This window comes from Mesorhizobium sp. M0815 (assembly GCF_040319995.1).
Taxonomy (GTDB): Bacteria; Pseudomonadota; Alphaproteobacteria; order Rhizobiales; family Rhizobiaceae; genus Mesorhizobium.
Genome location: NZ_JAMYOU010000024.1, coordinates 1 through 57,439 on the forward strand (window position 1 = coordinate 1; position 57,439 = coordinate 57,439).

Genomic DNA, 57,439 nt, shown 5'->3' on the forward strand with positions numbered 1-57,439 from the left:
GGTGCGGGCGATCCGGATCAACTGGCCGAACATTCGAATCCTGCTCCGCGGCGATAGCCATTATTGCAACCCGCAGGTCATCGACCGGTGCCGCGCCAACGACGTCGACTTCATCTTTGGCCTCGCGCCCCCCACGACCCTGCGCAAGCATGTCGCGGATCTGGAGGCCAGCACGACGGCGCGCTTCGAAGCGTCGGCCAAGACAGGCAAGGTCCGCAGGTTCAAGGAGTTCGTTGACGGCGCCGCTAGTTGGAGCCGCGTCGAGCGCATCATCGCGCGGGTCGAGGTCGGCGCCCAAGGTGGCGATATCCGCTTCGTCGTCACCAACCTTGCCGGTGGGAAGGCCAAGGCGCTCTACGAGGATGTCTACTGCCGGCGCGGCGCGGCCGAGAACCACATCAAGTCGTGGAAGACGCATCTCGCCGCCGACCGAACGTCCTGCACAAGAGCGACGGCCAACCAGTTCCGGCTATTCCTGCATGCCGGTGCTTACTGGTTGATGTGGGGCTTGCGGGCCGCGATGCCGAGGCGCTCGAGCTTTGCCGTCGCCCAATTCGACACGCTGCGATTGCGCCTCATCAAAATCGCTGCGCGGGTGGTCGAGATGAAATCGCAAATCCGCCTGCACCTGCCGACATCGTGCCCCGACCAGCGCATCCTGCGCATCGTCCTCGATCGCATCCCCCAACTCGCGACATAACGATGGGGGCAGACGCCCCGAAACGAACCCGTCGACCGCAACCTGCAAACCCCCGCCTGCCATCACGACGGAGCAATCCCGGCGCCTGACGAGGCGCGTGGAAAAGCACCGCAACGGCGACCACAACGTCGCTTCAGGCCGTCAAAAGCTTATCGCCGTGCATCAAGGCGGCTAGAAGCGCGCCGGCAGCCGGGGGGGGGGGGTGGGGTTCGGGGGCCGCCCCACGCCACTCATGAAGAGCGGCCCCTTTTTGCGGTTCCGACACCAATAGTCAACCCGGCAGCGTCTGGATGCCCGCTGTGCTCTTTTCAGAGCGGCTCGCGATGCCGGCCATGTCGGCCGATCCTGCCTAGGATGGGGGGCCACTCTCGTCGGCCGAGTTGATGCTCCAGCCAATATCGCCTTGCCGACCAGCATGGGTTCGCCGTTAGCAATCCATCCTCGCGAGCCAATGCTATCGTGCACGTGTCGCAGCACTCCGGGCGGCTATATCGCCTAAGACAGCATGACGAAGCGTTCCAACTTCCTGTTCGGCGAGCCCGTGTGCAGTTCCTGACTCGGACAGTGGACGAGAATTCTCTTGGCGGTACTGCGCCAGAAGGCATTCGCGTCCAACGGAATCAAGCGACGACTATCAGCCGCAAACGTCACATCACAAGAACGGTCTTCCACCCATTGCAGATTATCCGACTGATCAGGCGGCGTCCGATATGTCCGACTCTGCCTCAAGAATTCCCACAGGTATGGACAGCGATCTCGCTATCCGATTCCGATAGCCCTTATTGTACTTTAGACCCCGCTCGATGTTTTGGATTTCCTGAGCGGCAAGCCCGCACGCGACCGCGAGGTCCTCGATTGAATACCCAAGGTGCTCACGATAAGCGCGGATGATGTGGGTCCCCTGCGACATAGCCGTCAAGACTGGCTCGGGAATGCGCGAATCCTTCATAAACATCTCCAAGAAGATGGGAGCGCCTGACAAATCGGGAGATTTCCTCCCCGACCCTGGCGCACACCCAGCAAATCAAAAAAATGGACGTCCATTCGGCCGGACCGGCCTCATCCATGGAATGGGCCACTTGAAATTGGCAGCCGGGTCGGAATATGGCGGCTCACCTGCTACTGATCAAGTTCTAAGAACCTGCCCGCCATGAGATGGCCTGATCGGCTGTAGCGCATTCGACCTGCGATCCTACACGACTCATTCTCCCCGATGGCTTTCTTGAACAGCAACTCGAACTCTCACTGACGCCTCCAGTGGCTATTCGCGGCACCGTCCACCCAGCCTCGCGGACGCTGATACCTTCGACCAATTTCCACCGCCGATGCAGCGAAGATGGACAAGCATCGCCACCTATAAAGGTTCACAATCATTCGACCGTGACCGATTTTGCGAGATTGCGCGGCTGGTCTACATCTGTGCCCATGAAGAGCGCCGTGTGGTAGGCAAGAAGCTGTATCGGCAGCGAGAAGATCATCGGCGCGATAATCTCGTCGACAGCCGGCAGCACGAGCGTGTGCATGGTGTCGATTTTCGATGCGGCTGCCCCTTTTTCATCGGTGATGAGGATAATCCGCCCTCCACGGGCAGCCACTTCCTGCATGTTGGAGACGGTCTTGTCGAAAAAGCGATCATGGGGCGCGATGACGATCACTGGCATGTTGTCGTCTATCAATGCGATCGGACCGTGCTTCAATTCACCCGCCGCATAGCCCTCGGCATGGATGTAGGAAATCTCCTTGAGCTTCAGCGCACCTTCCATCGCTAGCGGGAAACTGGTGCCACGGCCGAGATACAGGACGTCACGACACTTTGACAGTTCGCGCGACAGGAACTCGATCTCCGGCTGGATGCTGTTGAGTACCTGGCCCATGACGCGCGGCACTTCGGCGAGGCTCCTGACGAGCGCCTGCAGCTCGTCTTCGGTTACGGTCCCGCGGGCTCTGGCGGCGCCGATGGCGAGTGCGGCTAGAACGGCAAGCTGGCATGTAAACGCCTTGGTGGAGGCGACGCCGATCTCCGGTCCGGCAAGGATCGGGAAGACCGCATCGGCCTCCCGAGCGATGGTCGATTCGCAGGCATTGACGATAGCGCCAATTTTCAGCCCACGCTCCTTGCAGTACCTCAACGATGCGAGCGTATCGGCGGTTTCGCCGGACTGCGAAACGAAAAGAGCCGCCGACTGCGGCGACAACGGGATCTCGCGGTAACGGAATTCGGACGCAACGTCGATTTCAACCGTCAGGCGCGCATAGCGCTCGAACCAGTATTTTCCGATCAGTCCGGCGAGATAGGCGGTCCCGCAGGCCGAGATCGCCAAGCTCGGGATCCTGGCGAAATCGATGCCAGAAACCATGTCGGCGCGATTCTCTATGATGTTGCTATAGTGACGGAGAGCATGGGCGATGACTTCGGGCTGCTCGTAGATTTCCTTCTCCATGAAGTGGCGATGATTGCCCTTGCTGGCCAGATCGGCCGCGGCCGTGGAGGTATGGCGCGGACGCTCGACGGGATGGCCGTCGAAATCGAAGATATGGGCGCCCGAATTGCCGACAATGGCCCAGTCGCCCTCGATGAGATAGGTAATTTCATTGGTGAAGGGAGCAAGCGCGATCGCGTCGGAGCCCAGGAACATCTCGCCGTCGCCGTGACCGATCGCCAGCGGTGGTCCGTTGCGCGCCGCCATGATGGTCGACGGATCATCTTCGAAGAGGACGGCAAGCGCATAGGCGCCCCTGACGCGTTTCAGCATGGCACGCATCGCCTCTTGCCGTCTCATGCCCTCCCGGCGGTGTCTTGCCAAGAGATGCGCGATGACCTCGGTGTCGGTGTCGGTCTGGAACTCGGCGCCAGCCGCCGCCAATTCGTCCTTCAGCTCGGTGAAATTCTCGATGATGCCGTTATGGACGACGGCGACACCGTCGGCAAAGTGCGGGTGCGCATTGCGTTCCGTCGAGGCCCCATGGGTTGCCCAACGCGTGTGGCCGATGCCGATGTTCCCGCTCAGCGGCTCTTCCTTCAGTCTCCTCTCGAGATTGACGAGCTTGCCCTCGGCGCGCCGGCGGTGCAAGGCACCTTCGGTGATCGTCGCAACGCCGGCGGAATCATAGCCGCGATATTCCAAACGCTTCAATGCGTCGACCAACCGATCCGACACCGGCTGTTGCCCAACGATGCCAACAATCCCGCACATGTTCGTCTTCCCATTCTTGCCGGCAGCTTCAGCCTACGCGAGACGGATACCCATCCGGCCGCTTTCATTGGGGGATCTTCTAGTAGTATTGGGTAATATTGGTATAATTGATTGTAGGGATAGCTATCATCCACCCCATGGATAAGCCGCGTTTGGGGCCCTGATCTAACTTCTTCGTTGCGCCTGACGTCCTCATGACCGAACGCAAGCCCACACCCGCGGCACGAAGGAACAATCGGCCATGCGCGATCATCCCGGCCACGCACCTGACCACGAACCGCCGCCGCTCGTGGTCACGCGGTGATCGGCATGATCACACAGCACTGTAGTTAGGCAGCATCAGCGACGCATGGTCGGCATCATCATCATCGGCAACGTCGGCGCCGTCGGCATGGTTCACGTGTTCGTCACGTTGATCATAATCATCGTCGCCGCCGATCTAGTTTCTGATTGCCTGCCGCTTTGACGCGGCTTTCGCCGGTAGAGCTTAGCCCGCGATGGCCTATCAATACGCTGTTAGTCGGCATGGCCGAAACCGAGAGTCAGGCGGCGCAGGCCACAGAGCACGTTCAGCGACCGTTTCAGTCAGCGCCGGCTTTGTCGGGGTTCGTAACGGTCATCAGGATTCTCGGGGCATGAATGCACTATCACGAAAACGTTGGTTCTCAGTGCTTGGTCCGTATTACTCAAACCCGATTCCCGCAGCGGAAGAGGCGCGTGTCACGTCTTGTACAAGGCACAATAGCAGTGAGAAATGGAGATTGATGCCTGCGCGTTTTCGAATAAGACAATCACCAAGCTGTCACCCGAATTACATCAGGAACTGTCTATAGCCGCCGCCCATCAGGTAGCGGCCACGTTGGATGGCGCGACGCACCTGATCGCGAAGATGGCTACCTGGATGAGACCAATCTTCTTCGACACGGCGTCTCCCGAACAGGGCAATGGCGATCTCCTGATGAGATGCTCCCGCAAGCGAGCCATCCAAAGCCTGGAGCACGATACGCAGACGCGCTCCGCGGGGTTCCGGCGGAAAGCAAGCAGCTGCCAGGCGGCCGCAACCATTGATGTCGTTGAGGAACTGAAGGGCAGCGACATGGAACTTCAGGTGCTGCGGCTGCACGATCGCGTCGACATATAGCCGCAACGGGCGGAGAACGGATGCACCGGAAAGGGCGATCTGCAGACTCCGGCAGTCCTCCCTCAGCAGCACGTGCTGCACGCCGGCAGGTGTCAGCAGGATGTCCTTGCAGCATGAGAGCGAAGGGAGATCAAGCGGTTCAAAATCGTGGTCGAGCCCAACCGGCTCCGCGGCCGCTCGTAGAATACGGGCGCAGTCGCGTGGATCCCAAAAGACCCTTGCCGACGTAGCGTCCGACTGTGGCGCGTCCGCGAAAAAGGAGGCTCCATTGTCTTAGGAAAGATGATCCTGTCGTCAACTCGATTATCTTCATGTCGGCCTGGGCTCCGACAATGTAGGCGGACGGTGCCATTTTGGCGTGGTCGCGCTGAAATTGTGGATTGCGCCGAAGAAACTCCCAGGCCCAGGCAGTGCGTGGCAATCGTCTGGCGTAGTGGTAAGCTTCGTGACGACGCCAGTCCGGCCAGCATACAAGACCGACCGTCGCTTCCTTGGGCAGACCAGCATCCTTCACGGCTCAGGTGTCCACAATGGCGCTATGCCGACGGGCCTAGAACCGGTTGCCACAGTACCGGTCCGCTCAGACGTCCCCTGCTGCGGATGCGCAAAAGGCTCGCGCGGGAAATCTCGAGAAACCCGGCCACCGCCTCCGTTTTGCCGACGGACTTGGGTTGTCCGATGCGCGACAATGGCCACGTCGCGAGGCGAAGGATCCGTTCCATGCGCGTGTCCGTCACCGTTACTATCCGGGTCAGATCCTTGGCCAAGCCGAACTCGATCATGCCCGCGAAGAGCTCGTAGGTTGCCTGGGCCAGTCCGCCCGCTGCCTTGGGCGCCGAGGGAGGAAGATCGAGCGCGAAACGACTGCTCTCCCATATGTCGGAGGTCGAGGGCACGACGTCAGCACCCAGCAGCACCGGGAACGTGTCGCGCAACATTGTGGGTCCGGTGCTGGGCAAAAGACGCACGCAACCGCGAATTCGCCAGTCGGATCCCTTGAGGAGCAGATAGACAGGCTTCAGACCATCAAACGGGTCTGTTTCCATCTGGTCTTCGGTATCAACTTCCCAATCGAGCCTTTCCTTGAACACCCGAAACCTGAGCCCGTGCATCTCTTTGAGCTCGCTTGCGAACTCGTCGTAAAGGTCTGGTGTTATCAGCTGCATCATGGTCGCCTCCGTGCGGGATGTGTTCCCGCCATCGAAGGGCAAAGCCGGCAGCGATGCAGCCTGTAGAGGTTTACAGCTATCGTGGCCGACGAATCAGGATCTCGCCTGGCCGGAGGCAGCCAGTCGTGCAACGGCCTGGTTGATCGTTCGAACGCCAAGCTTTGCCTTGGCGTTTTCCAGATGAAAGGTCACGGTGCGCTTTGAGACGCCGAGAAGCTGGCTGATAACCCAAGCCGACTTGCCGCGCGCCGCCCATTTCAGGCACTCGAACTCCCGCGGGGTGAGCGTTACACCATCCACCACGCGATCGTCGGCGAGCCTGCGCCGGACATGGATATGAAAGTTGATGGCCACCAGCTGCAATGCTTTTTCGTAACGTGTCAGTGACCGCAACAGAGGCGGACGGGACTCGTCGGAAGCAAAGGTCAGGGCAGCAAACCGGCCGCGATGATCATGCATGGACATCGTCAGGCCGCCGCGGATGCCAAACTCAGCCGCACTCTCCAGAATTTGTTGCTGCGAATTCGGCAGACAGTGCCGAGCGCGATCCACCCCCCAATCGAAGGTATCCCAGCCTTGCAGCCCGCGCAGGATGACCGGATCAAGACTGTGGTATCGCTGTTGCAGATAACGTGATGTCCAGGATGAAGGATAGTTTGAGATCAATTGCGGGGCGTCGCCGGAGGCCGACGGGTAAGTGAAATAGGCGAATAGCGGAAAATCGAAGCCGGCTGCAGCGGATGCCATTGCCTCACGGAGATCGGCAGCATCAACACTTGCAGACAGTTGCTCGACGAAGTTCTCAAACACGCGATGCATTTGCGCTTTGCGTAACCTCCGTGATCGCTCGATGCCAGGCAGAGACCTTGTTTTAAACGATCCCGGACGGATACAGCGCGTGCCGAGAACCCCGTTAACCTGTTGAAACCCGTGATATTCTGACGTTGTCTATGAGACGTGTACCGCCGAGCCAGGCCGCGACAAGCAAGCGTGCAGGTCGGTCAAGGCTTGTCATCGGTCGCAGATCTGCCTCGTCGCGAAGTTCCAGGTATTCGACCTCGCCATAGCCCGCAGCCAGAATTGCTGCGCGCGCTTCGGCAAGCGTTGGCAGGACGGGCGAGTCGCGGGCAAGCCGCTCAGCCGTCTCGAGCAAGACCGATGATAGCTCGGGGGCAACAGCACGCTCTGCTGGCGAGAGCCGGACATTGCGCGATGATAGTGCAAGACCGTCGGCTTCGCGGACTGTCGGACAAGGAACAATGGTGATTGGAATATCCAGGTCCCGGGCCATACGCCTGACTAGCTGAAGCTGCTGAAAGTCCTTTTCGCCAAAGAAGCCGAAGTCAGCGCTGGTCTGCAGGAAGAGCTTGGCGACGACGGTCGCCACGCCATCAAAATGTCCCGGCCGGAAGGCACCGCACAGGCCCTCGCTGACACCGGACACCGAAACGGTCGTGGCGAAGGCCGCCGGATACATTTCCTCTGCATCCGGCGCATAAAGCAGGTGCGCGCCAAGCGGTGCCAGCTTGGCGGCATCCTCGTCCTCGGTGCTCGGATACGCGGCGAGATCGGCCTGGCTGTTGAATTGCTTCGGGTTGACGAAGAGCGTCACGATCACCCGGTCGGCCTTCTCGAGTGCCGCGCGCACCAGGCTGAGATGGCCCTCATGCAGGACGCCCATCGTTGGCACCACGGCAATCCTCACGCTCTCGCGGCGCCATGCGGCGACAATTTCGCGAAGCTGGGCAACGCTCCTGACAATCGGCACGCTCACGCTGCTTCTCCGCTCTTGGTGGCGTCCGCGTCGGCGGGCTTGCGCGCATCGGCAAACACGTGCTCGGCGGCCGGAAACTGGCGCTCCTTCACTTCCCGCGCATAGGCCGCGATCGCAGCCGCAGCGGCCTCCCCCATTTCAGCATAGCGCTTGACGAATTTGGGCCGGAAGTCGCCGAAGAGGCCCAGCATGTCGTCGACGACGAGAATCTGGCCGTCACAGGCTGCCGAGGCACCGATGCCAATGGTCGGGGTCGCCACCTCCCCGGTGATCCGGCGGGCGAGCGCCTCGGGAACCTTCTCCAGCACGACCGCAAAGGCGCCCGCTTCGCTTACCGCAAGCGCGTCGCGCCTGATGCGCTCGGCATCCCCGCCTCTGCCCTGCACGCGGTAGCCACCGATGGTGTTGATCGCCTGCGGCGTCAAGCCGACATGGGCCATGACCGGCACGCCGCGCGCGGCGAGGAAGCCGATCGTCTCTGCCATCGTTTCGCCGCCTTCGAGCTTGACGGCCGCGCAGCCGGTCTCGGCCATGACGCGCGCGGCATTGCGGAAAGCCTGCTCGGGGCTTTCCTCGAAGGAACCGAACGGCAGGTCGACGACCATCAGCGCCTGCTCGAGGCCACGGCGCACGGCCTGGCCGTGCGTGATCATCATCTCCAGCGTCACACCGAGCGTCGAGGGCAGGCCGTGGAGAACCATGCCGACGCTGTCGCCGACCAGCACCACATCGCAATGGGGATCGACAAGCCGGGCGACTGGCGTCGTGTAGGCGGTAAGGCAGACGAGCGGCGTCCCACCTTTGCGCGAACGAATATCCGGCGGTGTGATCGCCTTGGTGTCACCAAACGCACTCAATGGACCCTCCTTCCCCAACGTTACCAACCGCGGGTGTCGCGTTTGCCACATTTTTGTGCAAGTGCGAAGAGCTAAAAATGGCCGTGCAGCTGTGCGGTGTTGACGTGCGGACAGGCGCGCTTACACTTAAATCGATTCAGGCGCCCCCGAGCTGGCCAACCACTTTCGCGAACATGGACGATCAGGCAAAAGGACCCAGGAAAGACAGAGCCGCCGTCAAGGCCGACGAAGTCAAAGTGGACCTGATCGCCTTTGTCGTCGCCGTAAACGACAGTGAACCCTGTGTCCTCACCATCGGCCAGGCGGACACCCTTCCCTCCGGACCATTTGCGCTTGAGCACCGATCGCTGCAATCCGGTTTGAGGGGGTGGGTCGAGCAGCAGACCGGCCATCCGCTGGGGTATATTGAGCAACTCTACACCTTCGCGGATCGGGATCGCATCGGCGCCGAGCGCCAGCAGCGCGTCATCTCCATCAGCTATCTCGCATTGACCCGCAAGGAACAGGCAGCTGGCTCGCCCAAGTGCGGCTGGCAGAGCTGGTATGAATATTTTCCATGGGAGGACCACCGCTCCGGCACGCCTCCGGTCGTGCTGGACGTTCTGCGACCGCGCCTGATTGAATGGGCAGACGGCGTCAGCGACGCGGCCACGCGACGTGAACGCTGGCAGCGGGCGACGATAGCCTTCGGCTTCGACGACCGCCTTTGGAACGAGGAACTCACGCTTCAACGCTATGAGTTAGTCTACGAAGCAGGCCTGGTCCAAGAGGCCGGAAGCGGACGGGACGCGACGCTGCCTCCGCTGGTGCCCAGCAAGTCTATGGTCGCCGATCATCGCCGCATCGTGGCGACCGGCATTGCGCGGCTGCGCTCCAAGATCAAATACCGGCCGGTCGTCTTTGAGCTGATGCCGCCGGTCTTCACGCTTTTGCAGCTGCAGCGAACCGTGGAGGCGCTTGCCGGCAGGCTCGTGCGTAAGCCGAACTTTCGCCGGCTGATCGAGCAGCAGGAGCTGGTCGAAGAGACCGGAGAGGCAACCGCGGAGACCGGCGGCCGGCCAGCGAAGCTTTACCGGTTCCGCCACGCCGTTCTCGACGAGAGGGTCATCGCCGGGACAAAATTGCCGCTGGCGCGGGGTTGACATCGCTTATACTCACAGCAAGTATATGCTGGTTATTTTCAACTAGAGTATAAGCTGGAGGGGTCGATGAGCGCCGTGCTGCCTGCGACCGCGTTTCTCTACGAGCGCGTCCGACGAGTGATCCCGCCGATCGAATGGCCGGCTTTCGTCGAGGATATCGAGGCGATCCTTGCACTGAAGCGCGAGCGCAACGCCATCATCCTGGCGCACAACTATCAGACCCCCGAGATCTTCCATTGCGTGGCCGACATCGTCGGCGACAGCTTGGCACTGGCCCGCACGGCTGCGACGATCGAGGCGCAAGTCATCGTGCTGGCCGGCGTACATTTCATGGCCGAAACGGCCAAGCTGCTCAATCCGCAAAAGACGGTGCTCATTCCCGACCTGCGGGCAGGCTGTTCGTTGGCGGAATCGATCACGGCAGAAGACGTGCGCTTGATGCGCCAGCGTTATCCCGGCGTGCCGATCATCACTTATGTCAACACGTCGGCCGAAGTGAAAGCCGAGTCGGATATCTGCTGTACATCCGGCAACGCCAAGGCGGTCGTCCAATCCCTTGGCGTTCCCCAGGTGATCATGTTGCCGGACGAATATCTGGCCCAGAATATCGCCGCCCAGACCGATGTGCAGATCATCGCCTGGAAAGGGCATTGCGAGGTGCATGAGCGCTTTACACCGGCCGACATCCGCGAGTTGCGCGAAAGCCATCCCGGCGTGATCGTGCTCGCGCATCCCGAATGCCCGCCCGACGTCGTGGCTGAAGCAGATTTTTCCGGCTCGACCGCTGCCATGTCCGACTATGTCGAAAGGCAAAGGCCGGCACGTGTCGTGCTGATGACGGAATGTTCGATGAGCGACAACGTCGCGTTAGCGCACCCAGAGGTCGAGTTCATCCGGCCCTGCAATTTGTGCCCGCACATGAAGCGGATCACGCTTGCCAACATCCGCATGGCGCTCGAGCAGAACCACCATATCGTAACCATCGAACCCGGGATCGCCGGGCGCGCGCGGCTTGCGGTCGAACGGATGCTGGCAATTTGAGCGCCGATGTCCGCAGCATCTTCGGGCGGCCGATCATCATCGGCGGCGGCATCGCCGGACTGATGACCGCGCTTCAACTGGCGCCGGAGCCGGTGCTGCTTCTGTCCAGGACGCTGCTGGGAGCTGACAATTCGAGCACGTGGGCACAGGGTGGTCTGGCTGCAAGTTTCGGCGAAGACGACGATCCGGAACTGCACCTGGCCGATACGCTTGCCGCCGGGGATGGTCTCTGCGACACAGACGTGGCGAGCCGCATCCTCCAAGCCGCGCCCAAGGCGATAGAGGGGCTTGCGGGCTTTGGGGTTCCCTTCGACCGTACGTCGAAAGGATCACTGTGCCTCGGATTGGAGGCCGCACACAGCCGACGTCGCATCGTTCATGCGCATGGTGACGGCACCGGGCGTGAGATCATGCGTGCCCTGATCGCGGCTGTGCGTTCCACTCCGTCGATTGTTGTCGTGGAGGGCGTGGAAGCGCGCCGACTGGCGGTGCGAGAGAATGCGATCCGAGGCGTCTCGGCGAGCGGTTCGATAGGACCTGTCTTCTTCGGCTCACGGCGGGTCGTCCTCGCCACCGGTGGGATCGGGGGACTGTTTCTCGACACCACCAATCCTTCGGGCAGTTGCGGACAGGGCCTGGCGCTTGCGGCCCGCGCTGGAGCTGTCCTTGCCGACCTCGAGTTCATCCAGTTCCACCCGACCGCGCTTGACGGCCCGGAACGCCCTATGGCGCTGGTCAGCGAGGCCGTCCGCGGCGAAGGTGCTGCCCTGATCGACGAAACCGGCCAGGCTTTTCTCCAGAGCGTGTCAGGGGCGGAACTTGCGCCTCGTGATGTCTTGGCGCGCGCCGTCTGGAACCATCTTGCCAACGGCCACCGTGTTTTTCTCGACGCGCGGCAACGGCCTGGCCCGGAATTTGCTCGACACTTCCCGACAATTGCATCAGCCTGTCGTGGAGCCGGCATCAATCCCGCGCGCGATCTCATCCCCATTCGTCCGGCCCAACACTACCACATGGGTGGCGTTGCCGTGGACGGCTCCGGTAGGACGTCCGTCAAGGGGCTGTGGGCCTGCGGCGAAGTCGCTTCGACAGGACTGCATGGCGCCAACAGGCTCGCCAGCAATTCCTTGACCGAGGCCGTCGTGTGCGCGCGCTGGGTCGCTGAAAGTGTCGCCGGAACGCCTGCTCGCAGAACAAGGCCTGCGGTTGCGGACGTTCACCCATCGCCCGCTCCGATACCCGTGCGTGTTTTCCTGTCGCGCGCACTCGGCATCGTCCGGGATGGTGAAGGTCTGAAAGCAGCCGCATATGCCTTGTTGCCGCTCGCCGAAAGCAAGGACGCGGCCTCGGATCCGGCGGCTGTCGGGCTAATGATCGCGGTTGCCGCCCTGTTGCGCGAAGAAAGCCGCGGCGCTCATTACCGGACAGACTTTCCTCATCATGCGACTGTCGCCCGACGGTCCGAAATCACCCTCGAAGCCGCCTTGGCCGCTGCGCGGGAACTCGGACACTCGCCAAGCCTCGAAGGGGCAAAATGATGACGCTCTCACCGCTTCCCACGGTCATGCTTGAGCCGCTTGTAAGGGCAGCTCTTCTTGAAGACCTTGGCAGAGCCGGCGACTTGACCACGGAGGCCATCATCCCGAAGGCACACCAAGCGGGAACCGTGCTGGCGGCGCGCCAGTCCGGAGTTGTCGCCGGCCTCGATCTGGCGATGCTCGCTTTCCGCTTGATTGATCCTGATGTCGAAATTTCGGTGGAGCGGGCAGACGGCTGCAATGTCATGGATGGAGAGGTCATTGCATCAGTGGTTGGCCCTGCCCGGGCCATTCTCACAGCCGAACGGACGGCACTCAATTTTTTGTGCCATCTGAGCGGCATCGCTACAGCAACGGCATCGATCGTCGCTGCGGTTCGTGGATATGGCGCGAAGATCGTCTGCACGCGCAAGACGACGCCCGGATTGAGGGCAGTCGAAAAGTATGCGGTGCGCGCGGGTGGCGGATCCAATCACCGTTTCGGCCTCGACGACGCAATTCTGATCAAGGACAACCACATCGCCATCGCAGGCGGCGTTCGCCCGGCGCTCGAGCGAGCACGAAGACGGGCCGGTCATCTCGTCAAGATCGAAGTCGAGGTCGATACGCTGGCCCAATTGGAGGAGGTACTTGGCTTCGCTCCCGATGCGGTTCTGCTCGACAACATGTCCCTCGCCGATCTTCGCCGGGCCGTCGCAATCGTTGGCGGCCGTGCTATCACCGAGGCTTCTGGCGGGATCGCATCCGATACAGCGCGAGCGATTGCCGCGACCGGCGTTGATCTGATTTCGGTCGGCGGACTGACCCACAGCGCGCCGATCCTGGATATCGGCCTCGACTATTGGGGCTCATGATTGTCTGAGGAACGAACAGGATCGAATCAACTGTCCTTTCCGATCGTCGTCAATCAGACAGCAAAGCAAGGCAGAACCGGAGGAACAGCATGGACATGCAAACAGCCAGTCCAACGCAGACATCGCCACAGGCTCAATCCCCTGACCCTGGAGCGTGGACCCTGGAGAAGGCTCAGGCACTTCACGATGCCCCCTTCAACAATCTCCTCTTCCTCGCGCAAACCGTGCACCGCCAGAATTTCGATCCCAACAAGGTCCAGCTCAGCCGGCTGCTCAGCATCAAGACGGGCGGATGCCCGGAGGATTGCGGCTATTGCAGCCAGTCGGCGCATCACGAGACCGGCCTGAAGGCGTCGAAGCTGATGGAGGTCCGGCGCGTCGTCGCCGAGGCGACCAAGGCGCGTGACGCCGGCGCAACCCGCTATTGCATGGGCGCGGCCTGGCGAAACCCCAAGGCGCGCGACATGGATGCGGTGGTGGCGATGGTCGAAGGCGTCAAGGCGCTGGGCATGGAGACCTGCATGACGCTCGGCATGCTCGATCTTGAGCAAGCCGCTCGACTGAAGCAGGCTGGTCTCGACTTTTACAACCACAACATCGATACGTCGGAACGCTACTATAGCGAGATCATCAGCACGCGGAGCTTTGCCGAGCGGCTCGAGACGCTCGAGCACGTTCGCCAATCCGGCATCAAGGTCTGCTGCGGCGGCATTGTCGGCATGGGCGAGGAGCCGGTGGACCGGATCGGCATGCTGGTGACGCTGGCCAACCTGCCGGAACATCCGCAAAGCGTTCCGATCAACATGCTGATCCCGATCCCCGGCACCCCGCTTGCCGACGCCAAGCCCATCGAGCCGATCGAGTTCGTGCGCGTGATCGCGCTGGCGCGCATCATGATGCCGAAATCGCATATCCGTCTTTCCGCCGGCCGTACGGCCATGACCGACGAGATGCAGGCGCTGTGCTTTTTTGCCGGCGCCAACTCGATCTTCGTCGGCGACACGCTGCTGACGGCGGACAATCCCGGTGAGGACAAGGATACCCTGCTGTTCCGGCGCCTTGGCATCGAGCCGATGGAACTCGAGGCGCAATGAACGGGGCACCGCTTGCCCGCTATGAGGCGACCTTGCAGGGACTGGCGCGCAAGGACCGGCTGCGGACGCTGAAGCCGCGCGCCGGGCGCGACTTCTCGTCGAACGACTATCTCGGGCTTGCCGCCTCCAAAAGACTTGGCGAAGCGGTTGCGGCGGCGATTGCGCGGGGCACGTCGGTTGGCGCCACCGGGTCGCGGCTGTTGCGCGGCAATGCACCGGAACACGAGCAGCTCGAGGCAGACGCGGCGGCATTCTTTGGAGCCGACCGCGCGCTGTTCTTCGGCAGCGGCTACATCGCCAACTTCGCTCTGCTGACGGCGCTGCCGCAGAAGGGCGACCTTTTGGTCCTCGATGAGCTCGCCCATGCCAGCATGCATGAGGGGGCACAGGCCGGACGTGCCGAGTTCAAGCTGGCCGCGCACAACGACGTCGATGCTGTCGAGGACGCGATCAAGCGTTGGCGCGCCGAAGGCGGCATGGGATGCGTCTGGATTGCGGTGGAAAGCCTATACAGCATGGATGGCGACTGCGCGCCTTTGGAGAGCCTGGCCGCGCTTGCCGATCGGCACAACGCATTCATCGTCATTGACGAGGCGCACGCGACCGGCGTCTGGGGACCGGACGGCCGGGGGCTGGCCGCCGCTTTCGAGGGCCGCGACAACATCGTCGCGCTCCACACCTGCGGCAAGGCGCTCGGCGCATCTGGTGGGCTCGTGACCGGGCCGAGGACACTGTGCGAGTATCTGATCAACCGTTGCCGGCCATTCATCTACGCCACCGCGCCATCGCCGCTGATGGCGGTCGCGGCGCGCGAAGCGCTCGCAATGCTCGCCGACGAGCCTATGCGGCGTGTTCAGCTGCATGAACGCGTCGCCCTCGCAGGCCGCCAATTGGTCGATCGCTGCGGCGTGATACCAAGTGGCTCTCAGATCCAGCCCTTGGTGATCGGCGATGTCAGGCGCACCATGGCAGTGGCGGCGCGCCTGCAGGCCCGCGGCTTCGACATACGCGGCATTCGTCCGCCAACCGTGCCCGAGGGCACGTCGCGGCTGCGCATCTCACTGACGCTCAATATCGGCGAAGCCGACATTTCCGCCATGGTCGAGGCGCTCGTCGAGGTGTTGGCCCAGACATGACCGGAGGCGACATGACCAAGCGCATCGTCATCACCGGAACAGACACCGGAATTGGCAAGACGGTGTTTTCGGCCGGGCTTGCCGGCCTGCTTGACGGTTTCTACTGGAAGCCGGTGCAATCGGGTCTCGACGGCGAGACCGACAGCGAGGCGGTTGCGCGACTTGCCGGGCTGCCGTCGGGGCGCGTGCTGCCGGAAGCCTACCGCTTGAAGAGCCCGCTTTCGCCGCATCGTTCGGCCGAAATCGACGACGTTTCGATCGAGGCTGCCGATCTTTCGTTTCCGGTCCTGCCGACACCGCTCGTCATCGAAGGCGCCGGCGGGCTGATGGTGCCGCTGAACCGCCGGACAAGGTTCATCGACATATTCGAGCAATGGCAGTTGCCGGTCATTCTGTGCGCCCGCACCGCGCTCGGAACAATCAATCACACCCTGCTGTCGATCGAGGCCCTGCGGGCGCGCGCTATCCCGCTGGCTGGCATCGCCTTCATCGGCGATGAGATGACCGATACGCAACGGACGATCGTGGAATTCGGCGACGTGCCGCAACTCGGCAGGCTGCCGCACCTCGATCCGCTGACGGACAAAACGCTGAGACAAGCGATGATTGCCGGCTTCGACCTCGCTTTGATTGCCGGAGGCGGATGATGCCGCAATCCCGTGTGTGGCATCCCTTCACCCAGCACGCGCTCGAGCCGGCGATCCCTGAAATCGTCCTGACTGAAGGCGCGTATCTCCACAAAGCCAATGGCGCGCGCATTCTGGACGCCATTTCCTCCTGGTGGGTCGTCACCCATGGCCACCGCCATCCCCGCATTATAAAGGCGATCGAGACGACCGCCTCGAGCCTCGACCAGATCATCTTCGCTGGCTTCACGCACGAACCGGCCGAACGCCTGGCCAAGGCGCTTGTCGGTCTCGCTCCCTCCGGACTCGACTGGGTGTTCTATTCGGACAGCGGCTCGACCTCCGTCGAAGTCGCGCTGAAGATGGCGCTCGGCCATTTCCGCAACACCGGCGCGCCGCGCTCGCGCATCGTCGTCATGGAGCACAGCTATCACGGCGACACCATCGGCACGATGAGCGTCGGCGCCCGCGGCGTGTTTAACGCCGCCTACGAACCCTTGCTGTTCGAGGTCGACACCATTCCCTTCCCGGCCGCCGGGCGCGAGCAGGAAACACTGGATCGGTTCGAGGCCGTCAGCCGCGACCGGCGCGCCGCCGCGCTGATCGTCGAACCGCTCGTGCTTGGCGCCGGCGGCATGCTGATGTATCCGGCCTCGGTTCTGACCGGATTGAAGAAGATTGCCGAAGCCTCCGGCACGCTGCTGATCGCCGACGAGGTGATGACCGGCTGGGGCCGCACCGGGAGCATGTTCGCCTGCGAGCAGGCGAACATCTCTCCGGACATGCTGTGCACCTCGAAGGGCCTGACCGGTGGCGCAATCCCGCTGGCCGCCACGCTTGCCACCGATGCCATCTTCCATGCTCATTGTTCGGCGGATCGCAAGAAGACGTTTTTCCACTCGAGTTCCTACACCGCCAACCCGATTGCCTGCGCGGCTGCACTTGCCAATGTCGAGATCTGGCGGGACGAGCCGGTGGCCGAGCGGATCGCGGCGCTGAGCGCGAGGCAGGCCGCCGGGTTTCGACGCTTTCGCGACAATGCCAACTTCACCGACAGCCGCGCGATCGGCACGATCCTGGCTCTCGACCTGCGCGCCGGCTCTGCCGGCTATCTGGCCGAGATCGGACCTAAGCTGCGCGCATTTTTCCTCGAGCTCGGCCTGCTTGTGCGCCCGCTCGGCAATGTCCTTTATCTCTTACCGCCCTATTGCATCACCGGCGACGAGCTCGATCGGCTCCATGACGCGATCGAGGAGGCCGGCGAACGCTTCGGTTCGAGGCCATGAGCAGGTCGTCGCGCCTTCTCGGGTTCGGTCATCATGCGCCGGGGCGAAAGGTGGCGAATGCCGAAATCGAGAGCAATCTCGGGCTCGAACCTGGCTGGATCGAGCGGCGTACCGGAATTCGTTCGCGCTTCTGGGCAACGGACGAAGACACGCTGTCTGGCTTGGCCACGCAAGCCGGCGACATCGCTTTGGCGAACGCCGGCATTGCGCGCCACGACATCGGTCTGCTGCTGCTTGCCACCTCGACGCCCGATCACCTCCTGCCGCCCAGCGCGCCTCTGGTCGCACATCGGCTGGGGCTCGGCCGCGCCGGCGCTGTCGATCTGACCGGCGCCTGCGCCGGTTTCATCTATGCGCTGATGTTTGCGGACGGATTTACCCGCCTGCACGGCAAATCGAGCCTTGTTATCGCCGCCAATATCCTCAGCCGCCGCATCAATCCCTCTGAGCGCGCCAGCGCCGTGCTGTTTGCCGATGCCGCCGGCGCCCTCGTGATCGGTCCGTGCGAGGATACTGATCGGGGGATTCTCGGTGCCTCCGTGGATTCGGACGGCTCGCGATACGGGCTGATCCAGATTCCCGCAGGAGGAAGCAACAAGCCGTTCCACGGTAACCTCGACCTCGCGCAAACCCGAATGACGATGACCGACGGCCGCGAAGTGTTCGCAAAGGCCGTCGAGATGATGACCGATTGCTCGACAAGCGCGCTAGCCGCTGCCGGAGTGCGACCGCAGGATGTCGACCGGTTCGTACCGCATCAGGCCAATGCTCGCATTTTCGATGCGGTCGGGCGAAACCTCGGCGTTGCCGATCACCTGATCGTCAAAACGATCGCCGAATATGGCAACTCTTCCGCCGCGACGATCCCGCTCTCACTGTCGCTCGCCAATCAAGCGGAGCCGTTTCGGCCGGGCGAGAAAATACTCCTGGCGGCGGCAGGTGCGGGACTCAGCGGCGGGGCGCTCGTCGTCGGGATTTAGCCCAGCGAAGCTGCTCAACATCAGGACTGACTTTGTGAGATGAATAGGACAACGGGACCAATGCGAAAATAGTCGCCGGCAAGCTGCACGGCATCCACGTCACCGAGCAAAGCTCAACTACCACGGTTCGATACTGCTCGACCCTGACCACGCGAAGAACCCGGGATCCTGCCAATGGATTCGTGGAGACATGGAGCAAGACTTCCGGCGCACGAATCTCGACCTATGTCATCCTCGGCGAGCGCGGCTCTCGATGCTGCCTCCTCAACGGCGCGGCCGCCCGGAACCTGCCAGCCCACTCCATCCATCTGGACGAAGCGCACATTCCTGTCTGAAGCCGCGGATCGTTACGTTCGTCATCAACAATGTCGTCGGCTTTCTGACCGATGGCAATGCGCTGACGCGGACGGCGTTGACGATTAGATCGGCAGGGGCGCTTCAGCAGAACTTTCGCCGGTTGATGGAGCAGCAGGAACTGGTGGCGGAGACCGGCGAAAGTGCATTTGATACCGGCGGTCGGCCGGCGAAGCTTTATCGCTTCCGCCACCATGTCCTCGACGAAACGGAGGTCGCCCGGACAAAATTGCCGCTGGCGCGGGCTTGACTTCCTTTATACTCAACGTAGAAATATCCCTTATAATCAATTCGATTATAACGAGAAATTCATTCGCACCGTCCGAACCCACGGTCTCGCTCGGGAAGCCCGTATGAGTGGATCGAAGTGATCTTGGAAATGAAACGCCCGAGGACGGGCTTTCAACCTTTGTCGTGAAGGAGGTGCCGCGCGCCTGGGCCAATGCCTTGCGGCAACGGTGAAGGATGTATACCGCCAGTAAACGCGTGCGTCAAAGTCGCTATCTAATGTACAGTTCGTCTAAATGTGCGATAAGTTCAGATTTGTACAAGTACTTGGAAAAGTGGTGCATAAAAGAAACCGTCTAATTACATAAATCAGGCAAGCTAAACTTTAAACTTGCACAAATGAGCGTGGGGCGCCTTGTTCCATGGCGCCTTTTTTAAGGATTATCCTTAGACTCTCTCCCGGGGGAACTGTGGGTGAAGAAACAACGCATCGTCCTGCTGGCAGCTGTTTTGGCGTCTGCCTTTGGCTTTTTTTTGCTGATCCTGATCCTGCAGATGGTCAGTTTTTTGGTTGACTAGGCACGCGCAAGCGGGATGGATCGCGCAGAGACACGCGGAAGTTTTTTTCGCCAGCGAAACCCCGACGACCTGATGGGGAGTCGCGCCAGCAGGGTGGGAGCCACGTCCAGTGCCACCATGCGAGATGCCGATTGTTGGCGCGTCTGTCAGTTCGCGCGGCCATATTCATTCTGGTGCCGATCTGTTGCCTTTTCTGCTTTTCCCATGCGTTTTAGGCCGAGCCAATTTGTGAAGCGGGCGGTCAATGGATCTGCGCCTCGCGATTGCCTGCCGTTGCCTGATTGATCTGGGCGGGATAATCCGAGAGCGAACGCTGCAACCGCGGTTCGAATTGCGCGAAGTTGAACCGGACTGCGGTCAGGAACTGGTGGGTTGCGCCGGGAAAGCCGGCGACCATCACAAGGTCGCCTTCCTTGACGCCTTCACAGGCTATGGATAGCCAACTCTCCGGCCGGTAAGGCACATTGTCGCGCGCATATGGCCGGGAGGAACCATCAGGAGCGACATAGGCGCGATAAAAGCCGAAGTGGCCCGTGTGGCGCAGCCACATCCAGTTGTCCGTTTGGCCGCCGAAGTTGCCGATGCCGAGCGCGGGCGCATAGACGAGGCGCACGTCCTCAATTTCGAGCTTCTGGAGGAGATAGTAGGAGACGCCGCCATACGTCGCAACGGCGATGGGCTGTCCTTCACATGCGGCGATCAGGGCCTTTTTGTTCGTGGCGAGCCGCTCATAGCGGGCAAACCCGTTCAGCTTGTCCGAGACGCTCTTGAGCATTTCGGCGGTCACATCCCGCATGTCCTCGATCACATAGCTGCGGCTGCCTGGCGCCGCGGGCAATTCTTCACCCAGGGCTCTTCGCCAGAAAGCCGTCTGTGAGATAGTCCTGGCCCTCCTTGCTGTGGTATTGGATGGATTCTAACACGCAATGATGATTGGTTGCGACCAGCCCTTGTGGACTGACGAACGAGGCGGAGCATCCGCCCAGTGATACGATCGCGTTGAGCGGGTCAGCGTCTAGACGGCCCAGCTGGGCGGGATCGATCTGGAGCCCATCCGCGCGCATGGCCGCGCACACTTCCGCAGTCTGGCCCGGCATCCACATACCTTCGTCCGCCGATGTAGCCGTGACCGTCCAGAGCAAGGCGATGGCAGTTGCTTTGGCCAAACATTTCAAATTCGAGTTCGTGCTGACTGTCGCTCTCATCTTGCCTCCTGTTCTCCGCAGATTGGATTGGTGACTATCGGGATGGCCGGAGTCCTGGCGCCCGCGCGGCGGCCACACCGTAAAGACCGAGTGGACGGTTAACGCAGGAATCCTGATGGCGCTCACCTCTCATTATATCGGTCGCGCGCAACGTTTGCGGATCATTCGCTGCGCCAATCGTGCCAAATGAATAAAGCCTTCAGTTGCAAATGGTGAGCCGCCCCATCCATGTCCGATCTCCGACGTCGTTCACGTAAAACGCTCGGTGCTTCCACGCTCGTTTGCTCTTCGCCCGTCCCTCTTCCGTCTTGACTAGCAGGAGCCTACGGCCTATCTCACTGCCGCGTTAGCACTCGCTTCTGGTGAGTGATAAACACGCTCCGGCAACGGAGAACCGTTCAACATCCGCACCAGGGAAATCCAAAAATGGCAAAGTCGAATTTCCGGCCGCTGCATGACCGCGTGGTCGTTCGCCGCGTCGAGTCCGAAGCGAAGACCGCCGGCGGGATCATCATCCCCGACACGGCGAAGGAAAAGCCGCAGGAAGGCGAGATCATCGCCGTCGGTTCCGGCGCCCGTGACGAGGTCGGCAAGCTCGTCCCGCTGGACGTCAAGGCCGGCGACCGCATCCTGTTCGGCAAGTGGTCGGGCACCGAAGTCAAGCTCAACGGCGAAGACCTTCTGATCATGAAGGAAGCGGACATCATGGGCGTCATCGGCTGACACGCCGCCGCCTTTCATCCGCACCATCCAATCTGAATTTCGGGCGAAATGCCCAGGAGTAACAAATGGCTGCCAAAGACGTAAAATTCTCCCGCGACGCTCGTGAGCGCATGCTGCGCGGCGTCAACATCCTCGCCGACGCGGTGAAGGTCACGCTCGGCCCCAAGGGCCGCAACGTCGTCATCGACAAGTCGTTCGGCGCACCGCGCATCACCAAGGACGGCGTCACTGTCGCCAAGGAAATCGAGCTTGAGGACAAGTTCGAGAACATGGGCGCGCAGATGGTCCGCGAAGTTGCTTCGAAGACCAACGACATCGCAGGCGACGGCACCACGACCGCGACCGTCCTGGCACAGTCGATCGTCCAGGAAGGCCACAAGGCGGTTGCCGCCGGCATGAACCCGATGGACCTCAAGCGCGGCATCGACCTCGCCGTCGCAGACGTCGTCGCGACGCTGATCAAGAACGCCAAGAAGATCAAGACCTCGGAAGAGGTTGCCCAGGTCGGCACCATCGCCGGCAATGGCGATGTTTCGGTCGGCTCGATGATCGCGGAAGCGATGCAGAAGGTCGGCAATGAAGGCGTCATCACGGTCGAGGAAGCCAAGACCGCCGAGACCGAGCTCGAGGTCGTCGAAGGCATGCAGTTCGACCGCGGCTATCTGTCGCCCTACTTCGTCACCAACGCCGAGAAGATGGTTGCGGATCTGGAAGACGCCTACATCCTGCTCCACGAGAAGAAGCTCTCCAACCTGCAGGCCATGCTGCCGATCCTCGAGGCTGTCGTGCAGACCTCGAAGCCGCTGGTCATCATCTCGGAAGACGTCGAAGGCGAGGCCCTGGCCACGCTGGTCGTCAACAAGCTGCGTGGCGGCCTGAAGATCGCTGCCGTCAAGGCGCCGGGCTTCGGTGATCGCCGCAAGGCCATGCTGGAAGACATCGCCATCCTCACCGGTGGCCAGGTCATTTCCGAAGACCTCGGCATCAAGCTCGAGAATGTCGGCCTCAACATGCTCGGCCGCGCCAAGAAGGTGTCGATCTCCAAGGAGAACACCACCATCGTCGACGGCGCCGGCAAGAAGGAAGAAATCCAGGGCCGCGTCGCCCAGATCAAGCAGCAGATCGAGGAGACCACCTCGGACTACGACAAGGAGAAGCTGCAGGAACGTCTCGCCAAGCTGGCGGGCGGCGTTGCCGTCATCCGCGTCGGCGGTGCGACCGAAGTGGAAGTCAAGGAAAAGAAGGACCGCGTCGATGACGCCCTCAACGCGACCCGTGCGGCCGTCGAAGAAGGCATCGTTCCCGGCGGCGGCGTCGCCCTGCTGCGCGCTTCGCTGGCCATCACCGTCACCGGCGCTAACTCCGACCAGACCGCGGGCATCGCAATCGTGCGTCGCGCGCTGCAGGCTCCGGCCCGCCAGATCGCGGCCAACGCCGGTGCGGAAGCATCGATCGTTGCCGGCAAGATCCTTGAGAACAAGGGCGCGACCTTCGGCTTCAACGCCCAGACCGGCGAATATGGCGACATGATCGCCATGGGTATCGTCGATCCGGTCAAGGTTGTGCGCACGGCTCTGCAGGACGCGGCCTCGGTCGCCGGCCTGCTGGTCACCACCGAAGCTATGATCGCCGAGGCTCCGAAGAAGGAGTCGGCTGGCGGCGGCATGCCGGCTGGTATGCCCGGCGGTGGCATGGGCGGCATGGGCGGTATGGATTTCTAATCCAGCCCCCTATCAACCTACAGCGGAAAGGGCGGCAGCAATGCCGCCCTTTTTTGTGTGCCGAGCATGATCGACAGCTTGGAGGTGCAAGTCCTCTACCCAGCTGATGGCGGCGAAGCGCAACGGCGTCGTCGTGAGACGGGTCTGGCCGTGTCCTTTCGTTCAGCCGCTGGTCGAAACTCACGATGATCGTGCTGCCTTCCGCCGTGCCGTCGATCTTTACAGGGCTGCGAGAAGGCCTTGCTAACGGCTGGCAGACCCTGGTTGCGGTAGAACTCATCGCATCGTTCGAAGGGCTCCGATACCTGATGGCCTATGGTCGTCAGCTCTTTCAATTGGAACTCGTCTTTTCGGCCATGATCGTGGTCGGCCTGAGCGGATTGGTGATCCACGGCCTGCTACGCTTGCCGAAAACTATCTGCAACGCTGGCGTCCGGAGACCCCACGATCAGCCTGATCACGATTGCAGGTCGGGATAGGCTGTCGCGGCGCTTCCATCGCACCGCCGGCCTTCCGCTTCATCGGCCGACATCTGCGGCCGCTTGCGGTGCTGATGGCGCTGCTCGCGATTTGGGAGTTGCTCGCCCATGCCGGCGCTGCTGACCCACGTTTTCTACCGCGGCTGGAAGAGGTGGCGGCCCGCGGCATGGCAGAGTTCAGCCGAGGTGGCCTCGGCTCCAATCTTCTGGTGAGCCTGGAACGTGACCTGATCGGTTTCGTGTGTGGCAGTGTGGCGGAATCGCGCTTGGTCTGGTGATCGGATTTTCTCGCCTCATCGAACGCCTGAGAGGCTCGTGGTCGCGGTTGTATTACCGCTATTACGTGACCTGATCACGTTGACGATGCCAGCACCTTCATTGGCCACTTTCTGGACCATGTACGTCACATCAGGCTCCCCCGCCCGATCGACACGAGCCGGCTCTGTAACCAAGCCGCCGTCATATAGCGGTTCCACGACGGCACTGGCGGCAGTCGTCTTCTCAGCGGCTACAGGTGGACGTTTCAGCATGACGCCAACGAATCCGATGGTGGCAAGGACAGGCAGACCAAGCACCGCGTAGAAGCTGTACTCCGCTGGAGTTCGCCTCGGAAGTGGAGCGACAAGGGCCTGATTTGTCTTGCCATGCCACATTGTCAGCACGCTTTTCGAAGCCTCTGAATTCCTTAGTGTCCATCCCAGCTCGACCTCCGACCATCCCCATTTCCGGCTGCCCGCGGCACGGCAGCCCTTGGCCTCTAGCTGCGCTCGAGCGGATCAGCGTGCCGTCTGCCTTCTCTAGCCGATCAAAATGTCTGCACCCATTTGGCAATGGCCGTTTCGCGCAAAAGTATTTCCCCGTGAGCCGACTTTCCGAATTGGCTTAACTTCCAAATCTGTGGCTTTGCCTGCATTGCGGAGCGCGGAGTTCCGACCACTCGCCCAAGGGTATGCCATGGCGTTTCGTCTCTTTGTTCCGATCCTTGCCGGTGCAACGCTGCGCGAGCGGCTGCTCGCCTGCATCGGGGCCATGATCGGCATCGCATTGACTGGCGTGATCAGTGCGCTGGCGAACGGGTCTGGCCCACATGTCGCACTGCTGGTTGCTCCAATGGGAGCATCGGCCGTGCTGCTCTTTGCCGTGCCTTCAAGCCCGCTGGCGCAACCTTGGTCGATTATCGGTGGCAATACGATTTCGGCGCTGGTCGGGGTGATCGTGGCGCATTTCGTGCGTGAACCCGTTCTTGCTACCGGCATTGCGGTGGCGCTGGCCATCGCCGCCATGTCGTTCACGCGCTGCCTGCATCCGCCGGGTGGCGCCGCCGCCTTAACTGCGGTGTTCGGCGGACCGGCCGTCTTCAGTTCCGGCTTGCTGTTTCCCTTCGTTCCGGTAGCGCTGAACTCGATCGTGCTGGTCGCACTCGGCTACGGCATCCATAAACTGTCGCGGCGCAACTATCCACATGTGGCGGCCCCCGCCCTTAAAAGCGCGCATGGAACCATCGATCCGCCGGCGCGGGAGCGGGTCGGCTTCCAGCCCGAGGATATCGATGCCGCGCTCGGCGCGCTGGAGGAAACCTTCGATATCGACCGCAACGATCTTGAGCGGCTGCTGCGGCAGGTCGAGTTGCAGGCGATGGTGCGCTCCCACCGCACCCTGCTGTGCGAGGACATCATGTCGCGCGATGTGATTTCGGTCGATGAACATGCGCCTGCCGACCAGGCGCGTCATTTGCTGCTCGATCACAACATCCGGACGCTGCCGGTGACCGACGCCGAGGGCGGGCTGGTCGGTGTAGTTGGCCTGCGCGAGCTGACGAAGGCGACCGACGCGGTGAGGGCTGTGATGTCGAAGGCTGGCACCGCCTCTCCCGGTACGCCGGCGATGAGCCTGCTGCCGGTCCTCACCGACGGCCGCAGCCATGCCGTGGTCATCGTCGACGCCGAGCGACGCATTATTGGGCTGATCACCCAGACCGACCTGCTGGCAGCGGCAGCGCGCGTGCACATGGCGGATACAACGCTGGCAGCGGCATAAAATAGTGATCCGGACTTGCTCAATCCGGGAACCCGATGGGGCGCCAATAGGATAGTGGTATTAAGTGCGGCCTTCCGCCTAAGACAATTCCTTTTTACGAGTAGATCAACCCTGAAACGCGACCGCGTGCTCAGGCATCTGGTTCACGTAGGCCAAGTACGACTGCAACAACGGAACACTCTTCAACCTTGCCGGTGGCCAGAGCCAGTCCGCTATGTCGACCAAAGGCGCGGACTACAAATGGAACCATCTGGTGGACGGCTCCTCTGCAACGATGGTAGCGCGGTTCGCATGTCCAAGGCTGGCTTGAAGCTCTACGTCGCGGGTTGAATGATCCTTGGCAAGGGTCGCGGCTCAGACGCCGAGGACGCGGTTCGCAATTCCATGCAGGTGGTCCTTTCCTTTGGTTCCTGCATTTCGCCTATGGTGAGGCGCCGCCGACTCCCGTCATGCATCACGCCGACGACCGCCGCTTCCTCGCCGCGCCAAGGGTTTGACTAGGCCGACGATAGACCATGCGATAAGCAATTCCGAAACGATGTGGCTTCCTTGCGCCAAGTCGGCTCTGTCGAACAGCGATGTCAACATGATCCTGAGTTCCGAGGGTTCGCCGCGCATCAATCCTATAACCTTGATGACGTTCCTGACTAGGAGGATGAGGCTGCTCCAACACGTCCACGGTGTTAGGAATTGCCATTGCACGAGTTGATCTCGGACTTCTTCGTCGCGCATCGCCAATTTCCAGCCCAATACCGCGCCTACGCTTGGTACCCCAACCACGCGGCCTATCGCCCTCATGCCCGCTTCGAGGACCCTCCAGGATCGGGCCTGTTCGGATAGGTGTGGGAGGCCGAGGCATCAGAGGGAACGGCCAGACGCTACCATGAGGATGCGCCATTTGCCGAAGAGCCGTGCCGTTACCTTCGCCACTGTGCGGAACGCGGGGCGACCGTCGCTTCAGCCATCAGGCTTTGGGTGTCATTTCTCCCCTGGCGGAGTCCACCGCCCCCGACAAAAAGTCTGACCTTTGCCAGTCTTCTACGGGCAAGCGTTCGCGCCAAAAGTTCAAAGCCGCGTCCATAACATTCAACAATGAAAGTCAGCCTCATCAGATCGAGCAGAAAGTCGTCGATGGCATGTGTGAGCGCGTGAGACTTTTGTTCAAGCTGAAGCAGCAAGGCGCGCGCCTCTTCGATCGCGGCCCGGCAACCGTCTGCGTCTATCAGGAATCAATCCTGTCTAAGATCTGCAAGCCCTCACCTCGCCCCAAGCCAGACTCAGCGCATCGAACGCCGTTGGAGAGAGTTTCCGACGAAAGAACATCGTCGCGTTTCGCGAAAAGGCATCGCTCGGCAAAGTGCGCGTTGATGAAGCATGCTGCGTCAAACTACAAGCAAGAATCCGGGCTCCACCCAGGTGATGTCTTCGAAGGCGGGGTGAGCCGGCTCGGGCATGCGTCTCGGCCGCAACCCTTAATCACGAGGAACTGTGCCGCAAGGCAAACAGTTTCTCTCTATTCTTCTAGCCGCCACGGTTCAGCCTAGATTACATGGGAAACGGCAATAACGGAAAGCAAAGGTTGGCAAAATGAGTAGGGTGGCTGGATCAAATGAAGATTTGGCTGCACCAACGACCTTTGCGCCACTTTTGCAGCCCACCTTTCGGTCGATCTGGCTCGCCACGCAAGTCTCGAGCCTCGGCTGGTTGATGCAGACTGTTGCCATCAGTTGGCTGATGGCTACCATCTCGACTTCCGATCTGATGGTTGCGCTGGTGCAGGCTTCATCGAACCTGCCCGCTTTCATTTTGTCCGTGTTCGCCGGGGTTCTCGCTGACAATTTCAGCCGTCGCAGGGTTATGTTCGCCGGCCGCTGCCTTATGGTGATAGCATCTGCGATGCTGACCGCTGTTGTAGCGCTGGGCTTTGTCGACCCATGGATGATTCTCGGCTTCAGCTTTTTAATCGCATGCGGCGGCGCTCTCAACGATCCCGCCTGGCAGGCGTCGGTTGGCGATATGGTGGACCGGCGCGATGTTCCCGCTGCCGTTACCCTCCTTTCCGTTGGCTTCAACACCGTACGGACCGTGGGCCCGGCGCTCGGCGGCATCGTGGTTGCCTCCTTCGGGCTTTTGGCCGCTTTTACCGTGACCACCCTCACCTATTTGGTACCCTTGGCCACCATATGGCGCTGCAAGTGGAAGGTCCGCTCGTCGCCTCTTCCGCGCGAGTCGATGAGGAGGGCCATCTATGACGGGCTGCGCTTCACGGCGATGTCATCGGAAATCAAAGCGGCGATCGCACGCGGAACCCTCTTTGGCCTGGCGAGCATCGCCATACTCGCGCTGCTGCCGCTGATTGTCCGCGACCAGTTGGGAGGAGGCCCGCTCGCCTATGGCACGCTCATGGCAGGTTTCGGAACAGGCGCGGTCTTCGCCGGCCTCTCCAACAGCCTGTTCAGACGGAGCTTGTCGCAAGAACAGCTGATGAGGCTCTCCTGCGTCGCCTGCGCGGCGTGCTCCCTCTCCCTGGCGCTGACCTCTTCGATCGTCGTGGCGGCAATTGCACTTGCTTTGGGCGGCGCAGGCTGGGTCACTGCCTGGTCCGGGGTTGGCGTGAGCGTGCAGCTGGCAAGCCCGCGCTGGGTCGTGGGGCGCACGATCTCCATCTACTATGCATTGATAGACGGCGGCATAGCGGCCGGCAGCTGGGTGTGGGGCACCGTTTCCCAGAACCATTCGCTGACCTGGGCGCTAGAGGGTTCCGCTGCGGCCCTGCTGCTCGTTGCTGCAGCCGGCGTTCTGTTTCCTCTTCGCGAGCGCCGCGAGTCCGAGCCCGATCCTTTGGAGGAATTCGCCGCCCCAGCTGTCGCTCTCAGTTTGAAGCCGAGAAGCGGCCCGATCGTGGTCAAGATCGAATATCTGATAGCCGAGAGAAATGTCGAGGCCTTCCTCGACCTCATGCGGCAGCGGCGTCATGTACACAGCCGCGTCGGTGCTCGGAACTGGACGCTCCAGCGCAACCTTCAGAAGCCTATGCAGTGGACAGAAACGTTCCGAACGCCGACCTGGACCGACTACCTTCGCCTCAATCATCGTCTCACGGAAGTAGACAAGGAACTGGACGAGCGTGTCTTCCAGTTACACGCGGGAGAGAAAGCGCCTCAAATGACGCTTTCGATTGAGCGGCCGACAAGCTCGGCCCGGAAACCCGACCAGTCAATCCTTCACCTTCCCCGTCATTGAAGCCTGACCTTCCCATATCTGGGCATCAGCGATCGTTAAAGATCCGGGTGATGGATGAGAATCTCGGCGGCATCCGTGTCGTGCGTGCCTTCGCCGCGCAGCCGCACGAGCTGGAAAAGTTCGACCGCGCCAAGCAGGACGCGCCTTGATCTCGCCAATGAGCGCGTTGACATCCGTGTCGGCAACACCAGCGCCATGAATTTCTCGTTCCTGACCGCCATGGGCCTGGTGCTCTGGTTCGGTGGCCAGAAACTGATCGCAGGTCAAATCAGCGTCGGCACGCTGGCCCTGTTGCTCACCTTCATGACCATTCTACAGATGCCGTGCGCTAGCTCGGATTGATGGTCAACTCGTTCGCGCGCGCCTCGACCTGCGGCACGCGGCTGTTCGAGTTGCTCGACGCCGAACTTGACATCGAGGACGCGGCGGGCGCCAGGGATCTCGTCGTCACCGACGGCGTGCTGCGCTTCGACAATGTCGGTTTCTGCTACGCGGGCTCGAGCGGCCGCCCGACGCTCTCCGGCATCCTTCGAGGCGAGCAATGCATCGCCGTCTAGGCAAGGCGAATGCTCCGGACTTCCCAGCCTTTCTTGCCTTGCCCGCATTCGACAAACACCTTCTGTCCCGCCACCAGCACGCTGAGCCCTGAGCGCGTCAGGGCGCTGGCATGAACGAAGACGTCCTTCTCACCGTTGTCAGGAGCAATGAAGCCGAAGCCCTTTTCGGGTTTGTACCACTTGACCGTGCCCCCGCTCTCCAGCTGCGCACCGGTTTCAACGAAGGTCCCTCCAGCGACGCGCGTATGTGACGGAGTTTTCGCGCGGAGATCGCCGATCTCCAGCACCTGCGCGACTTGATGACCTTTTGGACTTTTTTCGACCGTGATCTTGAGAGGCGTTCCCGCGGCAACATCCCGGGTTCCGGCCGCCTCTAACACTCGCACGTGCAGATAGGCCTCCGTGCCGTCCGACAGTTTGACGAAGCCAAAACCCTTGCTGACTGTGAACCACAATACCTCCGCATCGACAGGATCTGCCGTCACGGTCGGCGGGCGCTGAAAATAGCTTGGCTCGGAAGTCCGTTCCGAAAAGGAAACGGGGTCATCGTCATAGCGATGCCGGCGTGGCTCGCGATGGTCTCGATATTTGCCCATGATCATCTCGACTGGCATGGATGGCGCACTGCGCTACCGTCAAGATAATCTCAATCGGGCGACGCGTTTATGTCAAAAAGGCCGTGAAGACCGCAGCTGTGCCCGGCCTATCGGCCGAACCCTTTGAAACTAGATTCATTTCCCCTGAAACAATAGTGCCGCCGAGTCGATTTACTGACTCGCATAGGTTGTGTTGGAGTGAGAGTGCGATGATGCTGGCGCGGGCGCACTGGAAGGGCTTTATCAGGCATTCCGGAAAGCCTGCTCCGGGTTTCTTCAAAAGGAACCGAACGGCGGGTCGACGACCATTTGCGCCGGCTCCAGGCTACGGCGCAGGTCTGACCGTGCATGATCATCATCTCCAGCGTCACGCCCAGCGTCGACGCCAAGCCGTGGAGAACTATGCCGCGCTGTCGCCGACGAGAACAACGTCGCAATGTCGATCGACGAGCTTTGAATCGGCGCACTCAATGGGCCTCCTTCCCCAAGCACGGATGTCGCGTTGGCACTTTTTATGCAGCTGCGAAGAGCTAAAATCGCCACGACGGGTGGTGTTGACGCGCCGACAATTATCAGACAAAAACGGAATTCAATCGGTTCAGCGGCCTACGCGGCAGGGCTCTGCTCAACAACCTCGGGGACCATGGACGAACGCGCAAAAGGGATTAGGAAAGGCGGAGCTGGAGGCAAGGCCAACGACGTCAATGCGGACTTAATCGCCGTTGTGGTCGCCATGGACAGCAGCGCCCCCTGCGTTCTGACCATCCCGCAGGCAAACGCCCTGCCCTCGGGCCCGTTCGAGCTTGCTCACCGTTCGCTGCAGTCGGGCCTCAGGGGATGGGTGGAACAACAGACCGGCCAGCCGCTCGGCTATATCGAACAGCTCTACACCTTCGCCGATCGCGACAGGGTTGGCGCTGACGACCGCGTGGTCTCTATCAGCTATCTGGCGCTCACCCACCAAGACGAAGCTGGCGACCCGGCCGGGCGACACTGGGGAAGCTGGTACGACTATTTCCCGTGGGAGGATCACCGCTCCGGCACACCGGCGGTCGTGTTGGACGAATTGCGGCCGCGCCTGATGGAATGGGCGGATGGCACTGACGACAGTACGACCCGCCTCGACCGACGACGGCGGGCGGCGATCGCCTTCGGCTTTGACGACCGCCATTGGAACGAGGAACTCGCGCTTCAACGTTATGAGCTGCTCTACGAAGCCGCCCTGGTGGAGGAAGCAATACGCGCCGGACATTCCGCTGCGCCCACCTGGGTCTCGGGCAGATCGATGATCGCCGATCATCGTCGCATCCTGGCGACCGGCATTGCGCGGCTGCGCTCCAAGATCAAATATCGGCCGGTCGTATTCGAACTGATGCCGCCGGTCTTCACGCTTTTGCAGCTGCAGCGCACCGTGGAGGCGCTTGCCGGCAGGCTCGTGCGTAAGCCGAACTTTCGCCGGCTGATCGAGCAGCAGGAGCTGGTCGAGGAGACCGGTGAGACAACCGCGGAAACCGGCGGCCGGCCGGCGCAACTTTATCGCTTCCGTCACGCCGTTCTCGACGAGAGGGTGATAGCCGGAACAAAATTGCCGCTCTCGCGGGCTTGACCCGCCTTGCGCCAGCAGCCCTGACGATGTCGCGGACGGCTTGGCCCTTGTGAGAACCGGGATTGTCGAGAATGACGATGTCGCCCGGCTTCAGTGTTTTGTTGAGTTCGGTTTCGACATAGACGCGAAAGGCCTGCGTATTGATGGGTCCGTCAATGACCCAAGGCGCCTCCACCCGATCATGCCGCAGCGCGGTGATGAAGGTCATCGTCTTCCAATGGCCATATGGTGCGTGGGCCATCAGCCGCTTGCCGCGCACACCCCAGCCGCGCAACGGCGCCATGTTGGTCTTGACCCATGTTTCATCCAGGGAGACCAGGCGCGTAGGGTCAATGCGGGTCTGATAGCGCATCCATTGCGCACACCCGCGCATCAGCTTTGGCTTGAGCTGCTCGGCCGGCAGAACGGTTTTTTTGAAGCTCTTGCCCTCGCGGTGCAGGAAGCGACCGACGCTCGCAGGAGACCACGTTCAGCCAGTGCCGCCGTCAATTGATGAAGCGTCATGTTGGCATCTCGCTCAACCTCGCCCAGGACGAAAGCACGGTGCTCCCCGTCGATCAGATAGGGCCGATGACCACCCATCTTGCCGGGTGCCGCACTGCCACGGCGACGCTTGCGGCCTCGGGCGTTTCCTGGGCGAAGGCGGTGGCGATGAAAGCCGAGACGACGCCACAGACTGGGCTGGCGGATAGTAGTTCGCGAGTCAGCCACGGTAGCGGTCGCTACGAAGAGCGCAGCACTTTGTCATCGGTACATTCCGTCCCATGCCTGAAATGAGCAGTGCAGCCATGTCGCCTCCTCCGCAGTCACCGTGGCGAAAGCAATCCTTCCGCTGCCACACGGACCTAATGTCGCCTGGCACTAGCTTGCTTCAGCAAACCACTTAGCGCAATTCTCAGGAGCTACCGTGCCCGCACCGCAGGCGAGGTCCGGGGAGGCTTGCTCACTCAGTTTGCCATTCTGGAAAGTCGCGTTCTTGCCAACGCGCATATTCGAGATATTCTCTCGCAATCGCCTCTACAAGATCTTGTTGGAGCTCTTTGCGAAGGCACGGCATTTCGCTGATTGCCAAGCTGTGCTCTCTCGCAAAACGAATGGCGCAACGATATCCGTCAACGTCTTCCAAAGTGGGACGGACTGCATCTTCCTTCCACTGATCCGCAAGTTCCTGCAGCAATGAAGGTTGTCCTTCTCTTGTGACAAACATGTCTGTGACCCGACGCTTGGCTCTCTCCAGAAAGGCGTCCGAGTTGCCGAGCCGCAACCGCCTTACATGCCACCGAAAAGCGCCATCCCAATGCTGACTTCGCGCCATTAAATTGAGAAGGGAGATCGAACCGCCTTCGAGGATGAGCCCCGGCTGGGAACTACGCTCATCCACTTGCATTATCAGCTTACGATGGGCGGTCTCGGCGTCGATGATGCCCGCGGTTAGCGGGCGCGAGTCCAAGTAGATCCGCTGGGTAGATTGCAGTTCGGAATCCGAGGGACGCCCGCTGCCGGTGGCGATTTGAGGACAGCATTGTACACGATCCAGCGCAATGACCGGCCATCCGGTCTCTCGTGCAATTTGGATTGCCGCGTCTGTTTTGCCGCTGCAGGTCGGCCCGTAAATCAAATAGATTAGCATGTGTATGCCGCTTAGTTTATCGGAACTAACCGCCCCCCAAGCACAAGATACTCGGTAGGCTTTCACCGGACTTGTCGCAAACATTTTGACAAGCGGCGATTATGCCCTGAAACGACGCCATTTTCGAACTTTGTGAAGTCCGAAAGGGCGCAAGCAGCCCCTTCTGGTCGTTCAGTCCAGTCACCAACGCCTCTGTTTGACGTTTGACGACGGTCCACTTTGCACATCTCATGCCGACTGTGACGCAACGCGGCACCGCAGGATGGTGACCTCGTTGTCTCCGGCAAAAGATCCTTGCGCGTCTTGGGTTAATCGAGGCGGCGGCGCACTGGCGCCTTATTGTCTCGGAACATGGCCAGGAAGGCGGCTGATCAACAAAAGTGGAAGACGGTGTCCCGACGACCTCACCGATTTGTGAGGCGACCGAGGATCTGCCCGACATCGCCGATCTCGTCCTCGAGGTGGGCCGTGTGCCGGCCGCGCCGCCAAAGCCTCCTCCCCTGCCGGTCCGGCTGGAAGCCTCGTCGAAACGGCACAGGAGTACACCAAAGCCGCCAGCGCGCAAACACACAGACCGCCGGCGGCAAGGATTTGGCGCTTTTTGCGTGGCGTCCGCTCCGATCTTCCGGAAGGGGAGCTGGCTGCTGTTTTCTGGGCACTCGCTGCGCATCGCCGCTGCGCAACGCCGAACTGAACATCGAGCGGCTACGCGATGAACCGCATGGTCTGCCATTGTGAGGCTCTTGCTCGACACTAATGGCCTCTCCGAGGTGACGAGGCCGAGCCCTGACGCGCGCGCGCTGGAATGGATGACGGGCTCGATGAAGACCGCTCATTTATCAGCGTTGTGTCGATCGCCGAGATCCGGCGCGGCGCTGCCCTCATGGACATAGGTCGGAAACGTGACGCACTGGCCGGATGGCTCGCCCGGGACCTGCCGCAGCGCTTCGAGCCGAGAGTCCTGCCCGTGGACGAACTGGTTGCCCTGGCCTGGGGCGACCTGACGGGCCTCGCGAAGCGGCGTGGCCGCGGTCTGTCATCGATGGACGGGCTGATTGCAGCCACCGCGATTTCCTGACCCATCACATGGCGGGGATATTCATGCGCTCACGGCGAAACACCCAGATGTCCCGCACCTACCACGATCAATATGGAAACGCCTCGGTGGCAGCCACGAGGTCGATGTCATTCAAGATGAGATGAAATAGGCGGATCAGCTCTGCTTTTCGCATCCTTGACGCGCGCTTCATGACAGGCCTCGGCCAAGGGCGTCGAGTTTAGCTTCCGGTTGGATGCTTGCCCTCACCTGTGGCTATGCTTACGGCCATCCCGATCGAGAAAAGCATCGAACGCGGCAGCGACAGCGCGAATTACAAAGCGATGCTCCCGCCGTACGCGGACAAAACCGTTTTCGAAGTCCACTATCCCGTCCTCGGCCAGCATCGCCAAGCGTTCAGCTGAATCGAGAAGACGGATCGGATCAGATCCGTGGGCGGCACAGATTGCCTGCACATCGGCCTCGAGATCGCACATTAGTCGCTCGATAATTGCGGCTCGCACGCGGTCGTCGTCGGTGAGGCGATAGCCCTTTGACGTCGCCAGACGGCCAGCTGCGATGTGCTGGATGTAGGAATCCCGTGTAACTTCGTTTTGGACGTACCCCTCGCCGACGCGGCCGATAGCCGACGCGCCGAAACCGATCAGGGTTCTGCAGGTGGTGGCCGAGTAGCCCAGCGAGTTACGCCGCAGGCGACCCGTTTTCTGTGCCAGCGCGAGCTCGTCGTCCGGCAAGGCGAAATGGTCGAGTCCGATCTCGCGGTAGCCGGCCGCAATCAGCGTCGCGGCCACGGCCGCATACTGTTCGGCGCGGGCAGCGCTGCCCGGAAGAACTGCCTCCTCGATGAGGCGCTGATTCTTTATAAGCGACGGGATGTGCGCATAGCCGAACACCGCAAGCCGGTCGGGGCGCATTGCGACCGCCGCCCTCGCGGTCTCGACGCAGGACTGCACCGTTTGATGCGGGAGACCGAAGATGAGGTCGAAGTTGATGCGGCTTACTCCATGCCGGCGCAGCATCTCCACGGCAGCCGACGTCTGCGCCTCACTCTGAACCCGGTTGATTGCTTTTTGAACAATGGGATCGAAGCTCTGCACGCCCAGACTCACACGGTTCACGCCGGCTGCTCCTAAGGCCTCGGCCATCTCGGCCGTGAACGTGCGCGGATCAATCTCGACGGCAACCGTAGCTGTTTTCGTGAGAGCGAAGCGGCGTCGCAGGAACTCCATCAGAGCCAGGAACTCGGCTGGTCCTATGAGAGACGGCGTTCCGCCGCCGAAATGCATGTCGCTCACGGGCAGCGTCTGCGGCGCTCGCTCCGAGACCAAACGGATCTCGTCACGCAGGGCCGCCAGATAGTTGAGGATCGGCGCATCATGGCGGGTGATGGTGGTGGGGAAGCCACAATACCAGCAAGCTGATCGGCAGAACGGAACGTGGAAATAGAGCGACACCGGATCGTCAGCCGGCAGGTTCCTGAGCCATTCCTCATAAGCCTCGGCGCCGACCGCCCCAGAGAACTCTGACACAGTCGGATAGATAGTGTACCAAGGCAGGCCGGCCTCGCGATATTTTGTGGTCTGCAACAGTTACCGTCCCATGCTGATAACCGCCAACCTTACCGCTGCGCTCGCCTGTGTCTTTGCGCTATGTCAGTCCGTTCCGCTTTGGGCTCGAAACTTGTATTTCTCAGCAATAGCGGCCGTTCAGTCTTGGCTGGACGGTCAGCGACTGGCCATGGCTGTTCCCGCCGCGACCCTCACGCGCACCGTTTGGTTCCACCATCCCTTCCCTTCAGCCTGCGCCTGGTCGAGTAGATTCTGCTGAGCGCGGCTGCCGCATCCAACGAGATAACACGGCGTTGGGACCAGACTTTGCTCGCCAGCTAGCGCAGCCCCATAGTGATCTCTGGCATCTCGATGAGCTCGTTGTGTGAATTGCTGGCAAGAAGCATTAGCTGTGGCGCGCCGTCTATCAGGACGAGAGGCTGCTCGACGCGACCGTCAGGTCGGCCGCAATGCCAAGGCCGGCGCGCCTACTGACTCCGTGGTGGAGGCAAGGCTGCGCGTCAGCGCGTGATTACCGATCATCGCGCTCGCCAAAATGACGGCGTCGTACCGAGCGGTGCCGCCGCATGATGTCTCAACGTCGGGGCTCACAGCAAACAAAGCTGTCGCCATTGAACGAAACTGTCGCGAAGCGAACAGACGAACCGTAGCCGAAACGTTTGCCGTTCGTGCTTGGGTTGATCCGCAAGGCAAAAAGGAAGGAAGAGCGAACCAAGGTCCGCCGGCACACTTGAGCTTCAAGCCGCAGCTGCGTCGTCAGGATGGCACGTCATTTGCAGTAGAAGCCTTTGTGACGGCCCGCCCACAACTAGCGGAGATGACGGGGATGATTTGTACAGAAATGTTGGATGGCGTCGTTTCGGCGATTATTATATTTGTAATAACAATCGCATATTTGTAACAATAACACCCAATCATATTCTCAATTTTTGATGAATATCTGGCGTGACGAGCGCATTAAAACTGCTCAAATTCAACTCAATGCGCGTCGTTATCGACTGTTTCCTTAGCAAGAGTTCATCACTGACGTCCATTCCTTTTACTCTTTGAACGGAGATCAACAATGAACATTAGGAGCCTCCTCCTCGGCTCAACTGCGGCACTGATTGCCGTTTCCGACGCTCGCGCCGTGACCGCCGTTGCCGAGCCTGACCCGACTGAGTACGTTAAAGTCTGCGACGTCTACGGCTCGGGCTACGTCTACATTTCAGGCACTGAGACCTGCGTGCGCATCGGCGGCTATGTCCGTTACGACGTCGGCTTGGGCCATGTCGGATTGGTTGATCACGCAAGAACCTCGGATGTGAGGACTGGTGAGGATCAGGGCACATGGCAAAACAACACGCGCTTCACATTGAAAACTTGGACCGGCCAGGAGACCGAACTCGGCACGTTGAAGACCTACACCGAAACCCGCATGAACTTCGGCAACCGCGGCGCTTCGGTTTCGGACAGTTCTCGGCCCTATGCCTTCAACGGAGACAGCACTTTGACTTTCGCCTGGATTCAGCTTGGTGACCTCCGAGTTGGTAAGGACTGGTCGGCCTTCGACATGTTTATTGGCGGCGCGGGTGACGTACTCAACCAGACGCCGGTTCCGTACGGCCCTTTCGATACCAATGTGGTTCAGTACTACTTCGACGTCGGGAACGGCTTTTCGGCCGTGGTTTCGCTCGAAGAAGGCTCGGGCGTGGTCGGCACAATCGACAGCTACGCTCCGCACGTAGTCGGCGGCTTGAAATACACACATGGCTGGGGCGCGATCACCGGCGTTGCCGCTTACGATAGCAACTACGAATCGGTGGCCGCCAAGGTCCGTGTCGACATCAATGTCACCAACAAACTGTTGCTGTTCGGAATGTTCGGCTACGGTTCCAGGGGCAAGCTCAACGACGACTCCACGAACGCGATCGACGCTCATGGTCGCGGCTTCTATAAGATTTGGGGCGGGAACTGGGCTTTCTGGGCTGGCGCCGCTTACGAGCTCAACGAGACAACTTCGTTCAAGCTTCAGCTCTCCGGTGATCAGCTCAAGAACCATGGTGTCGCTGCAAACGTCGCCTATGCGTTTCTTCCAGATTTCACAGTTACGGCGGAACTCGACTATGGCCGATACGGTAACTTCGCCGTCGGCAAGCTGGACGCTTCCAACGTGAATTGGACCAACGCCAACAAGAAGAGCAGTGTCGGCGGAATCCTGCGTTTCGAACGCTCATTCTAACGGATGAAAGGGTTGAGCTCCGAGATCCGGTTGAGCGGACCAATCCCGCAACACTCCAAGAGAACGTCGCATGGAAGCTATACGAGATTGGAGCCTCGATCTCGGGGCCGGACGATGTTTCATATCAGATCTGGTCCGGATGATCGCGCAGGCGATATTCATCGCTGTGTTTTGATCTGCAGCTCTTTCATTTCCTCATCCCTTCCGCCCGCTTGACGGACCCTGCCATCCAGCAGTACCCGGCCAGGTTTCAGGTCCGAACTTGAAGGCCCAGTCGGGTCAAGACGTGTTCGACTTGTTGAGCGATTGTGGGGGTGCGGCCCGACGCACTTGAAAATCGCAAATGGATCGCCTCCGTTCAGCCATCCCCGCGGAAATTCGGGCGCGAGAGAACAAGCTCCAGAGCATAAGCGAGGCTGATCGAGGAACAGACGATTCTCAGGCGACGCTCCATCCGATCTTGCGCCTGGCCGCCGATCGCCCGACGATCACCGGCGCGGGCCGAATGCGCTTGACGAGATAGTTCCGGCCCGCTCAATTTGAGGCATTCACCAGGGGAGTCCCGGCAAGGGGCTGAGATACTGCTGGCTTTCGCGGCGCAGTGACCCGTTGAACCTGATCCAGTTCATACTGGCGTAGGGACGGTGCAAGCGCTTTGCGGGAGTTTACGCCCGAGGTCCTGTTTCGGCAGGTCGACAGAAGCGTCTTTTCATCCTCCCGGCACAGAACTGGGTTTCCAATGCAACGAGCAAAGGAGCCTCAAGATGAATGCCCTCAGCCCCGCCGTCTCGACGGGACCGCTGCCTGCCTCACGGAAAATCCATAGGTCCGGCGTCCTCTATCCGCACATCAACGTGCCGATGCGCGAAATCTCCGTCCACCCGACGGCCGGCGAACCGCCCGTCACCGTCTACGATCCGTCCGGCCCCTATACCGACCCGACTGTCGAAACCAGCATCGAAAAAGGCCTGGCCCGACTTCGCCACGAATGGATTTTGGCGCGCGGCGATGTCGAGGGCTGTGACGGCCGCCATGTCCGGCCGGAGGACAACGGATTCGCGACGGGCGAACGCCTGACGCCGGAATTTCCCGTGCGCAACCGGCCGCTCAGGGCCAAGTCGGGCAAGGCAGTGACCCAGCTTGCCTATGCGCGCACCGGCATCATCACCCCCGAAATGGAATTCGTCGCCATCCGCGAGAACCTCGGCCGCGAGATCCTTCGAGGCAAGCTGCAACGCGACGGCGAAAGCTTCGGCGCAGCCATTCCCGATTTCGTCACGCCGGAATTCGTCCGAGAAGAGGGAGCTGGGTCTCGGCTCATCCGGGTAACGATCCTTCGCGCGGCTATGGAAACGATCGCACTTGCCGATTATCGCATAAAAAACTTGTTATCGCACGACCTAAAAAACTTGCAACTCCACAGCATCATTGACTTGTCGCCTATCAGCACTATATACTTGCAATCGCACAGCTCTAAAAAAGTTGCAAAGGCACGGCCATGGCCAAGCCCCATGAAAAACTCGCTGTATCACTGGCCGTCCTCAAAGAGCTGCAGGAGGGTGGGCGGCGCATATTCAAATCAGATGAGCTGACCCGCGTCCACCGGGAGCGGCTGCTGCAGAACGGGTTCCTGCGCGATGTTATCAAAGGCTGGCTCATGTCGACCGGCCCGCAGGCACAGCAGCAAGACACCACCCCCTGGTACGCGAGCTTCTGGGAGTTCTGCTCCCTTTACTGCAATGACCGGTTCGGCAAGTACTGGTTCCTGTCACCGGAGCAGTCGCTGCTTCTGCACGCGGAAGCGCCCACTATTCCGCCTCAGGTGGTGGTGAACACCCCCAAAGGCACGAATAACAAAATCGACCTGCTGTTCGGCACTTCGCTCTATGACCTCAAGGTCAAGGAGATGCCGGCCGAACTGACAGAGAAAAACGGCCAGCGCGTGTTCACTGTCGAGGCCGCCCTTACCCGGGTGCCGGAAGCGTTCTTCCAGCGCGCCCCTATCGAGATGCAGATCGCCATGGCGTCGGTGCGCGACGTATCAACCATTCTGGCCCTGCTGCTTGATGGCGGCCATTCCGCCGTGGCGGGACGGCTTGCGGGGGCCTTCCGTCGCGTAGGACGCGCCTCCTTTGCCGATGAAATCGTGGCCGCCTTCAAAGCCGCCGGCTATGACGTGCGCGAATCCGATCCGTTCGCGGGACAAATTGGAGTGACAACCATTGCGACGGGCGTACCGCCGTTGGTCGCCCGCCTGCGCGCGATCTGGCAATCGCAGCGCGAAGCCATCATCGAGATATTCCCGAAGGCACCCGGACTGCCGTCCGACAAAGACGCCTATATGAAGTTCGTCGAGGATATCTACGAAAGCGACGCCTACCATTCGCTGTCGATAGAAGGGTACAGCGTCACCCCGGAACTCATCGACCGGGTGCGCGAGGGGAGCTGGAATCCGGAGATTGATGAAGAGGACCGCAAGAACCGGGATGCGCTTGCCGCGCGTGGCTACTACCTCGCATTCCAGAAGGTCAAAGACTCTGTTGCCGCGATCATCAACGGCAAGCCAGCCGGCGCGTTGACGCGGGACACTCACCGGGAGTGGTACCGGGAGCTGTTCGCGCCGTCAGTGACCGCCGGGATCCTCAAAGCCAGCGCGCTTGCGGGATATCGCAATCACCCTGTGTACCTGCGCGGCTCGCAGCACGTGCCGCCGCGTACCGGAGCGGTGGCCGATGGTATGAATGAGCTGTTCGACCTGCTGGAGGCGGAGAAGGAGGCCTCCGTGCGTGCCGTGCTGGGGCATTGGCTTGTGGGCTATGTGCACCCCTATCCGGACGGCAACGGACGGATGGCGCGGTTCCTCATGAACGCGATGCTGGCTTCAGGCGGTTACCCCTGGACAGTCGTCAGAGTCGATGACCGGAAGGCCTACCTCGCAGGGCTGGAGGAGGCGAGCGGCAATATGAATGTGAAAACATTCGCCGCCTTTCTCGCCGAACGGGTGAAGTGGTCTATGGAGAAGGCGGCGTGAGGTCGGTGGTGTGCCATGTTTAACTTGCTTGTCTCGGGCCGCGGCGAGTGGTGGGAAACGCCGCCGTTCACGTCAACCATTGACCGGTTCAAGGAATATAGCGGCGCCGAGGCCGAGGCTATCGACCTCGCGCGCCCTGAAACATTGCGCCGGCTGGAGGAAAACCCGGCGCTGTTGATGTACGAAGTCGGGGCGGGAGGCCCGCACGCGCGCGTGGTCCGGGACGGCCGCATACGCAATATCGTTCGGCGCGGACACGAACTGGCCTTCACCTTCGAGCCCGATCCGGAACATGCCTTTCTCGACCGGTCAGCGGTGTTGAGAATTGCGGACCGGCTGGGCATTCAACAGTTCAACAGCACCGTACGCACTGGGCGATCAAGGATGGTGACATTCCGGCCAAGCTGATTGCCACCGGCACCGCTGAACGGGCGCAGCGCACCGTTGCCGTGGTTGCGGCAGAATATGTAGAAGCGCGCCGCGAGGGACGAAGGAGAGAAGCTGCCGAACTGGCCGAAGAACTGGAGGATTTTCCTCCCTCGCTGGAGAAAGCACTGTCGCTCGTGCCGGCGCGTATCCTTCAGCAGCCGACACCCGAATTATACCCGATCCTTGGGATAGAGCCCCGCACGCCCGAAGGCCGCAACGCCGTCGTGGCCGTCGTCGCAAGGGATCACAATGGGCAGGACTTGCCTGCCGACTGGTCTTATTCGCTGGCGTGGTTCCTGGACCTTTACGGCAGCGCGACGGAAGCGGGGCGCCTTGACGGCGCGCTGGCCGAATGCGCAACGGTATGATCGCGCTCGGCACTGGCGAGGGAGAAGCCGCCGCCCCGGTTGAAGATATCGGCTACGCACTCTGGCGCTGTTCGCGAAGCCCGAAACTTATCGGCGATCTGCGCCGGGAAATTGCGGTCCTGACTGATCGCCTCGTGCGCCGCCAGGAGGGTGGGGGCTACTGGAATGAAACTAGAGAAGGGGTTCCCCGGCCCGGCCTGCGCGCCACGGCCCTTGCGACAGTCGCCCTTCAGCGGCTTGGCGATGACCGCTACCACGACGCAATTCGGAAAGCCGTGTCATGGCTGATCACACAAGTTATTCCTGACACAGGCGCGCTTGCGCGCGACGCGGGCGACGACGATCCCGAGGTCATCGCCACGACACTCGCGATGGAGGCTATTCGCCGGTCTGATTTTGTCGATGACGTGCCCCACGTGCTGGCGGCTGGAGATGCCTGGCTGGTCTCCGGTCAGACCGTGCTGGGAGGCTGGCAGGCAGAGCCGTGGGCAGAGGATTTTGTCGCGGCCTTGATGCTTGAATATCTCGCGCGCCAAAACGAGATGCTGCCGCAGGTCGATGGCTTTCTCCTGATGGCGCGCGACTTCTTCCGCAAGGCAGAAGAGCTGCAGCTGGAAGGCGGCACCAATAATCGGCGGCTTGCTGCCATAGCGACCGTGCATGCTGTGGAAATGTTCCTCTATGGGCTGTTTGAGCGGCGGGAAGATTTGGCGCTGTCAGCCTTCCGCGAAAACGGCACTGAGACGCTCGGCCGCCGGGAAGCGCTCGGCGCTCTGCAGGCTGCGTTGCAACGGATCGGGGTGCTGCACGCGCCGCAACGGCTGTCCCACCGCGACAATCTGAGTGCGTTGGTCGGGCGGCGTGACGGGATCATCCATCGCGCTCACGAAATTAGCGAAGCGGAACTCAGAGACGGGATGAAGCATGCCCGGCGCTTTATCGAATAGTATGCCCCGTCGCTGCTCGACTTGAACCTGTTGCAGTGAATGTACGTGATTAAGGGGGATGATGAAAAGAAGCGATATTCCAAAGGATGTTATGGCGGCTATTCCGCAAGGCCGCGGAAGAATATGGGGGCAGCGATGCCCCGGCGACATGGCCCCGGATGTGCTGATGACCGGACGTTACCAGTTCGGCAGCAACGAGCGCCGATGGCGACGACATTCTCGGCGATGCCTACGAATATCTGATGCGCCATTTCGCGACTGAGAGCGGAAAGAGCAAAGGCCAGTTCTACACCCCCGCCGAAGTCAGCCGCAGGCCGACGAGGCCGGGATCAATGTCACGCTCTACGGGCAGGAGAAGGATTCGGCCACCAGCGGTCTCGCGCGCATGAACATGATCCTGCACAACACACCCACCGCGATGATCATGCAGGGCAACACCCTCACCGATCCCAAATTCCGCGACGGCGATGCGCTCAAGACCCTTGATTACGTCGTCGCCAATCCGCCCTTCAGCGACAAGCGCTGGAGCACCGGGCTTGACCCGCTTCATGATGAGCATGATCGCTTTAAGTCGTTCGGCGTACCGCCCGCCAAGCAGGGCGATTACGCCTACCTGCTACACATCGTCCGGTCTCTGAAGAGCGCCGGTAAGGGCGCCCGCATTCTGCCGCAGGCGTTCTCTTCCGCGGCAACGCCGAAGCCGAACTCCGGCGCAACCTTGTGCGCAAGGGATACATCATCCACACCTACAAATTCAGCGAGGCGGTGGAGGACGAAGTCGTTCTCGACCTCGTTTATGAAGCACGCGATATCGACCAGCGCCTGGGTTCAGAGGACAAAATTGATCAGTGGTTCGATGCCAAAACCAAGGCCCTGAATGACTGGCAAAGGGATGAGCTAAAAAAGAAATGGGGCACGATGTAAAACGTGCTCAGCTCGCGATCCCGCATCGATCGTGTCGTCAGCGACATCGTCTTCGATTTCAGCGTGAAGCCCCGCCTGTCAAGCGAACGCGGCAACGCAATTCCCGTGGCCTCCAGCATCTACGAAGCCTGCAAGTACTTCGAGCTTTTTCAAAAGACCCCGTTCCGCAACAAGTGCGCCCTGATCACATCGTACAATCCGAATGCGCAGGACATCACAAAGGAAGAGACGGGCGCCAACACCGATATCGACCGGCAGGTCATTTACAACACCTACACCGAGTTGCTGAAGGGCGTTGAGGCCATGGGCGGTTTGTCCAAAACCGAGGAGGCGGCCAAGGCTCTTTTCACCAAGGAGCCGGCGAACATGAAGCTGCTGGTGGTCGTCGACAAGCTGCTCACAGCTTTCGATGCGCCACCCTGCACCTATGTCTACATAGACACGTCTATGCAGGACCACGGCCTGTTCCAAGCGATTTGCCGGACCAATCGGCTTGACGGCGAGGACAAGGATTTCGGTTATATCGTCGCCTACAAGGGCCTGTTCAAGAAAGGTTGAGAATGCGATCGCGGTCTATACGTCGGAACTTGATCATTCCGACGACGGGCCGGCTCCGGATGTGCTGCTAAAGGACCGTCTGAAAAAAGGAAAAGAACGTCTCGATCAAACCCTGGAACGCATTGTCCTGCTTTGCGAGCGTGTGGAGCCGCCGAAAGGAGAACTGGAATACATCCACTTCTTCTGCGGCAACACCGAAATCGCGTCAGACCTTAAAGAGCGCGAACCTCAGCGCGCGGCCCTGTACAAGGCAACCGCAGGGCTGCTGCGGGCGTATGCTAATATCGCGGATGAAATGGATGCCGCAGGCTACAACAACGCCCACGTTGCCCGCATCAAGAAACAGGTCGAGCATTACCTGAATGCGCGGGACACTGTGCGTCTGGCCAGCAACGAAAGCCTCGATCTGAAGGGCTACGAGGCTGATATGCGGCACTTGATCGACACATATTTCAAAGCCGATGAGCCCCGCAAAATCTCACCATTCGACGGCATGAGCCTCCTTGAGCTCAGCTCGTTTGGGAGGACGTGCTGGACGATAGGGTCACCATTCCCCGCAAAATCAAGCAGTCCAGCGAGCGTAAAATCCAGGATCAAGCTGACCGCACATGGAATCTTCTCACTACGCTTTACTACACGGGACGAGGCCGTATCCCTTGGCGCCGGAAGAAGATCGGATTGAAAGGGAACCTTCTTTGTCATCTTTGCATCACGGTCAGTCTGCTCGAGATTGACCGCTGCAAACCGGGAGCACGAGCGGGCTGGGCAAACGTTGCAACAGATCCTTCAAGGAAATTCATAGACTCTTAGCAACTCCGGTTCGCTGTGAATGGTAGGCTTATTGCAACGTCTGAGGTCAGTGGGGTCCAAACCGTGGCGCCGCTTATTCTCCGACCCGCCGAACTGCGTGCAATTTTCGGCTAAAGGCAATGGCAAGAAGAGCGCCCATCTTGTTTGTTCGACACAGCCATATCGGCTCAAAACAGTATCTTCACGGCCACCGACATGGTCCGGTCGGTGGACAATCAACTATATAATTTGGTTCGAAAGCCGCAACATCTGTGGAGAACGCGAAATGACAAATTCAGTAGGACGAGTGCCCAGGCTTTCCAAGTGGCTTGGTCCTGACCAATGCTGACACTGGTCAGTCGCCTACGGACGGCAGCGCATTTAGATCGCCTTCGAATCCTAGGTCTTTGCGCGCACGCGGACCTAACTGTCTGCCAGCTAGCGGAGATTCTGGGTCTGCGTCGTGAGCACGTTGTACGACACGTCCGGCTGCTGGCCAGAGCCGACTTTCTTAACTGCAACGAACAACGCCCGTGGTGCTCGTACCATCTCAAAGCAGCAGGTAAGGACGGCGGGCTGGTTCAGTTGTTGGTTGATCTCCTGCCCCACGGCGATGGCTATCACAAACGAGACCTTCAACGGCTCGAAGCGACACAAGACGCGCCGTCGAAGGGGATCGCATGCTTGACCGTGAAATAGATCCAATTGGAGCGCGAAACCACCATGGACAACTCCGCCGACGGCGCCATCGCGCCGCCCGACACTTGCGGACGGTCTCGCTTGGCGGCCTCTGGCCCACGCGCTTCTGGACCGAGGTTATGACCTGGTCACCGGGGGCACTGACAATCACATGCTGATCCTTGATCTTCGCGATCGACCACTATCAGGCAAGGCCTATGCCGAGCGGTTAGCGAAGGCAGGCATCATTACGAACTTTAAATGGTGCCTGGCGACCCGCGGGATCCGGCGGTCACAAGCGGAATTCGCTTGGGGTCGCCAGCAGTGACGTCCATGGGCATGCGCGATGTGGAAATGGTGCAAATTGCTGGCTTCATTGACTGCGTCCTCCGGCGGCCTGATGACGAAGATCTCCATGCCTGCGTGCGAAGAGACGTTGCCGATTTGTGTGCTGCGTTCGAGGTCCCGGGCATCACCAACAGGTGGGCTAAGCAAAATGCCCCATACAACTCCAACACCCGAAACGAGGCATTTCATGGCTAGGCAGTTCGTGTTCTCTTCCGAATCGGTTGGCGCGGGACACCCGGATAAGTTGGCCGACAACATCTCGGATGCCATCCTCGATGCCATCCTCCGCACCGATCCCAAGGCGCGCGTCGCCTGTGAAGCGTTGGTAAAATCAGGGATAGTCGTTCTGGCTGGCGAGATTACCAGCGATGCGCGGGTGGATTATAGCCAAGTTGCGCGCGATACGATTCTCGATATTGGATACGACGATGAGGCCGTCGGCTTTGACGGCCGGCGTTGCTCCGTCGTTCATGCACTCACCGAGCAATCGCCCGACATTAGCCAGGGCGTTGACGAGGGACGAGGGCAGGACCTCCAGCAGGGAGCGGGAGATCAGGGCCTCATGTTCGGCTACGCATGCCGCGAAACCGATACCTTGATGCCTTTGCCGATCCAGCTCGCTCATCGCTTGACGAAACGACAGGCAGATGTCCGGAAAGCACGACAGCTTGGCTGGTTGCGTCCTGACATGAAATCCCAAGTCTCAGTGCGCTATGAGGGGTTGCGCCCGGTCGCCCTGGATACCATCGTCGTATCGACCCAACATGACGAGCAGGTCTCGCAAGAGACGGTCCGCGAGGGCGTCATTGAGGAAATCATAAAGCCTGTCCTGCCGACCCACCTGGAGACGGAAGGCATCAGAATTCTGGTCAACCCGACGGGGAGGTTCGTAGTCGGCGGGCCGCGCGGCGACTGCGGTCTCACTGGACGCAAGATCATCGTCGATTCGTATGGTGGGATGGGTCGTCACGGCGGCGGCGCTTTTTCGGGAAAGGACCCGTCCAAGGTTGACCGCTCAGCTGCCTATGCGGCCCGGTATGTCGCAAAGAATATCGTCGCTAGCGGACTTGCGGACGTCTGCGAGGTGCAGCTTGCTTACGCAATCGGCGTGGCCAGTCCGGTTTCTGTCATGGTCAACACGTTCGGGACAGCGAGGGTTGAGGAAAGAAGGATCGAGCGCCTCATTCTTGAGTTGTTTGATCTCAGACCGAAGGGCATTATCAAGATGCTTGATCTCTTACGCCCTATATACCGCAAGACCGCGACCTATGGCCATTTCGGCCGTGAAGAGCCTGACTTCACCTGGGAGAAGACAGACAGGGCCGACGAATTGCGTCGTGAGGCAGGACTTGCCGCCCCGTGAGGGGCTGGCGCCGAACGGATTGGCAAGCGGAAAGCCCATTCCCACTGGCCAGACCCGCCCGCGGCCGGCATGCCAGAAAGCCGGTGGGTTTTTTGGCGGAGACATGAATTATGCCGGACTATGACGTGCTTTGTATCGGAAATGCCATCGTCGACATCATCGCCCAGTGCGACGAGGCGTTCCTGGAGACCAACGGCATCATCAAGGGCGCAATGAATTTGATCGACACGAGGCGCGCCGAACTGCTCTACAGCCGCATGGGCCCGGCCATTGAAGCCTCGGGCGGCAGCGCCGGCAACACGGCGGCGGGTGTCGCCTCCTTCGGCGGCCGCGCCGCTTTCTTCGGCAAGGTCTCCAACGACGCGCTCGGCGAAATCTACGCGCATGACATCCATGCCCAGGGCGTCGCCTTCGACACCAGGCCGCTTAACGGCGAACCGCCGACAGCGCGCTCGATGATCTTCGTCACGCCGGACGGCGAGCGCTCGATGAACACCTATCTCGGCGCCTGCGTCGAGCTCGGCCCGGAGGACGTCGAGGCCGACAAGGCGTCGGGCGCCGCGGTCACCTATTTCGAGGGCTATCTGTGGGATCCGCCGCGCGCCAAGGAGGCGATCCGGCAGACGGCGAAGCTCGCCCACGCCGCCGGGCGCGAAGTGTCGATGACATTGTCGGATTCGTTCTGCGTCGACCGCTACCGCGACGAATTCCTAGAGTTGATGCGCTCCGGCACCGTCGACATCGTCTTTGCCAACAGCCACGAGATCAAGTCGCTCTACCAGACCGCGTCCTTCGACGAGGCGCTGGCCCAGATCCGCAAGGATTGCAAGATCGCCGCCGTCACCCGCTCGGAAAAGGGCTCGGTGATCGTGCGCGGCGACGAGACCGTGACCATCGAAGCCACCAGGATCCGCGAGCTGGTCGACACGACAGGCGCCGGCGACCTCTACGCCGCCGGCTTCCTCTACGGCTACACGCAAGGCCGCAGCCTGAAGCAGTGCGGCGATCTCGGCTCGCTGGCAGCCGGGCTGGTCATCCAGCAGATCGGCCCAAGGCCAAGGCAGAATCTGCGCCGAGAGGCCGAGCAGGCGGTATTGCTGTAGGTGGGGAGCCAAGAACCAGCTGCCCACCCTTCTTAATCCAGCCCGAGCCTTTTCTTCAGTTCCGCATTCTCCTTGCGGAGACGATCGGCAAGCAGGCTCTTTAGCCGCTTGTTTTCTTCCTCGAGCGCGACGAGATCCTTCAGCCCGTCACTGTCCGCCGCCGGCGCCGCCGCCTTCTTCCAAAGATAATATGTCTGTTCCGAGATGCCGGCTTGCTTCACCGCACTCTTGAGAGTAGCGCCGCCGCCGATCGAGGTCTCGATCTGCGCCAGCTTCTGGGCACGATCCTTCGCGGAGTAGCTCTTTCGGCCTGTTCGCGCTGACGGCGGTGCTTCAGTGGCCGCGGATATCGGCTTGGCGCCGTTCTTGCGGGCAGGCGAGCTCGCCTCAGCTTCTGGCTTCCTCGACCGCCGCGCTCTCGCCTTCGGTTTTGGCGTTTCCGTTTTGTCTGCCGGTTCGCTAACTACTGCTGACTCGGTTTCCAGGGGATTGGCCATGAAATGCTCCACTCGCGGTTCGTGCAAAGGTTCAGCATCAAGGACCACTACAGTAGAGTCAACAAGCTGACGATTTAACGGCTCGACTTCCTTTGTTGTCTCGGCCATCGCCGCGGCGATGTCGAAATTGCCCCAGATGGAACGTGCGGATTTTTGATAATTGCGCTTTTGTTTGACTTCCACGGTGAATGGTCGCGTCTGCCGCCTCATAGTTCCTTCCTGAATAGGAGAATGAAGTCGCCGCTCGAATTTTTGGCGCTTCCTGCTTAGCGCGGAGCATTATCGTATAGCCGCTCAACGGGCAAGTGATGCCGGTCTTCGATGGCTGACCCATCTGGGGGATTTGAGCGGCTTCGCGCGTCCTGCGCATGCCTGTAAGGCCGCCAAGTTTTCTGGGTTAGCAGGCGCGCACTGTGGCAGCTTGGCTTGTACGGCGAGGCCATGGTTGAGTGAGGCGAAACAAATCCAGCCCCGCGGTCAATCCCGAGGCTTCCCACAATGGCGAAGAGAACATCTTCACTCGTCCCTTTTGAGCACAAGACCTTCCGTTCGCTATGGTCGGCTGCACTCATTTCGAACCTTGGCACCCTAGTGGAAGGTGCGGCGGCAGCTTGGCTGATGACGAGCATCGCCACCTCCCATGGAATGGTGGCGCTCGTCCAGTCATCGACCACCCTCCCCTACATGATCTTCTCGCTCGCGGCGGGAGCGCTCGCGGACAAGTTTGACCGTCGCCGGATCATGTTGACTGCGCAACTGCTGATGGTCCGCGTATCCGCCTTCCTGGCGTTCCTGACCTCTGCGGGGAATGACACCCTGGACCCTTCTGGGTCTCACCTTCCTAATCGGCTGTGGTTGGGCATTGCACGATCCCTCTTGGCAAGCCTTCATGGGAGATATCCTGCCTCGCGAACACCTGCCAAGCGGGGTTTGCGCTCAACGGCATGAGCTACAATCTCATGCGCAGCATCGGGCCGGCGATTGGCGGCATAATCGTGGCCACAGCCGGTGCGGCCTTCGCGTTCCTCTTCAACGTCCTTTGCTACTTCGCTCTGATCGCTGCGCTGTTGCGATGGAAAGCCGAACGGGCACGACAAGCGCTGCCGCGGGAGGCTTTCGGCAGTGCGATGGCGGCGGGCTTCCGTTACGTGCTCTTGTCGCCGAACCTTCTCAAGGTGATGTGCCGGAGTTTCATTTTCGGCCTCACCGCCGTTGTCATTTTGGCTCTCCTGCCGTTGGTCGCTCGCGAACAGATCAAAGGGACCGCAGTCACCTACGGCGTGATGCTCGGCTTCTTCGGCCTGGGAGCGATTTGCGGCGCGCTCCTCATCGGGCGGGTCCGAGAAGTTCTCTCCAACGAATGGGTCATTCGCGGTGCGTTCTTTGTATTGGCGATCAGCTGCTTCTTTCGGGCATGGAGTGAGCACGTTGGGCTGAGCTGTCTCAACCTCATGCCAGCCGGTGCGGCCTGGATTCAATCATTCTCGCTGTTTAACGTCACAGTGCAGCTTTCGGCGCCGCGGTGGGTGGTTGGACGCCCCCTCTCTCTATCAGACGGCCACATACGGCGGCATGGCGGCGGGAAGCTGGCTTTGGGGCGAACTGGCGGATATCCAAGGTGTTTCGGGAGCCTTGCTCGTCCGCCAGCTGGTTGTGATTGGGGGACTGATGGGCATCCTTCTGCGTCAGCCGGATTTTGAAACGCTCAATCTGGATCCGACCAACAAGTTCAGCGAACCGACGCTGCAACTTGACCTGCGGCCACGAAGCGGTCCGATCATGGTGATGGTCGACTATCGTGTCGATCAGAGAGATCCAGACTCGCCCACAATAATTATCTGAATTTCAGCAGTAATTTTTGATCGCCCATTCGTGCTGTGTACCAGCCCTGTGTCTTGCGCAAGTGGTCACGAACGGCTGCCGGAGCCTCGAAGACGCCCTAAAAACACATGCTGCGATTTTTAAACACGCTTGACGTGTTAGATTAATTCATCCACAATGCGTGTGTTGAACACGCGAGGTGAGTTATGAACATGAAAGAGCTTAGGGTTCGACTGGGCATGACTCAAAAAGATTTGGCAGAGCAGATGGCAACGACGCAACAGACTGTGGGCCGTTGGGAAACAGGCAAAACGCAGTTGAACGTTGAGCAGATCAAGGACCTTTGTCTCACGTTGAAATGCACGGTCGAGGAGCTGCTGGGCTGGAAGATTGATGTCGAGGAGTGGCGCACGAGCCCGTTTGCAATTGCCGATGCCGAAACGCGATACGGCACGCTCAGAATCAAGACGACTGTTGGCAGCCGCCAATATCCTATCGATGAAAAGGCGCGTGAATCGATTTTACGTCAGTTGAAGGAACTTCATAATCTTCGTAGAAATAACTCAAGCAGGCCATGGCTGTATTGTTGGAGCCTTGACAACAAAATACTCTTGGTAAATCCGCAATATGTCCGCACCATTGAGCTTGTCGGTGACGATGTAGAGGAGATGCCAGAGTATTATCATCCAGAAATCTATCGGGCTTTGGATGACTGGGATAAGGGTGAGGTTTCAGGAAAGCTGAAGAAAGAATGCGATGCCATCATCGCAGAGATGGGTGATCAGGAAGCCGTGCGCATGGCCTCCTATGTTCGCGTCACGTATGACGACGGAGAAGATGAGTGGAACTTCTTGGATGAAGAAACCGCTACGACTTTCTTCGGATTGGAAGCTGCGACCTTTGACGTTCCCCAGTGTAGTTTCGCCGAAGTGGAGGAAGAAGGTTACTACCGAGCGCGATACGCCAACCTTGATCGCGTCGCGGTGATGGAGGTTCCAAGCGACCGTTATCACAGATTGACCGCGCCCGAGGAAGCTTAGAACCATCCACGAAGGGCGCATGTTACATCTCGACCTTGCGTGGTGCGTTTTCAGTACGAGATGACGTTAAGCGTAGGTGGTGGCAGGTAAGAGTGCTCGACCAGAAGCTCAACTGCCTCCTCAATATCGCTGCCGATGTGCCGCAGGACACGTCCACGGGAGCGTGGATAGGCGTGAAGTTCCTGCACTCCACGGTCCGCTCTCCCATCGCCGGTGTGTGCCCGACGCCATCTTGTGGACGAGCTTGGCCGCCTGCACCCGGTTGTATTCCGGCTTGCGGTCCGCCTGGGCGGTCCGCCGCGATGGCTATCTCCATGTCAATCGACGCCGAACTTTGACTGCCCGCTGCTTTTGATGAATTTGGCGAGGTCCCGCGCATAATCACTCTTGGTCTTCTCCTTGAGGCCCTGTGTCGCGAACTTGTGGTCCAGCACGGCAAACAGGTCCAAGTCCCCTTCCGCCTGTGGCGCTGGCTTGCCCTCACCGCCCTCGGCTTCCCAATTGGGGACCGCTTCTGCGCGCTGCACCGTGGCGATTGTCCGCCCAAGACGCATCACAAGATCGAACGCCAAACCGTGCGCGTGCACGACGATTTGCCGCTCAGGCCTCATTTGGACAGGACTTGAGCTGGCCCGGTGGTTTGAGCCGGGTTACCTTGAGCCGGTGGGCTGCGAACAAGCAGTTCGAGACATTGGCCTCGATCACTTAACACGCCGCTGCGCCTGGCCCCGGTGTGCTCCCCCCGAAATCGTTGTGTCATATCACCGAGGGCATCACGGCCAACAGCTTCCACATGGGCAACAGCCTCGCCATTGAGCCGAATTGGTCGCGAGCAGATCACCAACGAAGCGGTCGGAACCTCGGAGCCGAAGTTCGACGCCGAGGTGGTTCGCATGATGCGCTAAGCAGCACCACGGCGCTTGCCGGTATGTTTGCTGCCGGCAGCCGACGAACTCCTATCCTCCTGGACAAGGGCGCCGTGCGTCATTGCTTTGATTTACGGGCCGCTCAAGGCTTCCACAGTTTTCGCTCTCGAGGCGACCTTTGGAACATGCCAACGGAAATTTAACATAACGACATAAACATTTCTTTATGCGGCGTTGACAGAGAAGCGAACTGCTGTAATTGTCTCCCGCGTCGTGGTTCTCCGTACGGCGCTGCCGCAGCGGAGCTAAGAGGGAAGCCGGTGCGATGCCGGCGCTGCCCCCGCAACTGTTAGCGGCGAGCCAACCCCACTCATGTCACTGAGGCGAATAGCCTTGGGAAGACGGGTAGAGGCTATGACCCCGCGAGCCAGGAGACCTGCCACGGCGAATTACGTCCACGGGCGGGGTGTCTCGGTGGCCGCTGCAGCCTGGCGTTCGTGCCGGCCTGCTAGCGCCTTCCTTGTCACCGACGCCCCAACCATCGGGGTCTGGCATGACTGTCTCTCAGCAAATTCCTGTAGCAACGCTCGGCGTGCCCCGCTTCGGTCGTCGGCGAGAACTGAAATTCGCGCTTGAAAGCTACTGGTCCGGAAAATCGTCCGCTGCCGACCTTCTCACGACGGCGAAGGCGCTCCGTGCCGCTAGCTGGGAGGAGCAACGCGATCGCGGCGTGTCGAAAATCCCGTCGAACGACTTCTCGCTCTACGACCATGTGCTCGACACCGCAGCCATGGTCGGCGCCCTTCCGTCCCGTTACGGCTGGAATGGCGGCGAGGTCCCACTCGACATCTACTTCGCTATGGCGCGCGGCAACCAAGGTCAGACGGAGGATTGTGGGCACGGTGGTCACCAGCATGCGGCTCATCGGCCTGGCGTAGCCGCGATGGAAATGACCAAGTGGTTTGACACCAACTATCACTACATTGTGCCGGAACTAGACGATGATCAGACGTTCGCTCTTTCGTCGACGAAGCCGGTTGATTACTTCCTCGAGGCTAAAGCCCTCGGCATTCACACACGCCCAGTCATCCTTGGACCGGTCACCTTCCTCAAGCTGGCTAAATCGCCTGCCGAAGGCTTCGATCCCATCGCGCTCCTACCACGGCTTCTGCCCGTCTACGAGCAACTCCTGCGGAGCTTGAAGCTGTCGGGCGCCGATTGGGTGCAGATCGATGAGCCAGCGCTTGTCCTCGATCTGAACCCGAACGAACGAGCTGCGTTCGAATTCGCCTATGGCCAGCTGTCGAAAGCCGCGCCCGAGCTGAAGATCATGCTGGCTACCTATTTCGGGCCGCTGGGAGACAATCTCGAAACCGCGGTTTCTCTGCCCCTGGCCGGGCTGCATATTGATCTCGTGCGCGCTCCCGAGCAGCTGGAAACGGTGGGTCGGCTCGCACCGAAGGATCTGGTGCTCTCGCTTGGCTTGATCGATGGCCGCAACGTCTGGCGTGCGAACCTGCCCGCCATTCTCGACCGCATCAAACCGATCGTCGCCGGCTGGCCCTTGGACCGCGTCGAGATCGCGCCTTCTTGCTCGATGCTGCATGTGCCGATCGACCTCCGCATGGAGACGGAACTCGACGCGGACATCAGGTCGTGGCTCGCCTTCGCGGCCCAGAAGACCGACGAGTTGGTGTTGCTTGCCCGGGCCCTGTCCCAAGGCAGGGATGCGGTGGCAGGCGCGTTGAAAGCGTCTGCCGAGGCTGCCGCCACTCGCGTGACATCCACGAAGATCCATGACCCGCTGGTTGAGGGGCGGATCGCCAGCATTGACGACAGCATGAAGCGACGAGAGAGCGCTTTTGCCGAGCGCTCCAGAGTCCAGGCCGGCACGCTCGGGCTGCCGCCGTTCCCGACGACGACCATCGGGTCCTTCCCGCAGACGCCGCAGGTACGCAGGGCGCGGGCCGCTCATGCGAAGGGCCAGCTGAGCTATGTCGACTACGAGACCTTCCTGAAGAAGGAGATCGAGGCTGCAATTCGCTGGCAGGAAGAGATCGGGCTGGACGTGCTGGTGCACGGTGAGTTCGAACGAAACGACATGGTACAGCATTTCGGCGAGCAGCTGTCCGGCTTCGCCTTCACCCAGCATGCCTGGGTGCAGAGCTATGGGTCGCGTTACGTGCGCCCCCCATCATCTTCGGCGACGTATCGAGGCCCAATCCGATGACGCTGCGCTGGTGGCAGTTCGCCCAGTCGCTTACGGAAAACCCTGTGAAGGGAATGCTCACAGGCCCAGTGACCATTCTCAACTGGTCATTTGTTCGCGACGACGTACCCCGCTCCGAAGCATGCCGCCAGATCGCGCTCGCCATCCGCGACGAAGTGACGGATCTCGAATGGTCCGGCGCAAGGATGATCCAGATCGATGAGGCCGCGTTTCGCGAAGGATTGCCACTGCGCCAGTCTGATTGGAACGACTATCTCGACTGGGCTGTCGAATGCTTCCGGATCGCTTCAACGGGTGTAAAGGACGCGACTCAAATCCATACCCACATGTGCTATTCGGAGTTCAACGAGATCATCGACGCGATCGCTGAAATGGATGCGGATGTCATTTCGATTGAGACGTCGCGCTCGAAAATGGAACTGCTGGACGCCTTCACGAGCTCCAAATATCCGAATGAAATCGGGCCCGGAGTCTACGACATTCACTCACCACGGGTCCCGGAAGTCGGCGAGATTTCGGATCTCGTCATGCTTGCCCGCGAGCGACTGTCCGATGCCCAACTGTGGGTAAACCCGGACTGTGGCCTCAAAACCCGCAAGTGGGAGGAGGTCCGCCCTGCCCTCATGAACATGGTTGCTGCAGCACGCGCGCTCCGGGAGAAAGTGTAGGCCGGAAGGTTTCCTGGTTGCTCACCATGTGGTGAGTTACCGGCTGCCGCATGTCGGCTGTGAATGTGCCAAAACGCGATCACATCCTTTGAAATAAGTCACTCGAGTGAGAATGTGCACTTTCCTTCGGCACGTGTATTAATCGCGCAGGAGTAAAGGGTACCGTTTTCTCCCTGTGACGTGTCGAGTTCGAAGGGGATGTGATTGGCGTCGAGACCGCTCCGGCCATGGGTTATCAGCATGCCAAGTGCACTGTTCTCGATCAGTTCGTAGAGGACTTCTCGGCTCGGTTCATCGAAATGCGCGGGTACATACATGATAGTTCCTTTCACTGGCCGCCGGGTTCGCTATTCACCGGTTGACATCCGATGGCAAGCGTTCCAACGCGGCGGCGATCTGGCGCTTCGCTGCTGAGGGCAGAGGCAGGATGGGACGCGGGGGGTCGGCACGGCAAATCTCGAGCAATTCGGCAAGTGCATAGACGACGCGAAGGCTCGAGAACTCCTTGAAGAGGCTCCAGAGCGGCGCAAGCGTGGCATCGATCCGTCGCGCTTCGGCCGCATCGCCCTGTTGCGCCGCCGTGACGATCTTCACGCAGACCTCGGGCAGGATGCCGGCGAGGACGCTGTACCATGTGTCGGCGCCGGCGATCATGGCCTCTGCGGCGTTCCAGTCGCCGCTGTAGCCGATCGAGAACCCTTCCGGCACAGTGCGCCTCTGGTCGGCCAGATGGCTCTTGATCGCATCGCCCTTGTCTGTCGGATTCTTGATAGCGACGATCCCCCGCACCTTTGCCAGGCGGCTGACGAGTGCTGGGGTGAAACGGAAATGCGTCGTTCCTGGATTGTCGTAGATGACGATCGGAAGGCCACTTTCGCGCGCCACCGTGGAGAAATGTTCGAACACCTCGTCATCAGTGAGCGGGGTGTAAGAGGCGGCGGCAAGCAACCCCGCGGCAGCCCCAATGGCTTTAGCGTCCTGCGCGAGCCTCACTGCTTCGTCGGTGCGCAGCGCGCCCACACCCACCACGACCGGCATTTGTCCCCCGGTTTCGTCCAAGGTCTCGGCGAGCGCCCGTCGCCGTTCCTCGCGCGTCAGATACATGTAGGTGCCGGTGCTGCCGAGAAGACCGATGGAGTCGACCTGAGCGGCGCCAAGCCGAGTAATCAGCCTGCGCAGAGCAACGGTATCGACGCGGCCGTCACGATCGGCGGGCGTGATGGGAAACGCGGAAAGACCGCTCAGGAATGCCATGGCAAGGCTCCAGGTTTGTGCGTGAGCGCAGGACTGGCCGGACGACAGGTCATCACAAGGCGTCCAGAGCCCGCCGCAGGTCGGCGATTAGGTCATCGACGTCTTCAAGACCCACCGAGAGACGCATGAGGTCCTCGCCGACTCCATCGGCCAGATGCGCATCCTTGCGGATCGGCTGACGAGCACGGG

General features: G+C 60.6%; 51 protein-coding genes, 10 pseudogenes and 2 riboswitches (1 of these 63 cut by a window edge). Of the genes and pseudogenes, 40 read left to right on the top strand and 21 right to left on the bottom strand.

Annotation, left to right across the window (positions count from 1 at the left end):
- Positions 1-700 (top strand): IS1380 family transposase (locus tag NKI01_RS23100; protein ID WP_352964708.1); only part of this gene is annotated, 700 nt, incomplete at its 5' end.
- A gap of 694 nt (positions 701-1,394) precedes the next feature.
- Here the strand turns inward: NKI01_RS23100 and NKI01_RS23105 are convergent.
- From NKI01_RS23105 to panB, 8 genes are all read right to left on the bottom strand, one after another.
- On the bottom strand, positions 1,395-1,655 hold the full coding sequence (locus tag NKI01_RS23105) for a helix-turn-helix domain-containing protein (RefSeq protein ID WP_352496595.1): 261 nt from the start codon (positions 1,653-1,655) through the stop codon (positions 1,395-1,397).
- 415 nt (positions 1,656-2,070) lie between these two features.
- The gene (gene glmS / locus NKI01_RS23110; protein WP_352964709.1) at positions 2,071-3,894 is read right to left on the bottom strand and encodes a glutamine--fructose-6-phosphate transaminase (isomerizing); all 1,824 of its coding nucleotides are present in this window, start codon (positions 3,892-3,894) and stop codon (positions 2,071-2,073) included.
- 811 nt (positions 3,895-4,705) lie between these two features.
- Entirely contained in the window at positions 4,706-5,116 is a 411-nt protein-coding gene (locus NKI01_RS23115) for a DNA -binding domain-containing protein (protein ID WP_084643024.1), read from the bottom strand.
- A gap of 58 nt (positions 5,117-5,174) precedes the next feature.
- Complete coding sequence (locus tag NKI01_RS23120; RefSeq protein WP_352964710.1) at positions 5,175-5,549, bottom strand: transcriptional regulator domain-containing protein; 375 nt, start codon at positions 5,547-5,549, stop codon at positions 5,175-5,177.
- A gap of 22 nt (positions 5,550-5,571) precedes the next feature.
- Entirely contained in the window at positions 5,572-6,204 is a 633-nt protein-coding gene (locus NKI01_RS23125; RefSeq protein ID WP_352496585.1) for an acyl-homoserine-lactone synthase, read from the bottom strand.
- A 93-nt stretch (positions 6,205-6,297) separates the two neighbouring features.
- Complete coding sequence (locus NKI01_RS23130) at positions 6,298-7,023, bottom strand: LuxR family transcriptional regulator (protein ID WP_352496586.1); 726 nt, start codon at positions 7,021-7,023, stop codon at positions 6,298-6,300.
- 94 nt (positions 7,024-7,117) lie between these two features.
- Positions 7,118-7,978 (bottom strand): pantoate--beta-alanine ligase, encoded by an 861-nt coding sequence (panC, locus tag NKI01_RS23135; RefSeq protein WP_352964711.1) that lies wholly within the window; start codon positions 7,976-7,978, stop codon positions 7,118-7,120.
- On the bottom strand, positions 7,975-8,835 hold the full coding sequence (gene panB, locus NKI01_RS23140) for a 3-methyl-2-oxobutanoate hydroxymethyltransferase (protein WP_352496588.1): 861 nt from the start codon (positions 8,833-8,835) through the stop codon (positions 7,975-7,977). Before panB ends, panC begins: the two co-directional genes overlap by 4 nt.
- Before the next feature lie 173 nt (positions 8,836-9,008).
- On the opposite strand from panB, the gene NKI01_RS23145 reads away from it, so the two are divergent.
- The 11 genes from NKI01_RS23145 (at position 9,009) to NKI01_RS23195 (ending at position 19,136) form a co-directional block, all read left to right on the top strand.
- On the top strand, positions 9,009-9,977 hold the full coding sequence (locus tag NKI01_RS23145) for an NUDIX hydrolase (protein ID WP_023722073.1): 969 nt from the start codon (positions 9,009-9,011) through the stop codon (positions 9,975-9,977).
- A 66-nt stretch (positions 9,978-10,043) separates the two neighbouring features.
- Positions 10,044-11,018, top strand: a complete 975-nt coding sequence (nadA, locus tag NKI01_RS23150) for a quinolinate synthase NadA (RefSeq protein ID WP_352610560.1) — start codon at positions 10,044-10,046, stop codon at positions 11,016-11,018.
- The gene (locus NKI01_RS23155; RefSeq protein WP_352964713.1) at positions 11,015-12,556 is read left to right on the top strand and encodes an L-aspartate oxidase; all 1,542 of its coding nucleotides are present in this window, start codon (positions 11,015-11,017) and stop codon (positions 12,554-12,556) included. Before nadA ends, NKI01_RS23155 begins: the two co-directional genes overlap by 4 nt.
- Complete coding sequence (gene nadC, locus NKI01_RS23160) at positions 12,556-13,410, top strand: carboxylating nicotinate-nucleotide diphosphorylase (protein WP_352964776.1); 855 nt, start codon at positions 12,556-12,558, stop codon at positions 13,408-13,410. The genes NKI01_RS23155 and nadC overlap by 1 nt, the downstream gene beginning before the upstream one ends.
- Before the next feature lie 95 nt (positions 13,411-13,505).
- Entirely contained in the window at positions 13,506-14,504 is a 999-nt protein-coding gene (bioB, locus tag NKI01_RS23165) for a biotin synthase BioB (RefSeq protein ID WP_352496596.1), read from the top strand.
- The gene (locus NKI01_RS23170) at positions 14,501-15,640 is read left to right on the top strand and encodes an 8-amino-7-oxononanoate synthase (RefSeq protein ID WP_352684193.1); all 1,140 of its coding nucleotides are present in this window, start codon (positions 14,501-14,503) and stop codon (positions 15,638-15,640) included. Before bioB ends, NKI01_RS23170 begins: the two co-directional genes overlap by 4 nt.
- An 11-nt stretch (positions 15,641-15,651) precedes the next feature.
- A complete protein-coding gene (gene bioD / locus NKI01_RS23175; RefSeq protein WP_031194973.1) occupies positions 15,652-16,287 on the top strand; it encodes a dethiobiotin synthase in 636 nt (211 codons plus the stop codon).
- A complete protein-coding gene (locus tag NKI01_RS23180; RefSeq protein WP_352964714.1) occupies positions 16,287-17,552 on the top strand; it encodes an adenosylmethionine--8-amino-7-oxononanoate transaminase in 1,266 nt (421 codons plus the stop codon). The genes bioD and NKI01_RS23180 overlap by 1 nt, the downstream gene beginning before the upstream one ends.
- On the top strand, positions 17,549-18,532 hold the full coding sequence (gene bioZ / locus NKI01_RS23185) for a 3-oxopimeloyl-[acyl-carrier-protein] synthase BioZ (RefSeq protein WP_352964715.1): 984 nt from the start codon (positions 17,549-17,551) through the stop codon (positions 18,530-18,532). Before NKI01_RS23180 ends, bioZ begins: the two co-directional genes overlap by 4 nt.
- Before the next feature lie 92 nt (positions 18,533-18,624).
- Positions 18,625-18,867 carry an aspartate 1-decarboxylase gene (locus NKI01_RS23190; RefSeq protein WP_352964778.1) on the top strand — a complete coding sequence of 81 codons (243 nt, stop codon included), beginning with the start codon at positions 18,625-18,627 and terminating at the stop codon, positions 18,865-18,867.
- Positions 18,786-19,136 carry an NrtR DNA-binding winged helix domain-containing protein gene (locus NKI01_RS23195; RefSeq protein ID WP_352964790.1) on the top strand — a complete coding sequence of 117 codons (351 nt, stop codon included), beginning with the start codon at positions 18,786-18,788 and terminating at the stop codon, positions 19,134-19,136. The genes NKI01_RS23190 and NKI01_RS23195 overlap by 82 nt, the downstream gene beginning before the upstream one ends.
- Positions 19,137-19,934: 798 nt before the next feature.
- Here the strand turns inward: NKI01_RS23195 and NKI01_RS23200 are convergent.
- Together NKI01_RS23200 and NKI01_RS23205 are read right to left on the bottom strand one after the other, a co-directional pair.
- A complete protein-coding gene (locus NKI01_RS23200; protein ID WP_352964716.1) occupies positions 19,935-20,531 on the bottom strand; it encodes a S46 family peptidase in 597 nt (198 codons plus the stop codon).
- 4 nt (positions 20,532-20,535) lie between these two features.
- Positions 20,536-20,898 (bottom strand): S46 family peptidase, encoded by a 363-nt coding sequence (locus tag NKI01_RS23205; protein ID WP_352707389.1) that lies wholly within the window; start codon positions 20,896-20,898, stop codon positions 20,536-20,538.
- A gap of 426 nt (positions 20,899-21,324) precedes the next feature.
- On the opposite strand from NKI01_RS23205, the gene groES reads away from it, so the two are divergent.
- The 5 genes and pseudogenes from groES to NKI01_RS23230 all read left to right on the top strand — a co-directional run bounded on the left by groES (position 21,325) and on the right by NKI01_RS23230 (position 25,858).
- Positions 21,325-21,621, top strand: a complete 297-nt coding sequence (groES, locus tag NKI01_RS23210; protein ID WP_352458515.1) for a co-chaperone GroES — start codon at positions 21,325-21,327, stop codon at positions 21,619-21,621.
- 65 nt (positions 21,622-21,686) lie between these two features.
- On the top strand, positions 21,687-23,342 hold the full coding sequence (groL, locus tag NKI01_RS23215) for a chaperonin GroEL (RefSeq protein ID WP_352852406.1): 1,656 nt from the start codon (positions 21,687-21,689) through the stop codon (positions 23,340-23,342).
- Positions 23,343-23,503: 161 nt separating this feature from the next.
- A pseudogene (locus tag NKI01_RS23220) lies at positions 23,504-23,821 on the top strand (ABC transporter permease); the annotation flags it as partial.
- Entirely contained in the window at positions 23,806-24,099 is a 294-nt protein-coding gene (locus NKI01_RS23225) for an ABC transporter permease family protein (protein WP_352921682.1), read from the top strand. The pseudogene NKI01_RS23220 and the gene NKI01_RS23225, both read left to right, overlap by 16 nt.
- Positions 24,100-24,775: 676 nt before the next feature.
- The gene (locus NKI01_RS23230) at positions 24,776-25,858 is read left to right on the top strand and encodes an HPP family protein (protein WP_352964718.1); all 1,083 of its coding nucleotides are present in this window, start codon (positions 24,776-24,778) and stop codon (positions 25,856-25,858) included.
- 447 nt (positions 25,859-26,305) lie between these two features.
- Here NKI01_RS23230 and NKI01_RS23235 read toward each other — a convergent pair whose 3' ends face one another.
- Positions 26,306-26,590, bottom strand: a complete 285-nt coding sequence (locus NKI01_RS23235) for a hypothetical protein (protein WP_352530290.1) — start codon at positions 26,588-26,590, stop codon at positions 26,306-26,308.
- Between the two features lie 855 nt (positions 26,591-27,445).
- Between NKI01_RS23235 and NKI01_RS23240 the strand changes: the two genes are divergently transcribed.
- Entirely contained in the window at positions 27,446-29,101 is a 1,656-nt protein-coding gene (locus tag NKI01_RS23240) for an MFS transporter (protein ID WP_352964720.1), read from the top strand.
- 32 nt (positions 29,102-29,133) lie between these two features.
- Positions 29,134-29,628 (top strand): annotated as a pseudogene (locus NKI01_RS23245) (ABC transporter transmembrane domain-containing protein); the annotation flags it as partial.
- 26 nt (positions 29,629-29,654) lie between these two features.
- Here NKI01_RS23245 and NKI01_RS23250 read toward each other — a convergent pair.
- Together NKI01_RS23250 and NKI01_RS23255 are read right to left on the bottom strand one after the other, a co-directional pair.
- Entirely contained in the window at positions 29,655-30,254 is a 600-nt protein-coding gene (locus tag NKI01_RS23250; protein WP_352964722.1) for a cold-shock protein, read from the bottom strand.
- A 279-nt stretch (positions 30,255-30,533) separates the two neighbouring features.
- A pseudogene (locus tag NKI01_RS23255) lies at positions 30,534-30,750 on the bottom strand (3-methyl-2-oxobutanoate hydroxymethyltransferase); the annotation flags it as partial.
- 147 nt (positions 30,751-30,897) lie between these two features.
- Between NKI01_RS23255 and NKI01_RS23260 the strand changes: the two are divergent.
- Positions 30,898-31,860: an NUDIX hydrolase gene (locus tag NKI01_RS23260; protein WP_352452634.1), complete on the top strand. Its 963-nt coding sequence runs from the start codon at positions 30,898-30,900 to the stop codon at positions 31,858-31,860.
- Between the two features lie 7 nt (positions 31,861-31,867).
- Here the strand turns inward: NKI01_RS23260 and NKI01_RS23265 are convergent.
- Positions 31,868-32,233 (bottom strand): annotated as a pseudogene (locus NKI01_RS23265) (transposase); the annotation flags it as partial.
- Between the two features lie 119 nt (positions 32,234-32,352).
- Between NKI01_RS23265 and NKI01_RS23270 the strand changes: the two are divergent.
- Positions 32,353-32,637, top strand: a complete 285-nt coding sequence (locus NKI01_RS23270) for a hypothetical protein (protein ID WP_352964725.1) — start codon at positions 32,353-32,355, stop codon at positions 32,635-32,637.
- A 166-nt stretch (positions 32,638-32,803) separates the two neighbouring features.
- Here NKI01_RS23270 and NKI01_RS23275 read toward each other — a convergent pair whose 3' ends face one another.
- Positions 32,804-33,490, bottom strand: a complete 687-nt coding sequence (locus NKI01_RS23275; protein ID WP_352515927.1) for an isopentenyl transferase family protein — start codon at positions 33,488-33,490, stop codon at positions 32,804-32,806.
- A 734-nt stretch (positions 33,491-34,224) separates the two neighbouring features.
- On the opposite strand from NKI01_RS23275, the pseudogene NKI01_RS23280 reads away from it, so the two are divergent.
- A pseudogene (locus tag NKI01_RS23280) lies at positions 34,225-34,565 on the top strand (PIN domain-containing protein); the annotation flags it as partial.
- Between the two features lie 227 nt (positions 34,566-34,792).
- Here NKI01_RS23280 and hemN read toward each other — a convergent pair.
- On the bottom strand, positions 34,793-36,133 hold the full coding sequence (gene hemN / locus NKI01_RS23285; RefSeq protein WP_352884975.1) for an oxygen-independent coproporphyrinogen III oxidase: 1,341 nt from the start codon (positions 36,131-36,133) through the stop codon (positions 34,793-34,795).
- A 517-nt stretch (positions 36,134-36,650) separates the two neighbouring features.
- Here hemN and NKI01_RS23290 point away from each other — a divergent pair.
- The 15 genes and pseudogenes from NKI01_RS23290 (at position 36,651) to NKI01_RS23360 (ending at position 48,874) form a co-directional block, all read left to right on the top strand.
- A complete protein-coding gene (locus NKI01_RS23290; protein WP_352474850.1) occupies positions 36,651-37,016 on the top strand; it encodes a hypothetical protein in 366 nt (121 codons plus the stop codon).
- Positions 37,017-37,178: 162 nt separating this feature from the next.
- Positions 37,179-38,336 carry a porin gene (locus NKI01_RS23295; protein ID WP_352964728.1) on the top strand — a complete coding sequence of 386 codons (1,158 nt, stop codon included), beginning with the start codon at positions 37,179-37,181 and terminating at the stop codon, positions 38,334-38,336.
- A 543-nt stretch (positions 38,337-38,879) separates the two neighbouring features.
- Positions 38,880-38,996: riboswitch (TPP riboswitch) on the top strand.
- Positions 38,997-39,100: 104 nt separating this feature from the next.
- Positions 39,101-39,658: pseudogene (locus NKI01_RS23300) on the top strand (phosphomethylpyrimidine synthase ThiC); the annotation flags it as partial.
- A gap of 176 nt (positions 39,659-39,834) precedes the next feature.
- Positions 39,835-41,367 carry a Fic family protein gene (locus tag NKI01_RS23305; protein ID WP_352964731.1) on the top strand — a complete coding sequence of 511 codons (1,533 nt, stop codon included), beginning with the start codon at positions 39,835-39,837 and terminating at the stop codon, positions 41,365-41,367.
- Positions 41,368-41,391: 24 nt separating this feature from the next.
- Positions 41,392-41,775, top strand: coding sequence for a hypothetical protein (locus NKI01_RS23310; RefSeq protein WP_352964733.1), 384 nt, complete (start codon positions 41,392-41,394; stop codon positions 41,773-41,775).
- Between the two features lie 41 nt (positions 41,776-41,816).
- The gene (locus NKI01_RS23315) at positions 41,817-42,164 is read left to right on the top strand and encodes a hypothetical protein (protein ID WP_352964735.1); all 348 of its coding nucleotides are present in this window, start codon (positions 41,817-41,819) and stop codon (positions 42,162-42,164) included.
- The gene (locus NKI01_RS23320; protein WP_352964737.1) at positions 42,161-43,111 is read left to right on the top strand and encodes a prenyltransferase/squalene oxidase repeat-containing protein; all 951 of its coding nucleotides are present in this window, start codon (positions 42,161-42,163) and stop codon (positions 43,109-43,111) included. Before NKI01_RS23315 ends, NKI01_RS23320 begins: the two co-directional genes overlap by 4 nt.
- A gap of 242 nt (positions 43,112-43,353) precedes the next feature.
- Positions 43,354-43,500, top strand: a complete 147-nt coding sequence (locus NKI01_RS23325; RefSeq protein WP_352964739.1) for an N-6 DNA methylase — start codon at positions 43,354-43,356, stop codon at positions 43,498-43,500.
- A pseudogene (locus NKI01_RS23330) lies at positions 43,440-43,727 on the top strand (HsdM family class I SAM-dependent methyltransferase); the annotation flags it as partial. The gene NKI01_RS23325 and the pseudogene NKI01_RS23330, both read left to right, overlap by 61 nt.
- A 149-nt stretch (positions 43,728-43,876) precedes the next feature.
- Complete coding sequence (locus NKI01_RS23335; protein WP_352773157.1) at positions 43,877-44,035, top strand: hypothetical protein; 159 nt, start codon at positions 43,877-43,879, stop codon at positions 44,033-44,035.
- A 3-nt stretch (positions 44,036-44,038) separates the two neighbouring features.
- Positions 44,039-44,593: a type I restriction enzyme subunit R domain-containing protein gene (locus NKI01_RS23340; RefSeq protein WP_352964741.1), complete on the top strand. Its 555-nt coding sequence runs from the start codon at positions 44,039-44,041 to the stop codon at positions 44,591-44,593.
- Between the two features lie 61 nt (positions 44,594-44,654).
- Positions 44,655-45,275, top strand: a complete 621-nt coding sequence (locus NKI01_RS23345) for a hypothetical protein (protein WP_352964743.1) — start codon at positions 44,655-44,657, stop codon at positions 45,273-45,275.
- A gap of 891 nt (positions 45,276-46,166) precedes the next feature.
- Positions 46,167-46,543: pseudogene (gene glyA / locus NKI01_RS23350) on the top strand (serine hydroxymethyltransferase); the annotation flags it as partial.
- A 52-nt stretch (positions 46,544-46,595) separates the two neighbouring features.
- On the top strand, positions 46,596-47,771 hold the full coding sequence (metK, locus tag NKI01_RS23355; protein WP_352452623.1) for a methionine adenosyltransferase: 1,176 nt from the start codon (positions 46,596-46,598) through the stop codon (positions 47,769-47,771).
- 110 nt (positions 47,772-47,881) lie between these two features.
- The gene (locus NKI01_RS23360; protein WP_352964745.1) at positions 47,882-48,874 is read left to right on the top strand and encodes an adenosine kinase; all 993 of its coding nucleotides are present in this window, start codon (positions 47,882-47,884) and stop codon (positions 48,872-48,874) included.
- A 32-nt stretch (positions 48,875-48,906) separates the two neighbouring features.
- Here NKI01_RS23360 and NKI01_RS23365 read toward each other — a convergent pair whose 3' ends face one another.
- Positions 48,907-49,581 (bottom strand): transposase, encoded by a 675-nt coding sequence (locus NKI01_RS23365; RefSeq protein ID WP_352503101.1) that lies wholly within the window; start codon positions 49,579-49,581, stop codon positions 48,907-48,909.
- Between the two features lie 288 nt (positions 49,582-49,869).
- On the opposite strand from NKI01_RS23365, the pseudogene NKI01_RS23370 reads away from it, so the two are divergent.
- Both NKI01_RS23370 and NKI01_RS23375 read left to right on the top strand, forming a co-directional pair.
- Positions 49,870-51,186 (top strand): annotated as a pseudogene (locus NKI01_RS23370) (MFS transporter); the annotation flags it as partial.
- Positions 51,187-51,398: 212 nt separating this feature from the next.
- Complete coding sequence (locus NKI01_RS23375) at positions 51,399-52,232, top strand: helix-turn-helix transcriptional regulator (RefSeq protein WP_352964747.1); 834 nt, start codon at positions 51,399-51,401, stop codon at positions 52,230-52,232.
- A 317-nt stretch (positions 52,233-52,549) separates the two neighbouring features.
- Here the strand turns inward: NKI01_RS23375 and NKI01_RS23380 are convergent, their stop codons facing one another.
- Positions 52,550-52,804, bottom strand: coding sequence for a hypothetical protein (locus NKI01_RS23380; RefSeq protein WP_352964749.1), 255 nt, complete (start codon positions 52,802-52,804; stop codon positions 52,550-52,552).
- A gap of 551 nt (positions 52,805-53,355) precedes the next feature.
- A riboswitch (cobalamin riboswitch) is annotated at positions 53,356-53,556 on the top strand.
- A gap of 95 nt (positions 53,557-53,651) precedes the next feature.
- Between NKI01_RS23380 and metE the strand changes: the two are divergent.
- Positions 53,652-55,996, top strand: a pseudogene (gene metE, locus NKI01_RS23385) (5-methyltetrahydropteroyltriglutamate--homocysteine S-methyltransferase).
- Positions 55,997-56,094: 98 nt separating this feature from the next.
- On the opposite strand, the gene NKI01_RS23390 reads toward metE, so the two are convergent.
- The 3 genes in view from NKI01_RS23390 to NKI01_RS23400 are tightly spaced (at most 52 nt apart) and all read right to left on the bottom strand, a layout consistent with a single transcriptional unit that may run on beyond the window.
- Positions 56,095-56,313 carry an FMN-binding negative transcriptional regulator gene (locus NKI01_RS23390; protein WP_352517525.1) on the bottom strand — a complete coding sequence of 73 codons (219 nt, stop codon included), beginning with the start codon at positions 56,311-56,313 and terminating at the stop codon, positions 56,095-56,097.
- A gap of 34 nt (positions 56,314-56,347) precedes the next feature.
- Positions 56,348-57,250, bottom strand: coding sequence for a dihydrodipicolinate synthase family protein (locus tag NKI01_RS23395; protein WP_352964751.1), 903 nt, complete (start codon positions 57,248-57,250; stop codon positions 56,348-56,350).
- 52 nt (positions 57,251-57,302) lie between these two features.
- On the bottom strand, positions 57,303-57,439 hold the 3' end of the coding sequence (locus NKI01_RS23400; protein ID WP_352964754.1) for a trans-sulfuration enzyme family protein. It continues 1,096 nt past the right edge of the window; the window shows 137 of its 1,233 coding nt (coding positions 1,097-1,233); the start codon falls outside the window, past its right edge; its stop codon occupies positions 57,303-57,305.

Excerpts from the sequence above, each read along its gene's own strand:
- NKI01_RS23125 (WP_352496585.1), bottom strand. The coding sequence starts at position 6,204 with ATGATGCAGCTGATAACACCAGACCTTTACGACGAGTTCGCAAGCGAG.
- NKI01_RS23305 (WP_352964731.1), top strand. The coding sequence starts at position 39,835 with ATGGCCAAGCCCCATGAAAAACTCGCTGTATCACTGGCCGTCCTCAAA.
- NKI01_RS23290 (WP_352474850.1), top strand. The coding sequence starts at position 36,651 with ATGACGGCGTCGTACCGAGCGGTGCCGCCGCATGATGTCTCAACGTCG.
- NKI01_RS23365 (WP_352503101.1), bottom strand. The coding sequence starts at position 49,581 with ATGAGGCGGCAGACGCGACCATTCACCGTGGAAGTCAAACAAAAGCGC.
- NKI01_RS23105 (WP_352496595.1), bottom strand. The coding sequence starts at position 1,655 with ATGTTTATGAAGGATTCGCGCATTCCCGAGCCAGTCTTGACGGCTATG.
- NKI01_RS23170 (WP_352684193.1), top strand. The coding sequence starts at position 14,501 with ATGAACGGGGCACCGCTTGCCCGCTATGAGGCGACCTTGCAGGGACTG.
- NKI01_RS23395 (WP_352964751.1), bottom strand. The coding sequence starts at position 57,250 with ATGGCATTCCTGAGCGGTCTTTCCGCGTTTCCCATCACGCCCGCCGAT.
- nadA (WP_352610560.1), top strand. The coding sequence starts at position 10,044 with ATGAGCGCCGTGCTGCCTGCGACCGCGTTTCTCTACGAGCGCGTCCGA.
- NKI01_RS23295 (WP_352964728.1), top strand. The coding sequence starts at position 37,179 with ATGAACATTAGGAGCCTCCTCCTCGGCTCAACTGCGGCACTGATTGCC.
- NKI01_RS23390 (WP_352517525.1), bottom strand. The coding sequence starts at position 56,313 with ATGTATGTACCCGCGCATTTCGATGAACCGAGCCGAGAAGTCCTCTAC.
- NKI01_RS23180 (WP_352964714.1), top strand. The coding sequence starts at position 16,287 with ATGCCGCAATCCCGTGTGTGGCATCCCTTCACCCAGCACGCGCTCGAG.
- NKI01_RS23275 (WP_352515927.1), bottom strand. The coding sequence starts at position 33,490 with ATGCTAATCTATTTGATTTACGGGCCGACCTGCAGCGGCAAAACAGAC.
- nadC (WP_352964776.1), top strand. The coding sequence starts at position 12,556 with ATGACGCTCTCACCGCTTCCCACGGTCATGCTTGAGCCGCTTGTAAGG.
- NKI01_RS23230 (WP_352964718.1), top strand. The coding sequence starts at position 24,776 with ATGGCGTTTCGTCTCTTTGTTCCGATCCTTGCCGGTGCAACGCTGCGC.
- NKI01_RS23360 (WP_352964745.1), top strand. The coding sequence starts at position 47,882 with ATGCCGGACTATGACGTGCTTTGTATCGGAAATGCCATCGTCGACATC.
- metK (WP_352452623.1), top strand. The coding sequence starts at position 46,596 with ATGGCTAGGCAGTTCGTGTTCTCTTCCGAATCGGTTGGCGCGGGACAC.
- NKI01_RS23270 (WP_352964725.1), top strand. The coding sequence starts at position 32,353 with ATGAAGCGTCATGTTGGCATCTCGCTCAACCTCGCCCAGGACGAAAGC.
- groL (WP_352852406.1), top strand. The coding sequence starts at position 21,687 with ATGGCTGCCAAAGACGTAAAATTCTCCCGCGACGCTCGTGAGCGCATG.
- bioB (WP_352496596.1), top strand. The coding sequence starts at position 13,506 with ATGCAAACAGCCAGTCCAACGCAGACATCGCCACAGGCTCAATCCCCT.
- NKI01_RS23130 (WP_352496586.1), bottom strand. The coding sequence starts at position 7,023 with ATGCATCGCGTGTTTGAGAACTTCGTCGAGCAACTGTCTGCAAGTGTT.
- NKI01_RS23260 (WP_352452634.1), top strand. The coding sequence starts at position 30,898 with ATGGACGAACGCGCAAAAGGGATTAGGAAAGGCGGAGCTGGAGGCAAG.
- NKI01_RS23240 (WP_352964720.1), top strand. The coding sequence starts at position 27,446 with ATGAGTAGGGTGGCTGGATCAAATGAAGATTTGGCTGCACCAACGACC.
- glmS (WP_352964709.1), bottom strand. The coding sequence starts at position 3,894 with ATGTGCGGGATTGTTGGCATCGTTGGGCAACAGCCGGTGTCGGATCGG.
- groES (WP_352458515.1), top strand. The coding sequence starts at position 21,325 with ATGGCAAAGTCGAATTTCCGGCCGCTGCATGACCGCGTGGTCGTTCGC.
- NKI01_RS23235 (WP_352530290.1), bottom strand. The coding sequence starts at position 26,590 with ATGCGCGACGAAGAAGTCCGAGATCAACTCGTGCAATGGCAATTCCTA.
- bioD (WP_031194973.1), top strand. The coding sequence starts at position 15,652 with ATGACCAAGCGCATCGTCATCACCGGAACAGACACCGGAATTGGCAAG.
- NKI01_RS23205 (WP_352707389.1), bottom strand. The coding sequence starts at position 20,898 with ATGAGAGCGACAGTCAGCACGAACTCGAATTTGAAATGTTTGGCCAAA.
- NKI01_RS23375 (WP_352964747.1), top strand. The coding sequence starts at position 51,399 with ATGAACATGAAAGAGCTTAGGGTTCGACTGGGCATGACTCAAAAAGAT.
- bioZ (WP_352964715.1), top strand. The coding sequence starts at position 17,549 with ATGAGCAGGTCGTCGCGCCTTCTCGGGTTCGGTCATCATGCGCCGGGG.
- NKI01_RS23145 (WP_023722073.1), top strand. The coding sequence starts at position 9,009 with ATGGACGATCAGGCAAAAGGACCCAGGAAAGACAGAGCCGCCGTCAAG.
- NKI01_RS23250 (WP_352964722.1), bottom strand. The coding sequence starts at position 30,254 with ATGGGCAAATATCGAGACCATCGCGAGCCACGCCGGCATCGCTATGAC.
- NKI01_RS23320 (WP_352964737.1), top strand. The coding sequence starts at position 42,161 with ATGATCGCGCTCGGCACTGGCGAGGGAGAAGCCGCCGCCCCGGTTGAA.
- NKI01_RS23195 (WP_352964790.1), top strand. The coding sequence starts at position 18,786 with ATGCTGCCTCCTCAACGGCGCGGCCGCCCGGAACCTGCCAGCCCACTC.
- NKI01_RS23325 (WP_352964739.1), top strand. The coding sequence starts at position 43,354 with ATGCGCCATTTCGCGACTGAGAGCGGAAAGAGCAAAGGCCAGTTCTAC.